Consider the following 57121-nt stretch of genomic DNA (forward strand, 5'->3'; position numbering starts at 1 on the left):
TAACCCACAGTGAACCGCTGCCGCGAATGCTTCGGCTGTTCCAGCTCATCCAGCAAGGCAATTGCGTAGTCGGCAAAGGTGATCCAGCTCCTGCCATCGGCACCGATCAGCAGATGATCCTTGCCCAACTTGTACGACCCGGTCCGCGGGCCTTCCACGAACTCCGCGGAAGGCGAGAGGAAGGTCCAGTCCAGGTCCTGCTCCTGCTTCAACGTTTCCAGATAGACCGCACCCGCGCTGGCCTCGGCCTTGTAGGCCTCGGGGAAGTCCGGGCTGTCGATCACCCGCGAATCGTCCGGCAGCAGCAGGCTGCCTGCCCCACCCACCACCAGTACGCGCTTGACCCCGGCCTGCTTTGCCGGCGCCAGCAGGGTCTGCGCGGGGATCCCGGTGAAGTGCGCAGCGCTCAGCACCGCATCGTGCCCGGCCAGGGCCTTGGCCAGCGCCGCGCCATCCTTGATGTCCAGTGCCACGGCGTTCACCCCGGCGCGGCCCTGCAGTTTCGCCGGGTCCCGGGCGATGGCGGTGACGCTATGGCCACGGCGCAGGGCTTCTTCCAGCAACTGGCTGCCGGCACGGCCGGTTGCACCGATGATTGCGATCTTGCTCATGACAAACCTCCACTGAGAGTTGAACCTGTCTCGAAGACGACGACTGAGCACAGCTTAGTTGCGCGATCCGGGGCAAAAAATGCGATTCTTGCGCATAGTTTGTTTCTGAAACCGGACAGATCAATGGACCGTCTCACCGCCATGCGGGTCTTCGTCACCGTGGTCGATCTCGGCAGCCAGTCCGCCGCTGCCGATCACCTGGATATGTCGCGCCCGGTCATATCCCGCTACCTGGCGGACCTTGAGGATTGGGTCGGCGCGCGCCTGATGCAGCGCACCACCCGCAAGCTGAGCCTGACTGCCGCCGGCAAGGAAACCCTGCCACGCTGCCGACAAATGCTGGAGCTGGCCGGTGACCTGCAGGCCGCCGTCGCGACCCCGGACCAGACGCCCCGGGGAGAATTGCGCATCAGCGTGAGCACTTCGTTCGGCCAGGCGCAGTTGCTAGAGGCGATCACCGAATACGTGCGCCGTTATCCCCAGGTCAGGATCGACCTGCAGATGCTCGATCGCACCGTCAACCTGGTGGACGAACGCATCGACCTGGCGATCCGTACCAGCAACGATATCGATCCCAACCTGATCGCCCGGCGCCTGAGCGTTTGCCGCTCGGTGATCTGCGCCGCCCCGGCCTACCTGCGCGAGCATCCGCTGCCACAAACGGTGCAGGAACTGGCCCGGCACAATTGCCTGACCCATTCCTACTTCGGCCATAGCCTCTGGCATTTCGAGGTGGACGGGGAAAACGTGTCGGTACCGATCCAGGGCACTATCAGCGCCAACGAGGCCCTGACCTTGCAACAGGCGGCCCTGGCCGGCGCCGGTATCGCCATGCTGCCGACCTACCTGGCACACCGGCCGCTGCGCAGTGGCGAATTGGTGCAACTGCTGCCCCAGGCCCGGCCGAAGACCCTGAACCTGCATGCGGTGTACACCTCGCGCAAGCATATGCCGGCGACCTTGCGCAGCATGTTGGACTTCCTCGCCGAACGCTTCACCGATCCGCCGGAATGGGATCGCGACCTGTCATAAGTGAACTAGGCTTGTAGCAGGGTGTGTCGTAGCGGGAGGTCAGCATCATGGGTGTCAAATCCAGGAAATGCGCGGTCGTCTTCGCCATCGCCGCCGTCATGGGGCTGTATGCCACAGCTGCCTGGCGGGTCGAGCAGGCGCGTAACCAGCCCTGGTCCGCGGCGAGTTGTTCGCTGGTCCATTGTGTGCCGCATACGGCCACGCTTAGCGCGTTGAGATAGGGGTCGCCTGTAGCGGCCTCATCGCTGGCAAGCCAGCTCCCACAGGGATTGTATGCACCGCTGCCAGCGATGAGGCCTGTGAAGACGCTTAGCAAGCTATCGGTTAAACTCGCGTGAAAAAACATCCGAGCCCCGCCGTGACCCTACCCACCACACCACCCCAACCCGCCATCCGTACCGTGCTCGTCGCCCTGATGCTGGCGATCTTTCTCGGTGCCCTCGACCAGACCATCATTGCCGTGTCCATGCCGGCGATTTCCGCGCAGTTCAATGATGTCGGCCTGCTGGCCTGGGTGATTTCCGGCTATATGGTGGCAATGACCGTGGCCACGCCGATCTACGGCAAGCTGGGCGATCTCTATGGCCGTCGGCGAATGATCCTCGGCGGTACGGCTATCTTTACCCTGGCCTCGGTGTGCTGTGCCATGGCCCAAAGCATGGAACAACTGGTACTGGCGCGGGTGATCCAGGGCATCGGCGCGGGCGGCATGGTCTCGGTGAGCCAGGCGATCCTCGGCGATCTGGTCCCGCCACGGGAACGCGGGCGCTACCAGGGCTACTTCAGCAGCATGTACGCCGCCGCCAGCGTGGTCGGGCCGGTATTGGGCGGCTTGCTGACCGAGTACCTGTCATGGCGCTGGGTGTTCTGGCTGAATCTGCCACTGGGCCTGGTCGCCTGGTGGGTGACACGCAACAGCCTGCGCGGACTGGCGACGCCACAGCGGGCGGCCAAGGTGGATTACCCCGGCGCGCTGCTGCTGATCCTCGGCCTGACCAGCCTGCTGCTGGCCATTACCCTGATCGGCCAGGGCCATGCCTGGCATGGCGAGGCGGTGCTGGCACTGCTCGGGGTGGCGCTGGTCGGCCTGACCCTGTTCATCCTGTATGAGCGCCGCGCACCGGAGCCATTGCTGCCCTTGAAGCTGTTCGGCAACAAGGTCGCGGTGCTGTGCTGGTGCGCGATCTTCTTCACCAGTTTCCAGGCCATCTCCCTGACCATGCTGATGCCTCTGCGCTACCAGAGCATCACCGGCGCCGGCGCCGATAGCGCGGCGCTACACCTGCTGCCGCTGGCCATGGGCCTGCCGATCGGCGCCTATTGCGCAGGGCGCCTGACCAACCTGACCGGGCGCTTCAAGCCGCAGATCCTGTTCGGTAGTGTGCTGATGCCGCTGGCGATCATCGGCATGGCGTTCAGCCCGCCGTCAGCCACCCTGCTCAGTGGCTTCTTCATGCTGCTGACCGGCATCGCCGGCGGCACGCAGTTCCCGACCTCGCTGGTGGCGGCACAGAGTTCCGTGCAGCCGCAGGATATCGGCGTCGCCACCAGTACCACCAACCTGTTCCGCTCCCTCGGCGGTGCGATGGGCGTGGCACTGATGTCGGCGCTGTTGCTGGCGATGCTGCAGGACGGTGGCTATGCGCTGGCCGGCGAGGCCCTGCTGGGCAGCCTGCGTACCGGCGAGGCGAGTCTTCAGGTACAGGCCGAGCTGTCGGTGACCTTCCGCAACCTGCTGCTGGGCAGCGCCTCGATTTCGCTGCTGGGCCTGGCCGCTGCGCTGGCCCTGCCCAACCGCGAACTGCGTGGGCACTGATCAGCCGCGCCGCTGCACCCAGGCCACGGCCAGGCCACTGAGGCAGATGATGGCGATGCCGACCACGCCGTAGATATCCGGGCTGTGGCCAAAGACCAGGTAGCCGAACATTCCAGCAAAGAGGATCTGCCCGTAACTGAACGGCGCCAGCATGGCCGGTGCCGCATGTTTGAACGCTGAGGTCAGGAGCATGTGGCCGAGCATGCCGCAGGTGCCCAGGCCAATCATGAACAGGCCGTGGGTGAAGCTGGGCAGGGTCCAGAAGAACGGCACCAGGGCAGTCATGATCAGGCTGTTGAAGATGCCGGTAAGGAAGTTGCTGGTGGTCGGGCTGTCGGTGGCGCTGAGCTTGCGGGTGAGCAACTGGTAGCAGCCGAAACAGAAGGCCGAGCCCAAGGGCAACAGGATGGCCGGGGTGAACAACGCGCCGCCCGGCCGGATCACGATCAGCACACCGATAAAGCCTGCCGACACGGCCATCCATTGCCCTCGGGTAACCCGCTCGCCGAGCAATGGCACCGACAGCGCAGTGACCATCAAGGGCGCGAGGAAGTTGACCGCAGTCGCTTCGGCCAGCGGGATATAGCGCAGGCCGGTGGTGAAAAGCAGGCTGGTGCCGATCAGGCACAGCGCTCGCGCCAGTTGCAGCAACGGCCGCCGCGTACGCACCACCGCCGAAAGCCCGGTGCGCGGCACGAACACCACCAGCATCAACAGGGTGTGAACCACATAGCGCGCCCATACCACCATGACGATGGCGTAGAACCCGGACAGGTACTTGGACAAGGCGTCGTGGCTGGCGAACAGCAAGACCGCCAGACAGATCAGGGCGATCCCCCGCAGCGGTTGATCGGCGCCTTTCAGTGTCGGGGTTTGCGCGGTCATGTGCGGACTCGATGAAGAAAATTTAATTAGCCAGCTAAGTATCCGGACGGACCCAAGCCTACATAATGTTGACGCCGGTCCGACTTTCGTCTGGACCGGCGCCTACACTACCAACGGAATCTGGAAATACAAAGATTCACAAATGCTCACAAAACCTCAATTGCGCAGGGAGGGGCTCAAGCGCAGCATGTCCAGCCCCGCATCGATCCACCGTTCGGCATCGCCGAGCAGGTCGAAGCTGTCCGGCAACAGCAGCCAGCGCCGGATCAGCCCGTCGATGTAAGCGAACATGGCCAGCGCCGCACGCTGCGGATCGGTATCGGCCGGCAACTGCCCGCGCTTGACGGCATTGCTCAGGCTACGGGTGATGCGCTCGTGACAATCGGTCGTCGCGTTCTGCCGCTGGGCGCGGATCTCGCACATTTCATCGGTGAATTCGCACTTGTGATGAAGAATCTCATTGATGCGCCGGGTTTTCGGATCACTGGCCATCCGGTGCATCAACTGCACCAGCAGTTTGCGCATGCAACCCAGCGGGTCGGGTTCGTCCTCGCTTTCGCTGGCGCGGGCCAGGGCGTCCAGCGGTTCCTGCAAGCTGTCGAGCAGGGCCTCGACCAGCTCGGCCTTGTTATCGAAGTGCCAATAGATGGCGCCCCGGGTGACGCCCGCCAGCTCGGCGATATCCGCCAGGGTGGTACGCGCTATTCCACGCTTGTAGAAGGCTTTTTCCGCAGCTTCGAGAATCTGGTTACGGGTTTCCTGTGCTTCCTCTTTGGTTCGACGGACCATGGCAGTACAACCTCATCAAGGAGCCGGTCGCCTGCGTCGGGTAACCGGGTTCTGAGCGGCGGCGGCCTTGTTCAGGGCGCCCGCCGGGAGTTCTGGTATCGCGCCTTGCAGCTTGTATTTGACAAGGTAGCGGGTATTTACAAACAAGCATGAATGTAAGTATATTCCTTAGCATGCTACTTATCTAGCCGGACCCGTTAATTTTCCTTAATCCGTTTTCCATTATTCTTGAGCGTCTTCAGCTCTATTCTGACCCGAGGATCTTCATGCAACTCAAGCCAGCTGTTACCGCTCTGGTATCCGCCGTCGCCCTGGCAACACTGCTCAGCGGCTGTAAAAAGGAAGAAGCGGCGCCCGTGGCGCAGGCTCCTCAGGTCGGCGTCGTCACCCTCCAGCCGCAATCCTATACCCTCGTCTCCGACCTGCCGGGCCGCACCATCGCGTACCGGGTGGCGGAAGTACGTCCACAGGTCAACGGCATCATCCTCAAGCGCCTGTTCAAGGAAGGCTCGGAGGTGAAGGAAGGCCAGCAGCTCTACCAGATCGACCCGTCGGTCTACGAAGCGACCCTGGCCAGCGCCAAGGCCAACCTGCAATCGACCCGCTCGCTGTCCGATCGCTACAAGCAGTTGGTGGACGAACGCGCCATCAGCCGCCAGGACTACGACGATGCATTGGCCAAACGTTTGCAGGCTGAAGCCACGCTGAAGAGCGCCGAGATCGATCTGCGCTACACCAAGGTGCTCGCCCCGCTCAGCGGCCGTATCGGTCGCTCCGCAGTCACCGAAGGTGCCCTGGTCAGCAACGGCCAGGCCACGGCCATGGCCACCATCCAGCAGCTCGACCCGATCTACGTCGATGTGACGCAGTCTTCCGCCGAACTGCTCAAGCTGCGTCGCGAGCTGGAGAGCGGCAAGCTGAAGAAGGTTGGCGACAACGCCGCCGAAGTCAGCCTGAAGCTGGAAGATGGCAGCGATTACAAGCAGAAAGGTCGCCTGGAGTTCTCGGAAGTATCGGTCGACGAAACCACCGGCTCGGTGACCCTGCGTGCCGTGTTCCCCAACCCGGAACACAACCTGCTGCCCGGCATGTTCGTTCATGCCCGCCTGAACAACGGCGTCAACGAAACCGCCATCCTCGCGCCGCAGCAAGGCGTGACCCGCGACCTCAAAGGCCAGGCCACTGCCCTGGTGGTCAACCAGGACAACAAGGTAGAGCTGCGCCAGCTCAAGGCCAGCCGCACCGTCGGTAACGACTGGCTGGTGGAAGAAGGCCTGAATGCCGGTGACCGCCTGATTACCGAGGGCCTGCAGTACGTCAAGCCAGGCATCGAGGTGAAGGTCAGCGATGCGACCAACGTCAAGCCTGCCCAGCCAACCCAGGCCAGTGCCGCGAGCGCAGGGGCCAAAGGGGAGTAAACCATGTCGAGATTCTTTATCGATCGCCCGATCTTCGCCTGGGTGATCGCCCTGGTGATCATGCTGGTCGGGGCGTTGTCGATCCTCAAGTTGCCGATCAACCAGTATCCGAGCATCGCTCCGCCGGCGATCGCCATCGCCGTGACCTACCCGGGCGCTTCGGCGCAGACCGTGCAGGACACCGTGGTCCAGGTGATCGAGCAGCAGCTCAACGGTATCGACAACCTTCGCTATGTATCGTCGGAAAGTAACTCCGACGGCAGCATGACCATTACCGCGACCTTCGAGCAGGGCACCAACCCCGACACGGCCCAGGTCCAGGTGCAGAACAAGCTGAATCTGGCCACCCCGCTGCTGCCGCAAGAAGTGCAGCAGCAGGGTATCCGCGTGACCAAGGCGGTGAAGAACTTCCTGCTGGTGATCGGCCTGGTTTCCGAAGACGGCAGCATGACCAAGGACGACCTGGCCAACTACATCGTCTCCAACATGCAGGACCCGATTTCCCGCACCGCCGGTGTTGGTGACTTCCAGGTCTTCGGTGCCCAGTACGCCATGCGCATCTGGCTCGACCCGGCCAAGCTGAACAAATTCCAGCTGACCCCGGTCGATGTCAAAACCGCGGTCGCCGCACAGAACGTCCAGGTGTCCTCCGGCCAGCTCGGCGGCCTGCCCGCCCTGCCCGGCCAGCAGCTGAACGCCACCATCATCGGCAAGACCCGCCTGCAGACCGCCGAGCAGTTCGAGAAGATCCTGCTCAAGGTCAACCGCGACGGTTCGCAGGTGCGCCTGGGCGATGTCGCCAAGGTCGGCCTGGGCGGTGAAAACTATGCGGTCAGCGCCCAGTTCAACGGCAAGCCGGCCTCCGGCCTGGCGGTGAAACTGGCCACCGGCGCCAACGCCCTGGATACCGCCAAGGCCCTGCGCAAGACCATCTCCGACCTGGAGCCGTTCTTCCCGCCGGGCATGAAAGCGGTCTTCCCGTACGACACCACGCCGGTGGTGACCGAGTCCATCAGCGGTGTGATCCACACCCTGATCGAAGCGATCGTGCTGGTGTTCCTGGTGATGTACCTGTTCCTGCAAAACTTCCGCGCCACGGTGATCACCACCATGACGGTGCCGGTGGTACTGCTCGGCACCTTCGGCATCCTCGCGGCGGCCGGCTTCAGCATCAACACCCTGACCATGTTCGGCATGGTCCTGGCCATCGGTCTATTGGTGGACGACGCCATCGTCGTGGTGGAAAACGTCGAACGGGTGATGACCGAAGAGGGACTATCGCCCAAGGAAGCGACCAAGAAATCCATGGGCCAGATCCAGGGTGCGCTGGTGGGCATCGCCCTGGTGCTTTCGGCGGTACTCCTGCCGATGGCGTTCTTCGGCGGCTCCACCGGTGTGATCTACAAGCAGTTCTCCATCACCATCGTCTCGGCCATGGCCCTGTCGGTGCTGGTAGCGCTGATCTTCACCCCGGCGCTGTGCGCAACCATGCTCAAGCCGGTCAAGAAGGGCGAGCACCACACCGCCAAGCGTGGTTTCTTCGGCTGGTTCAACCGCAACTTCGACCGCAGCGTGCAGAGCTACGAGCGCGGCGTGGGCAACATGCTGCGGCACAAGGCGCCGTACCTGCTGGCGTACCTGCTGATCGTGGTCGGCATGGTCTGGCTGTTCACCCGCATCCCTACCGCGTTCCTGCCCGAGGAAGACCAGGGCGTTCTGTTCGCCCAGGTGCAAACCCCGGCCGGTTCCAGTGCCGAGCGCACCCAGGTGGTAGTCGACCAGATGCGCGAATACCTGCTGGACAAGGAAGCCGATACCGTCTCCTCCGTGTTCACCGTGACCGGCTTCAACTTCGCCGGCCGTGGCCAGAGCTCGGGCATGGCCTTCATCATGCTCAAGCCGTGGGGCGAGCGCTCCGCCGAGAACAACGTGTTCAATCTGGCGGCCCGCGCCCAGCAGCACTTCTTCAGCTTCCGCGACGCCATGGTGTTCGCCTTCGCCCCGCCTGCGGTATTGGAGCTGGGTAACGCCACCGGTTTCGACGTGTTCCTGCAGGACCGTGCCGGCGTCGGCCACAACAAGCTGATGGAAGCGCGCAACCAGTTCCTCGGCCTGGCGGCGCAAAGCAAGATTCTCTCGGCAGTACGTCCCAACGGCCTGAACGACGAGCCGCAGTACCAGTTGACCGTCGACGACGAGCGCGCCAGTGCCCTGGGCGTGACCATCGCCGATATCAACAACACCCTGTCGATTGCCCTGGGTGCCAGCTACGTCAACGACTTCATCGACCGTGGCCGGGTCAAGAAGGTCTACATCCAGGGCGAAGCTTCGTCGCGGATGAGCCCGGAAGACCTGCAGAAATGGTACGTACGTAACGCTGCTGGCGAGATGGTGCCGTTCTCGTCCTTCGCCCACGGCGAGTGGATCTACGGCTCGCCCAAGCTGTCGCGCTACAACGGCGTCGAGGCGGTGGAAATCCTCGGTGCGCCGGCTCCCGGCTACAGTACCGGCGAGGCCATGGCCGAAGTCGAGCGGATCATTGCGCAACTGCCGTCGGGTATCGGCTACTCCTGGACCGGCCTGTCCTACGAGGAGCGCCTGTCGGGCTCCCAGGCACCGGCCCTGTATGCCCTGTCGCTGCTGATGGTGTTCCTCTGCCTGGCCGCGCTGTATGAAAGCTGGTCGATCCCGATCGCGGTCATGCTCGTGGTGCCCCTGGGGATCATTGGTGCGCTGCTGGCCACCAGCCTGCGCGGACTGTCCAACGACGTGTACTTCCAGGTGGGGCTGTTGACGACCATCGGCCTGGCGGCGAAAAACGCCATCCTGATCGTCGAGTTCGCCAAGGAACTGCACGAGCAGGGCCGCAGCCTGATCGACGCGGCCATCGAGGCCTGCCGCATGCGTCTGCGCCCGATCATCATGACCTCGCTGGCATTCATCCTCGGCGTGGTACCGTTGGCCATCGCCAGCGGCGCAGGCTCGGGCAGCCAGCACGCGATCGGTACCGGGGTGATCGGCGGCATGCTCACCGCGACCATCCTGGCCATCTTCTGGGTACCGCTGTTCTTCGTAAGCGTGTCGTCGTGGTTCGGCAGCAAGAAGCCGGAAGAAGACGCCACACCTGAAACCCCACGTTATGAGGCTGGGCAATGACCAAGTCCTTGATGTCCCTGGCGGTGACCGCGTTCATCCTGAGCGGTTGCTCGCTGATTCCCGAGTACAAGACCCCCGAGGCGCCGGTGGCGGCCCAGTGGCCGACCGGCCCGGCGTACTCGCCGGCCGAGTCGGCCCAGGTCGCCGCGGCCGAACAGGGCTGGCGCCAGTTCTTCCATGATCCGGCGCTGCAGCAACTGATCCAGAGCTCGCTGGAAAACAACCGCGACCTGCGTGTCGCGGCGTTGAACATCGACGCCTACCGCGCCCAGTACCGCATCCAGCGTGCCGACCTGTTCCCGGCGGTGTCGGCCGACGCCAGCGGTTCGCGCCAGCGGGTTCCGGCGGACATGTCGCAGACCGGTCGCTCCGGCATCACCAGCCAGTACTCCGCCACCGTCGGCGTCAGCGCCTACGAGCTGGACCTGTTCGGCCGGGTGCGCAGCCTCAGCGAGCAGGCCCTGGAAACCTACCTGTCCAGCGAGCAGGCGCGTCGCTCGACGCAGATCGCCCTGGTGGCCAGCGTCGCCAATGCCTGGTTCACCTGGCAGGCCGACCAGTCGCTGCTCAAGTTGACCGAAGAGACCCTCAAGACCTACGAAGAAAGCTTCAAGCTGACCCAGCGCAGCGCCGAGGTCGGCGTGGCGTCGGCGCTCGACCTGAGCCAGTCGCGCACCGCTGTGGAAGGCGCGCGGGTCAAGCTGGCGCAGTATCAGCGCCTGGTAGCCCAGGACCTCAACGCGCTGACCCTGCTGGTCGGTGCCGGGCTGCCGGTGAACCTGCCGGCGGCCAGGCCGCTGGACAGCGACCTGCTTTCGGAAATGCCTGCCGGCCTGCCGTCGGACCTGTTGACCCGGCGCCCCGACATCATGGAAGCCGAGCACCTGCTCAAGGCGGCCAACGCCAATATCGGCGCGGCCCGTGCGGCATTCTTTCCGCGCATCAGCCTGACCGCCAATGCAGGGACCCTGAGCCCGGACATGGACGGGCTGTTCAAGGGCGGTTCGGGTACCTGGCTGTTCCAGCCGTCGATCAGCCTGCCAATCTTCAATGCCGGTGCGCTGAAGGCCAGCCTGGATTACTCGAAAATCCAGAAGGACATCAACGTTGCCAGGTACGAAAAGACCATCCAGACCGCCTTCCAGGAAGTCTCCGATGGCCTCGCCGCACGCCAGACCTACAACGAACAGTTGCAGGCCCAGCGCGACCTGGTCGCCGCCAACCAGGATTACTACCGCCTGGCCGAGCGTCGCTACCGCATCGGCGTCGACAGCAACCTGGTGTTCCTCGATGCCCAGCGCAACCTGTTCAGCGCGCAGCAGGCACTGATCGGCGACCGGCTGTCGCAACTGGTCAGCGAGGTGAACCTGTACAAGGCACTGGGTGGCGGCTGGTACGAGAAGACCGGGGATGCCCAGGCTTCGCGTTGATGCTGTAGCGCTGTGAACAAAGAGCCCACCTCCCAGGTGGGCTTTTTTATCGGTGTTCACTCAAGGGCCTCATCGCTGGCAAGCCAGCTCCCACAGGTTCGGCGGTGTGGGAGCTGGCTTGCCAGCGATGAGGCCCTCAAGTCCACAGAGATTTCCTGAATAAATAAAACTAACTATTCAGTTAGTGTTCGATTATCGCCCAAAACCGCCTGTAACGAATTGATTCACCCCCGCCCCGCACAGCACCATCCTCCCTGCCGCTTGTCCCCAAGCACACCCAAAAAGCACGCAACCCGATCTGCGCCTTTCCAGTCGCAGCGGATGGTTTCGGCTTACATAAAAACAAGAGATACATCGATGAAGAACACTCCGCACACAGCACGGCACCTGCTTCCCGGCGTTCTCGCCATGACCTGCGCCCTCCCCGCCATGGCCGCTGAAAGCGGTTTTCTCGAGGACGCCAAGGCCAACCTCAACCTGCGCAACTTCTACATCAACCGTAACTTCGTCGACCCGGCCAACCCCCAGGGCAAGGCCGAAGAATGGACCCAGAGCTTCATCCTCGACGCCAAATCGGGCTTCACCCAAGGCACCGTCGGCTTCGGCGTGGATATCCTCGGCCTGTACTCGGTCAAGCTCGATGGCGGCAAGGGCACGGCGGGCACCCACCTGCTGCCGGTGCATGACGATGGCCGTCCGGCCGACGACTTCGGCCGTCTCGGTGTGGCCCTGAAAGCGAAGATCTCCAAGACCGAACTGAAGGTCGGCGAATGGATGCCAGTGCTGCCGATCCTGCGTTCCGACGACGGCCGCTCACTGCCGCAGACCTTCCGCGGCGGCCAGGTCACCTCCCAGGAAATCGACGGCCTGACCCTCTATGCCGGCCAGTTCCGCGGCAACAGCCCGCGCAACGACGCGAGCATGGAAGACATGTTCATGAACGGCAAGGCGGCCTTCACCTCGGACCGCTTCAACTTCGCCGGCGGTGAGTTCACCTTCAACGAAAAGCGCACCATGGTCGGCCTGTGGAACGCGCAACTGAAGGACATCTACCAACAGCAGTACATCAACCTGGTGCACAGCCAGCCGCTGGGCGACTGGACCCTGGGTGCCAACCTCGGCTACTTCCTCGGCAAGGAAGACGGCTCGGCCCGCGCCGGCGACCTGGACAACCGCACCGCCTCGGCCATGCTCTCGGCCAAGTACGGCGGCAACACCTTCTACGTCGGCCTGCAGAAAGTCAGCGGTGACGATCAGTGGATGCGGGTCAACGGCACCAGCGGCGGAACACTGGCCAACGACAGCTACAACTCCAGCTTCGACAACGCCAAGGAACGTTCCTGGCAGTTGCGCCACGACTACAACTTCGCTGCCCTCGGCGTGCCTGGCCTGACCCTGATGAACCGCTACATCAAGGGTGACAACGTGCATACCGCTACCGTCGACGACGGCAAGGAATGGGCGCGGGAATCGGAGCTGGCCTACGTGATCCAGTCCGGCACCCTGAAGAACCTGTCGGTGAAATGGCGCAACTCCACGATGCGCCGGGACTACAGCACCAATGCCTTCGATGAGAACCGCCTGATCATCAGCTACCCGATCAGCCTGCTCTGACCCTTGGGGCGGCGGCGGCCCCTCTCTCGCCGTCGCCCGTTTTGCTTATGCAATACCGAGCTAACCAGTCAAGAATTCATTCTTGGACGAAATAAGCATCTGGCTTTACAACACCGGTTTTCATCGGTGATGCCGAGGGCAGTACACGACGCGCTTGTAGGAGCGTGGCTTGCCCGCGAAGGACCGCGCAACGGTCCCATTGGCAACACTGCCCCGCCCTGAAACACCGGTACTTCAAATGGATCTCCGCCAACTGCGCTATTTCATCGCGCTCAACGATCACCGCAGCTTCGTGCGTGCCGCGGAAGCCATGGGCATCACCCAGCCGGCCTTCAGCCGCAGCATCCAGGGCCTGGAACAGGAACTGGGCTGCATCCTGGTAGATCGCGGCAACAAGGACCTGCGCCCGACTCCCGAAGGCCAGATGGTCCTGCAGCACGCCTTGCGCCTGGTCCAGGGCGCCAACCAACTTAGCAACGACGTGCGTCGCATGACCAAGCTCGATGCCGGCGAACTGCACTTCGGCGCAGGCCCCGCCCCCGCCGTAGACCTGGTGCCACGTGCCCTGACCAGCTTCCTCAAGGCCCATCCCCGGGTACAGACGCGCCTGCGCGTGGACAACTGGGAAAACCTGAGTCGCGCTCTCAGCCGCGAAGAAATCGAGTTCTTTATCGCCGATATCCGTCATTTCGAAGCCGACCCGAACTTCCAGACCCGCGCCCTGACTCCCCGCCGCGGCCTGTTCTTCTGTCGGCCGGGACATCCGCTGCTGAGCAAGGACAGCCTGTCCACCAACGACCTGTTCGACTATCCGCTGGCCACGCCGCAGATACTCCCCGGCGCACGCAAGCTGCTGGCCAACCTCAGCGGCAAGACCGACTTCTCGCCCCAGGTACAGACCGAGCACCTGCCGACCCTGCTGAAGGTGGTGCTGGACAGTAATGCCATCGGCATCGGTCCGGAAGAAGCCTTCGCCAACGAGATCGCCACAGGGGAGCTGGTGGAACTGCATTGGCGCAACCTGCCGGTGAACCAGGAAAGCCTCAAGGCCCGCTGCGGCATCGTCAGCCGCAGCGGTTATCGGCTGTCACCGGCGGCGCGGGCGATGATCGAAACGCTGGTGCAGCTCGACCACCAACCGGCGGCCAACGAACTAGCCCTTGGCTAGCTGCTCGAGACGGGCGCTATCGACAATCTCGATCTCGCCGTAGCCCAGGCGCAGCGCGCCTTCCTGCTGCAGGTTCTTGAGGATCTGGTTAGTGGTCTGGCGTGACAGCGAGAGCATCAGCGCCAGTTGCTCCTGGGACAGGTGCAGCACCCGCCGGGGGCCGTCCACCTCGCCGTAGCCTGCGGCCATCTGCAGCAGGCGGAAGGCCACGCGAGGCGCGGCCCCCATCAGGCTCTGCTGCTCCAGCGCGACGAAGGCCAGGCGCAGCTTGTGGCTCATGAGCAGGGCGAACTCGCGCCAATAGCGGGGCTGCTCGTCGAGCAACGCCTGCACGCTGGCCTGCGGCACCCGCAACAGCCGGGTCGCGCCTTCGGCATAGGCGTCGTGGGTGCGCGGCTGGCCGTCGAACAGGCAGATCTCACCGAACCAGTGCGGCGCCTCGACCAGGGTCAGCAGTGCTTCCTTGCCATCGGCGCTCAACGCTCCGATGCGTATCGCCCCGGACAACACCGCATACAGGCCGCAGGGCGCATCGCCGCGCTGGAACAGGCGCTCGCCTGCGGCCAGCACCAAGGGCCGGGCGGCCTCCAGCAGGCGGTCCTGCAAGGCAGGCGATAACTGCCTGAACCAATGACCGTGTTGCAACTGTTCGCGCCAGGCGTGGGTATCGTTCATCCGGAGCCTCGGAAGCGACTGTCGGGCAGGCGACAGACTGGGGCGGGCCCGCCGGGCATGCTGGGTCATCCCTGACGGAGGAACAACAATGAAAAACCTCGTTGAACATCTGAGTCAATACGCCAGCTACCACCGTGATCCGCGCAATATCGCCACGCACTTCGTTGGCATCCCGATGATCGTGGTGGCGGTGACCGTGCTGCTGTCGCGGCCGGGTGTCGAACTGGGCGGGTTGTGGCTATCGCCGGCGTTGCTGGTGGCGTTACTGTCGATGGGGTTCTACTTGCGGCTGAACCTGAACCTGGGCGTGCTGATGACCGGGCTGTTGCTGTTATGCCTGTGGGCCGGGAAAGTGCTGGCGCTGCAGAGCACCGGGGTGTGGCTGGGAGCCGGGCTGGGGCTGTTTTTCGTGGGCTGGGTGATCCAGTTCGTCGGGCACTACTACGAGGGACGCAAGCCGGCGTTCGTCGACGATGTCAGCGGGCTGATCGTCGGGCCGTTGTTCGTGGTGGCGGAGTTGGCGTTCATGTTCGGGCTGTTGCCGGCGTTGAAGGCAGACATCGAGCGGAACGCGGGGCCGGTTCGTGTTCGGCAGAAGAAAGCGACTGCCTAACTTTGTGGGAGCGGGTTTACCCGCGATTGCAATGGTGAATTCACCGACGTAATCGCGGGTGAACCCGCTCCCACAGGGTACGCGTCGTTCTTAGGTACGCGATTCGACCCCAAGCTCATCCCACACCGACTCAGCCAGGTGGAAGGTGGCATTGGCCGCGGGAATGCCGCAGTAGATCGCGCTTTGCATCAGCACTTCCTTGATCTCGTCGCGGGTTACGCCGTTGTTGGCGGCGGCGCGCAGGTGCAGCTTGAGCTCTTCGTTGCGGTTCATGCCGATGAGCATGGCGATGGTGATCAGGCTGCGGGTGTGGCGCGGCAGACCCGGGCGGGTCCAGATATCACCCCAGGCGTGCCGGGTGATCATTTCCTGGAACTCACTGTTGAATTCGGTGAGGTTGGTCAGGCTGCGATCGACATGGGCATCGCCCAGCACCGCACGGCGAACCTGCATGCCGGCGTCGTAACGTTGTTTCTCATCCACGGGTACAGCTCCTCAACGGGCCAGCAGGAAATCGATGACGCGGCGGCTGAACGGCTCGCCCACTTCGACGTTGGACAGGTGGGCGGCATGGAACTCGGCGTATTCGGCACCGGGCACATGCTCCTGGATGAACAGCCCGCCCGATGGCGGCGTGACCGCATCGGCGGTACCGGAAATCACCAGCAGCGGCGCCTTGATCTCACCGAGTCGATCGCGAAAATCGGCATCGCGCACGGCCGCGCAGTTAGCCGCGTAGCCTTCGGGCGAGGTGGCCGCGAGCATATCGGTGATGCGCTTGGCCGACTCGGGATTGGCTTCGGAATACGCCGGGGTGAACCAGCGCGCGATGGATGCATCGCGCAGGCCGACCATGGCCGCCTCGCGGTCACGCAGCACGGTTTCGATCCGCGGGTTCCAGACCTCGGGCGAAGCGATCTTCGCGGCGGTGTTGCACACCACCAGGCGGTCCAGGCGCCCGGGGGCGTTGATCCCCAGCCACTGGCCGATCAGGCCGCCCATGGACAGGCCGCAGAAATGCGCCTTGTCGATCTCCAGCGCATCCAGCAGCGAGAGCACGTCGCGCCCCAGTTGCTCGATACTGTACGGCCCTTCGGTGACCAGCGACTGGCCATGGCCACGGGTGTCGTAGCGCAGCACACGAAAGTGCGCGGCGAACGCCGGGACCTGGGTGTCCCACATATGCAGGTTGGTGCCCAGCGAGTTGGACAGCACCAGCACCGGTGCGCCTTCAGGACCGTCGAGCTGGTAATTCAGAACGCCATCGGCGAGTTGTACGCTTCCCACAGCAGCCTCCTTCAGGCTTTGAATCGTTGATGTTCGGCCACTGCACGCTCGACCCAGGCCTTGGCCTGGCCGAGGTAGTTGGCCGGGTCGAGCAGGCGGTCGAGTTCTTCGGCGGACAGTTCCGCGCTCACCTGGGCATCGTCGCCGAGCACGGCGCGCAGGTGACGCTGTTCGGCCACCGCACGCTTGCAGCAGGTTTCCAGCAGATGGTGCGCATGGTCGCGCCCGAGGCGCTGGGCGAGGACGATACTGACGGCCTCGGCCAGCACCAGGCCCTGGGTCAGATCGAGGTTGCGGCGCATGCGCTCGGCATCCACTTCCAGGCCCTCGGCAATGATCCGCGCCTGACGTAGCGCTCCCGAGACCAGGCAGCAGATTTCCGGCAGGGTTTCCCATTCGGCATGCCACAGGCCGAGGCTGCGTTCGTGCTCCTGAGGCATCGCCGAGTACAAGGTGGCGATCAGGCCGGGCACGCGGGTCGCGGCACCGATCAGCACCGCCGCGCCAACCGGGTTGCGCTTGTGCGGCATGGTCGAGGAACCGCCCTTGCCCGGCGCCGACGGCTCGAACACCTCACCGGCTTCGGTCTGCATCAACAGGCTGACATCGCGGCCCATCTTGCCCAGGCTGCCGGCGACTAGGCCGAGGACCGAGGCGAATTCGACAAGACGGTCGCGCTGGGTGTGCCAGGGTTGTTCCGGCAAGCCCAGCTTGAGCTGGTCGGCCAGGGCCTCGGCGATCGGCAGCGCCTTGTCGCCCAGCGCCGCCAGGGTGCCGGAGGCACCGCCGAACTGCAGGGTCAGCAGACGCGGCTTGAGTTCGGCCAGGCGCTGGCGGCTGCGGTCGAGGGCGCCGAGCCAGCCGGCGATCTTCATGCCCAGGGTTACCGGGGTCGCGTGCTGCAGCCAGGTGCGCCCGGCCAGCGGGGTGTCGGCATGAGCGCTGGCCTGTTTGGCAAGCACGTCGGTCAGTTGTGCCAGCTCGTCTTCGATCAGGGCCAGGGCGTCGCGCAGTTGCAGGACCAGCCCGGTATCCATTGCATCCTGGCTGGTAGCGCCCAGGTGCACATAGCGCTCGGCTTCGGCCACACCGCTGGCGATGACCTTGCCCAATGCCTTGACCAGCGGGATCGCCGAGTTGCCGGCGCTGCCGATGGCCTCGGCCAGTGCAGCAAAATCGTAGCGTTCGGCCTGGCAGGCCATTTCGATGGGCGCCACCGCTACCGCCGGGATTACCCCGACGGCGGCTTCGGCGCGGGCCAGGGCGGCCTCGAAATCGAGCATGCCCTGGACCCGGCCACGGTCGGAAAAGATCTCGCGCATGGCCGGTGCGGTGAAGTAGGCATCGAACAGCTGGTTGCCCGGACGTGGTTGCATGTCTGGTCCTTCAACAGGACGCGCTGCGCGCAGCGCGTCGATAGGTCAATGATCGTGGTGCAGGTACGCGGCCTGTTTCGGCAGGCGCAGGCTGAACAGGAAGGCAATCGCCATCATCGCGGTAACGTACCAGTAGAACGCGTTTTCAACATGGGCAGCCTTCAGGCTCAGGGCGACGAACTCCGCCGAACCGCCGAACACCGCGTTGGCCACGGCATAGGCCAGGCCAACACCCAGCGCCCGGACCTGGGGCGGGAACATCTCGGCCTTCACCAGGCCGCTGATGGAGGTGTAGAAACTGACGATGGCCAGGGCCAGGGTGATCAGCACGAAGGCCAGGAACGGGCTGGTCACGGTTTTCAAGGCCATCAGGATCGGCACGGTGAACAGCGTGCCCAGGGCACCGAACAGCAGCATCGAATTGCGCCGGCCGATACGGTCGGACAGCATGCCGAACAGCGGCTGCATGCACATGTACAGGAACAGCGCGCCGGTCATGATGAAGCTGGCGGTCTTGGCGCTCATCCCGGCGGTGTTCACCAGGTACTTCTGCATGTAGGTGGTGAAGGTGTAGAAGATCAGCGAGCCGCCGGCAGTGTAGCCAAGTACGGTGATAAAGGCCGCGGCGTGGTTGCGGAACAGGCCCTTGATGCTGCCGGCTTCCTTGTCGCTACGGGTTTCGGCACTGCTGGTTTCCTCCAGCGAGCGGCGCAGCAGCAGGGAGATCACCGCGGCGATGGCGCCGATCACGAAGGGAATCCGCCAGCCCCAGGCACGCAGTTCGTCCTCGGTCAGCAGCTGTTGCAGGATCACCACCACCAGCACCGCCAGCAACTGGCCGCCGATCAGGGTTACGTACTGGAAAGAGGCGAAGAAACCACGTTGGCCACGCAGGGCCACTTCACTCATGTAGGTCGCGGTGGTGCCGTATTCGCCGCCGACCGACAGGCCCTGGAACAGCCGCGCCACCAGCAGCAGCGCCGGAGCCATCACGCCGATGCTGGCGTAGGTCGGCAGGCAGGCGATCACCAGCGAACCGGCGCACATCATCAGCACCGAGATCATCATCGAATTCTTGCGGCCATGGCGGTCGGCAATGCGGCCGAACAGCCAGCCACCGATCGGGCGCATCAGGAAGCCCGCGGCGAACACGCCGGCGGTATTGAGCAATTGCACCGTGGGATCGTCGGACGGGAAGAACGCGGGGGCGAAATAGATGGCGCAGAAGGCGTAGACGTAGAAGTCGAACCATTCGACCAGGTTGCCCGAGGACGCACCGACGATGGCGAAGATGCGTTTGCTGCGTTCTTCGCCGGTGTAATAGCTTGAGGTCATGACTGCATACTCCTGGAGTGTATTAACGAGTCTAGACACACCCGGTAACACTCTCGTTCCGCCTGACAATCACCCCGGACGACCGGCCTTGCGTGGAGGCCGTCCGTCCGGGGTCATTGGTTTTACACGCGCTCGATGGCCAGTGCGAGGCCTTGGCCGACGCCGACGCACATGGTCGCCAGGCCTTTGCGGCCACCGGATTTTTCCAGTTGGTGCAAGGCGGTCAGGATCAGACGCGCACCGCTCATGCCCAGCGGGTGGCCGAGGGCGATGGCGCCGCCGTTCGGGTTGACCTGCGGCGCGTCATCGGCGAGCCCCAGGCCGCGCAACACCACCAGGCCCTGGCTGGCGAAGGCTTCGTTAAGCTCGATCACATCGAAATCGCTGACCGCCAGGCCCAGGCGCTCGGTGAGCTTGAGCACCGCCGGAACCGGACCGATCCCCATTACCCGGGGTGCCACACCGGCACTGGCCATGCCGAGCACGCGGGCACGCGGGGTCAGCCCGTGTTTCTTCACGGCTTCGGCGGAGGCGAGGATCATCGCGGCAGCACCGTCGTTGACACCCGAGGCATTGCCGGCGGTGACGGTCTTGTCCGGGCCATTGACCGGTTTCAGCTTGCTCAGGATTTCCAGGGTGGTGTCCGCGCGCGGATGCTCGTCATGCTCGACCACGGTCTCGCCCTTCTTGTGGGCAATACGTACCGGGACGATCTCCTCGGCAAAGAAACCGGCGGCATGTGCCGCCGCGGTGCGCTGCTGGCTGCGCAGGGCAAAGGCGTCCTGGTCGGCGCGGGAAACGTTGTAGTCGTCGGCGACGTTATCAGCGGTTTGCGGCATGGCGTCTACGCCGTATTGCGCTTTCATCAGCGGGTTGATGAAACGCCAGCCGATGGTGGTGTCTTCCAGCTTCATGTTGCGCGAGTAAGCGCTTTCGGCCTTGCCCATGACGAACGGTGCACGGGACATGGACTCTACGCCGCCGGCGATGGCCAGTTCCATCTCGCCGCTGGCGATGGCGCGGAAGGCAGTGCCCACCGCGTCCATGCCCGAAGCGCAGAGACGGTTGAGGGTCACGCCCGGCACGCTCTCCGGCAGTCCGGCCAGGAGCAGCGCCATGCGCGCCACGTTGCGGTTGTCTTCACCGGCCTGGTTGGCACAGCCGAGGAAGACTTCGTCGATCTGGTCCCATTGCACGGTCGGGTTGCGCTCGATCAGCGCCTTCAGCGGGACTGCCGCCAGGTCGTCGGCGCGCACGCCGGCCAGCCCGCCGCCGAAACGGCCGATGGGTGTACGAATGGCGTCGCAGATAAATACATCACGCATCAAGGCTTCTCCTGAGTTCCGGCGCTGTGGGCAGGGTGGTATGGAGATGAGAGTACGGCGGGGGTTGGAGCGGTTCAATCCGATAATCGGCATAGAGTTCGATTATCGAACGGATTGTTGTGGCGGGTTTGAGGGCCTATCGCTGGCAAGCCAGCTCCCACAGGGTGTGGGAGCTGGCTTGCCAGCGATAGGCCCTCAAGGGCAATGAAGATCAGCGATCAGGTCGCATCAGCATGGCTGACCACACCCTTGACGATCACCGCCACGGTGGCCAGGCCTGCCGGAATCACCAGCGCCGTCAGCACCTGCTCGAAGTTCCAGCCCAGGCCCAGCAGGGTCGCGCCCATCCAGGCACCGAGGATGGCGCCGAAGCGACCGATCCCGAGCATCCACGACACACCGGTCGCCCGCCCCTGGGTCGGGTAGAAGCGTGCCGCCAGCGAAGGCATCGCCGATTGCGCGCCGTTCACGCACATGCCGGCGATCAGCACCAGGGTCGCGAGCAGTGTGATATTGCCCAGGCTCTGCCCGACCGCGTAGGCGAACACCCCGGCCAGCAGGTAGAAGGTGCCGATGACCTTGTGCGGATTGAAGCGGTCCATGGCCCAGCCGACGCCCACTGCACTGAGCACGCCACCGAACTGGAACAGCGCGCCGATGAACGCAGCCTGCTCCATGCTCGCACCGCTGTCGCGCATCAGTGTCGGCAGCCAACTGGTCAGCAGGTACACGATCACCAGACCCATGAAATAGGTCAGCCACAGCAGCAGGGTGCCAATGCTGTAGGTACCGGAGAAGATCACCGCCAGCACGTTGCGGCTCTTGACGGTCTTCTGTTCCGGCACGCTGAAGCTGCTGGCCTGGGCTACGGTGGCCGGCTCGATCGGGGCAAGGGTCTTGCGGATCTTGTCGATGCTACGGTTGCGCACCACCAGGAAGCGGGCCGACTCCGGCAGCCAGAACACCAGGACTACCGCCAGCACTACCGGCAGCAAACCGCCAATCAGCAGCAGGCTGTGCCAGCCGTAGGCCGGGATCAGCTTGGCGGAAATGAAACCGCCACCGGCCATGCCCAGGTTGAAACCGCAGAACATGCTGGTCACCAGCAGCGACTTCAAACGCTCGGGTGTGTACTCCGACAACAGGGTCGTGGCGTTTGGCATGCCGGCGCCCAGCCCCAGGCCGGTCAGGAAGCGCAGTACCAGCAACTGGTCGACATTGGTGCTGTAGGCCGAAGCCAGGCTGAAGCCGCCGAACACCACGACCGCACCGACCAGCACTACCTTGCGGCCGAAACGGTCGGCCAGCGGCCCGGAGCCCAGGGCACCGAAGACCATGCCGATCAACGCGGCACTCATCACCGGGCCGAGGCTGGCGCGATCGATGCCCCAGTCCTGGGACAGTGCCGGAGCGATGAAGCCCATGGCAGCGGTGTCCAGGCCATCGAGGAATACGATCAGGAAACAGAGGATCACTACCCGCCACTGATAACGCGACAAGGGTTGGGCATTGATGAAGGACTGGACGTCCAGGGAAGTTCCGGTAGCAGCGTGCGGGCTGTTCATTGTTGTTATCCGATAAATCAGGCGAGCAGGCGCGAGCGCGTCTTGGCTAAACGCGAAGCGCGGGTCTGGACAAGGACGATCTGGTAAAGCGTAAACGAGTGATCTAGCCGGTGCGGCTAGGGATGGATGTGCGGGTCATGGACTGTGCCTCTCGCTCATTATTATTGACGGACCGGTCAGGCCGGCCGTTGCGAGCGACATTAATAAGGGCCGCGAAACCGCGCAATTCGATAAACGCATCAGTGTGCGTTTATCGAACAGGTTTGCATGCCTTTCAGGCGAAAAGCTGGGCGCTGAGATCGCGACTGGCGGCGATCATGATCGGCAGGAAACGCTGCTCCAGCTCGCTGCGGCTGACCCTGCCGGCATGCGTACTGACGTTCAGCGCCGCCAGCACCTGCCCCGAAGCATCGTAGACCGGCACGGCGATGGAGCGCAGGCCTTGCTCCAGTTCCTGATCAACGATGCACCAGCCTTGCTGGCGGACCACCTGCAGGCATTCGAGCAGCGCTTGCGGATCGTGGATGGTGCGGCTGGTCTTGGGCTGCAGGTCGGCGCGATCGAGGTATTCATGGAGGCTGGCGTCGTCCAGGGCAGCGAGGAGAATGCGGCCCATCGAGGTGCAGTAGGCCGGAAGGCGCCCGCCCACCGACAGGTCCACCGATATCAGCCGCTGAACGGTGGCGGACCGGGCTATATAAAGGATGTCGTCGCCTTCCAGGGTCGCCATGTTGCAGGCTTCATGCAGTTGGTCGCTCATGCGGTCCAGGTACGGCTGGGCGGAAACCGCCAGCGGCGTAGACGACAGATAGGCGTGGCCCAGGGTCAGGACCTTGGGCAGCAGGGAATAGGTGCGCCCGTCGGTGGTGGCATAGCCCAGCTTGATCAGGGTATGCAGGCAGCGCCGCACCGCCGCCCGGGGAATCTCCGTACGGTGGCTGATCTGGGCGATGGTCAGGTGTCGCTTGCGCTCCTGGAATGCCTGCACCACCGCCAGGCCACGGGCCAGGGAAGTCATGAAATCCGGATCGCCGGTGAACGCCTGGATGCGCCTGGCTGGCGACGCCACGATAGGCGGCGCCAGTGACGAGAATGAATTGCGTACCTGGTCGCTCAAACCTGAACCCTTCGGGGCTGTTTCATCGCTCATGACTCACCTCGGTCACACTCTCACGAGGGCGATTATCGAACCATCGACCGATAATCGCAATTGACCAAACGCCATAATTGCTTATACCTTTCCTTCGCCCTTGTGGCTTCTTGGAGAGACTGGTCAGGTACCCACCGTAGAAGTCCCGGGTACGGCCTCGCCCACCAGCGAGGCCGTTTTTCTTTGAACCCGTAACAAGCGGTTCTTGCATATATATTGTTTTACGTAACAAAGAGGGAAACAAAGTCCCTTCTTTTAATGTCCTGATTCTTCTACCCCATAATTGGACGTATCCATCTTCCCTTCACTTGCTATACTCGGGCAACGATGTCGCCCGTCCGGGCCTCGTCGATATGGATTCCCTGTTGGACTTGCCGAATCCCCGTGTCAGGCGCAACCCTGCGCCGACACCAGACGAAAGTCTGTTGCTACGACAGCCTTTATCAACTCTGGCAACCGTAGCCGCGCGCGCGTGACGTCACCTCAGTACTAACGCCTCGCGTAAGCCAGCGTAACTTGATCGACAGGTAGCACTGTGACGAAAGACGAACTGCGCGCGGAACTTGAGCGCCAGGAACAACGTTTCAAGGAAGTCTATGGTGGCGAAGTCACCACCTATGCCGCGCAACCCGAACCGGAACGCAAGCCCTGGCGCAAGCGTGCCACGGTGATGGACCAGGTATTCGCCGAAGAACTGCGCAAGATGGAACAGGAAAAGGACGGCAAGCCCGAGGAGACTTGAGCCCCGACGCCGACCCGTTCCGGACCGCAACGGTACCTGTCCATGCAGGTACCCCGGCGCCTGCATCAGCTATTGAAGATGAAACCGTAATGGTTTCTGACAAATTTCATACGTTCGTTTGAAATTTTTCTGACATCAAGAATTCACGATTTTCATACCAAATAGTCGCTTTCTCGTGGATTTTAGCCGCGTTTTTCTTCCAGCCACTCGTCCGAACGGGTGAACCTGCGGCACTCTGCTGCCCTCCACCCGTCAGCAGCCAGTGCATTGATTACGGGGGATTTCTGGCATAATCGCGCCCCCTTATGACCGGGTCAGAAAACCTTCATGATCGAATTATTCAGCGGACTTGATGCGTGGGTACTGGTGAGCCTCATCCTCGCCTTGACCTTCGTACTCGCCTTCGAGTTCATCAATGGCTTTCATGACACCGCGAACGCGGTAGCGACAGTCATCTACACCAAGGCCATGCCCCCGCAACTGGCGGTCTTCGCCTCCGGTGTCTTCAACTTCCTCGGCGTGCTGCTCGGTGGTGTCGGTGTTGCCTATGCCATCGTCCACCTGTTGCCGGTGGAGTTGCTGATCAACGTCAACACCGGGCACGGCCTGGCCATGGTTTTCTCGCTGCTGGCCGCCGCCATCGCCTGGAACCTGGGCACCTGGTATTTCGGCATTCCGGCTTCCAGTTCCCACACCCTGATCGGTTCGATCCTCGGCGTCGGCCTGGCCAATGCACTGCTCAACGACATTCCCTTGGGCGATGGCGTCAACTGGCAGAAAGCGATCGATATCGGCATGTCCCTGGTCCTTTCGCCCATGGCCGGCTTCCTGGTCGCCGCGCTGGTGCTGCTGGGCCTGAAATGGTGGCGTCCGCTGTCGAAGATGCACAAGACGCCGGAGCAACGGCGCATGCTCGACGACAAGAAGCACCCTCCTTTCTGGAACCGCCTGGTGCTGGTCATGTCGGCCATGGGCGTGAGCTTCGTGCACGGCTCCAACGATGGCCAGAAAGGTATCGGCCTGATCATGCTGGTACTGATCGGTATCGTTCCGCAGCAATTCGTTCTTGACCTCAACAGCACCACCTACCAGATCGAGCGGACCCGCGACGCCACCCTGCACCTGAGCCAGTTCTACCAGCGCAACCACGAAACCCTTGGTGAGTTCCTGGCTCTGGGCAAGGCTGCCAAGGGCGATCTGCCTGAGCAGTTCAGCTGCAACCCGCACCAGACCGAGCCGACCATCGCCGCGCTGCAGCAATCGCTGGAAGGCGTCGCCGACTATCGCGCGCTGAGCGCCGAGAAGCGTGTCGAAGTGCGTCGTTACCTGCTGTGCCTGGACGACACCGCGAAGAAGGTCGGCAAGCTGCCGGGCCTGGAGGCTCGCGAGAAGTCCGACCTCGACAAGCTGCGCAAGGACCTCACCGCCACCACCGAATATGCGCCGTTCTGGGTCATCCTGGCCGTTGCCCTGGCCCTGGGCCTGGGCACCATGGTTGGCTGGAAGCGCGTCGTGCTGACCATCGGCGAGAAGATCGGCAAGCAGGGCATGACCTATGCCCAGGGCATGTCGGCACAGATCACCGCGGCGTGCGCCATCGGCATGGCCAACGTCTTCAGCCTGCCGGTATCGACCACGCACGTGCTGTCGTCCGGTGTGGCCGGAACCATGGTCGCCAATCGCAGCGGCCTCCAGGGCGGCACCGTACGGACCATCCTGCTCGCCTGGGTGCTGACCCTGCCGGCGTCGATGGGCCTGGCGGCCGGGCTGTTCTGGTTGTCGACGCGGTTCGTTGGCTGATTTGCAGAGAATTGAAAAAGGCGCCTCTACAGGCGCCTTTTTTATTGCCCTCTCGGGCCTCATCGCTGCGGTGCGGCGGTCCGACAAGCCAGCTCCCACAGGTTTCGCGGCGTACACAGAACCTGTGGGAGCTGGCTTGCCAGCGATGAGGCCCTCAAGAACAACACATCACTTGCGCTTGCCGCCCAGCAAAGACCCCATCAACCCCCGCACCAACTGCCGCCCGAACTGGTTCGCCGCCTGCCGCACCGCCGACTTGATCGCCTGTCCTGCCGCACTCTGCAGGAACTCCCCGGCCTTGTCCGCCAGGCTCTCTTCTTCCTTGGCGGCTACCACCGGCGCCTCGCCCTTGCGTGCCATCAGGATTTCATAGGCCGATTCGCGGTCGATCGGTTTGTCATAACGCCCCGCCAATGGAGACCCGGCCACCAACGCCGCCCGCTCCGCCTCGCTCAAGGGACCGATCCGCGACTGTGGCGGGGCGATCAACACGCGCTGCACCATCCCCGGCGTGCCTTTGTCCTGCAAGGTGCCCACCAGCGCTTCGCCAATTCCCAGCTCGGTGAGCACCGTGAGGGTGTCGAACGCCGGGTTGGGCCGGAAACCATCCGCCACCGCACGCAGCGACTTCTGCTCCTTGGCGGTAAAGGCGCGCAAACCATGCTGAACCCGCAAGCCCAACTGGGCCAGCACATCATCCGGCAGATCAGTTGGCGACTGGGTCACGAAGTACACGCCCACGCCCTTGGAGCGAATCAGCCGCACCACTTGCTCCAGCCGATCCTGCAAGGCCTTGGGCGTGCCGTTGAACAGCAGGTGCGCCTCGTCGAAGAACAGCGCCAGCAATGGCTTGTCCGCATCACCGCGCTCCGGCAACTGTTCGAACAGCTCCGCCAGCAGCCATAAAAGGAAGGTGGCATAGACCTTGGGCGACTCGTGAATCAGGCGGCTGGCATCGAGCAGATGAATACGCCCGCGTCCGTCCGGTGCAGGGTGCAACAGATCTTCCAGTTGCAGTGCCGGCTCGCCGAACAGCGCCTCGGCGCCCTGCTGCTCCAGGGTCGCCAGGCGTCGCAACAAGGCCTGGGTCGATCCGCTGGTCATCAGCGCGGCGTCCTCACCCAACACTTGCGGGTTGTCCTTGAGGTGCCCGAGCAACGCCTTGAGGTCCTTGATATCCAGGAGCAACAAACCTTCCTGATCCGCCACCTTGAAGGCGGCATACAGTGCAGCCTGCTGGCTGTCATTCAACTCCAGCAGGTTGCCCAGCAACAGCGGCCCCATTTCACTCAAGGTGGTACGCAGCGGATGACCGGATTGACCGTGGATATCCCACAAGGTCACGGGATAGGCCTGGAGGCGATGGTTCAGCCAGGACATCCCGGCAATGCGCTCGGCCACCTTGCCTTGGGGATTGCCCGCTGCGCCCAGGCCACAAAGGTCGCCCTTCACATCGGCGGCGAACACTGCCACGCCGGCATCGCTGAAAGCTTCCGCCAGGCGTTGCAGGGTTACGGTCTTTCCGGTGCCGGTGGCACCCGCGACGAGGCCGTGCCGGTTGGTCAGGCGCAGGGCCTGGGAAACCGGCTGTCCGTCAAGGTCTGCACCCAGAACGAATTGCGTGGAGTCCGGCATGTTTTTTCATCCTCCATATAAAGCTTTTGTGTGAATCAGCCGATATCAAAGTGTGATTGATCGCTCGAAAAACAGGAAATCCCCGATAAGGACATGGGACCTCTCTCTGACTCTCATCAGCGACTCCGTGCGAACCACCCGGATATTCAAGACCTTAGCGGACCCAACACGCCATGAATAAAAATCTCCGTTTCAGCCACAAGATATTGTTGGCTGCCTCACTGATCGTGATGCTCGCGTTCAGCCTGTTCACCTTGTACAACGACTACTTGCAGCGTAATGCCATCCGGGAAAACCTGGAGAACTATCTCGGCGAGATGGGCGATACCACGGCGACCAATATCAAGAATCTTTTTGATGGCCGCATTCTGCTGGTAGAGAACGCGGTGCAGAACATCGCTGCCGATCCACAGAACGTCGGCACCGTGCTCGGCCAGAAAGCACTGACATCCAGCTTCCTTACTACCTACATGGGCCATCCGAATGGTGATTTCACCATTCGTCCGCAGTTGAAGATGCCCGATGGTTACGATCCGCGTGCTCGTCCCTGGTACAAGGACGGCCTGGCCGCCGGCAAGACCATCCTGACCGAGCCCTACATCGATATGAGCACCGGCAAGATGGTGATCTCCATCGTCACCCCGGTATCCGCGCAGATCGGCGTGGTCGGTGGCGACCTGGCCCTCGATGGCCTGGTGGAAATCATCAACTCGCTGAATTTCGGCGGCATGGGCTACGCCTTCCTGGTCAGTGATCAGGGCAAGATCCTCGTTCACCCGAACAAGGACCTGACCATGAAGGCCATGAGCGAATTGTTCCCGAGCAACACCCCACGCCTGGACAAGAAGCCGGTGGAAGTGGAAATGGACGGCAAGCCGACCATCCTCAGCTTTACCCCCGTCAAAGGCCTGCCTTCGGCCAACTGGTATATCGGCCTGGCTGTAGACAAGGACAAGGCCTACGGAATGCTCAGCAAGTTCCGGACATCGGCAGTGATCGCCACCATCATTGCGGTGGGCTTCATCATCGGCCTGCTGGGCCTGCTGATCAACGTGCTGATGCGTCCGCTGCATACCATGATCCGCGCGATGGAAGGCATCGCCCAGGGCGAAGGCGACCTGACCCGTCGCCTGAGCATTCACAACCACGACGAATTCGGCATGCTCGGCAAGGCCTTCAACCATTTCGTCGAACGTATCCACCAGTCGATCCGCGAAGTGGCCTCGGCCACCGAGCATGTCAACGAGGTGGCCCTGCGCGTGGTCGCGGCCTCCAACTCGTCGATGGTCAACTCCGATGAGCAAAGCAACCGCACCAACAGCGTTGCCGCGGCAATCAACCAGCTCGGTGCCGCCGCCCAGGAGATCGCCCATAACGCTGCCCAGGCTTCGCAACAGGCCAGCTCGGCGCGTCATCTGGCCGAGGAAGGCCAGCAGGTAGTGGACCGTAGCATTCAGGCGATGAATCGTCTGTCGGACATGATCTCGACCTCCAGTACCCACATCGAGACGCTGAACAGCAAGACCGTGAACATCGGCCAGATCCTCGAAGTGATCACCAGCATTTCCCAGCAGACCAACCTGCTGGCGCTCAACGCCGCCATCGAGGCGGCACGCGCCGGCGAGGCCGGGCGCGGCTTCGCGGTGGTGGCCGACGAGGTGCGCAACCTGGCGCACCGCACCCAGGAGTCGGCGCAGCAAGTGCAGAACATGATCGAAGAGTTGCAGGTCGGTGCCCGCGAGTCCGTGGAAACCATGAGCCAAAGCCAGCGCCACAGCCACGACAGCGTAAGCATCGCCAACCAGGCGGGCGAGCGCCTGAGCAGCGTGACCCAGCGCATCGGCGAGATCGACGGCATGAACCAGTCGGTGGCCACTGCCACCGAGGAACAGACCGCCGTGGTCGACTCGATCAACATGGATATCAGTGAAATCAACATGCTCAACCAGGAAGGTGTCGAAAACCTGCAATCGACCCTGCGCGCCTGCGCAGACCTGGAGCAACAGGCCGGTCGCCTGAAGCACCTGGTCGGCAGCTTCCGCATCTGATCCCACCGCCCCGTCCGGCGGCAGATTGCCGCCGGACCCTGCCGTAACAATTCGAACAAACTATCCTTGTCCAGGGTCAACCTTAAGGCACGTAACTGCGGCTTGCCTGCGCCGCATGACTGTCCGAAAGAAGATCCGGGAGGGATGCTGATCGTGCATATCGCTGACATCACCATGTTCTACGCCCCTGCCAGCGGCGGAGTGCGTACCTATCTTGATGCCAAACACCGCCGCCTGGGCCTTGCACCGAATGTTCGACACAGCCTGCTGATTCCCGGCGCCAGCGCGCGCCACCACAACGGAATCCACGAGGTACCCGCCCCGCCGCTGCCATTCGGCAACGGCTACCGTTTTCCGCTGCGCCTGGCGCCTTGGTGCAATGTCCTGCGCGAGCTGCAGCCCGACCTGATCGAGGTCGGCGACCCCTACCTCACCGCCTGGGCTGCGCTGGATGCGCGTCGCCGGCTGGACGTGCCGGTGATCGGCTTTTATCACTCCGATCTGCCGCTGCTGGTCAGCAACCGCATGGGCAATTGGTTTACCCCCAATGTCGAAGCCTATGTCAGCAGGCTCTACGGCAATTTCGACCGGGTTCTCGCGCCTAGCCAGGTCATGGCCCACAAGCTGCGCAGACTTGGCATACGTGATGTGCATGTGCAGCGCCTGGGCGTCGACCTGGAGACCTTCCATCCAGAACGCCGCGACCCTGGACTGCGTGCCGAACTCGGGCTGAGCGACGATACTCGCCTGCTGGTCTTCGCCGGACGCGGCTCGCGGGAAAAGAACCTGCCGGTGCTGCTCGACTGCATCCAGCGCCTCGGCAAGCCCTGGCACCTGCTGCTGGTGGGCTCGCATATGCCCGCCAATGTGCCGGACAACGTCACGGTGTTCGACTGCTTCCGCCCGGCCAGCGAAGTCGCCCGGCTGCTGGCCAGCGCCGACCTGCTGGTGCACGCCGGCGACCAGGAAACCTTCGGCCTGGTGATTCTCGAAGCCATGGCCAGCGGTACTCCCGTGGTCGCGGTGGCCGCCGGGGCCTTTACCGAGATCGTCGATCCAGGCTGCGGCCAGCTTTGCCAGCCGGGTGACGGCCAGGCCATGGCCAATGCGGTGCGCGAGGTCTTCGAGCGCGGCACCCATGAACTCGGGCAACAGGCACGGCGGCATGTAGAGCGGCACTACAGTTGGGACAACGTGGTCAGCGGCCTGCTTGCCCATTACCGCGCGGTGCTCGGCTACAGCGACCTGCCGGTACGCGCCCATGCATGAGCGCCTCGCTGCCGGCCGTAGCGTGCTGCTGGTACTGCACGACGTAGCGCCGGAAACCTGGCCGGACTACCAGCCCTTCGTCGAAGCCGTGGACGCCCTGGGCGAGGTGCCCATGACCCTGCTGGTGGTCCCGGATTTCCACAAGCGCAATGCCCTGGAGCAAGACGCCGGGTTTCGCCGGATCATGCAACGACGGCTGGTGCGTGGCGACGAACTGGCCCTGCACGGTTATTACCACGCCGACGATGGGCCCGCCCCGCGCTCGCTTCGCGACTACTTCATGCGCCGCATCTACACTTGGGAGGGCGAGTTCTACGGTTTGAGCGAAGCCCAGGCATTGCAGCGCCTGGAAGCAGGGGTCGAGCTGTTCCAGCGCCTGGACTGGCCACTGACCGGCTTCGTCGCCCCCGCCTGGCTGATGAGCGAAGGCACCCGCCAGGCACTGCGCCAGCTACCGCTGCATTACACCAGCGACCCGCAGCATCTCTATCGACTGCCGGACTTCACCGCGATCAAGGCTCCGGGGTTGGTGTGGAGCGCACGCAGCGCCTGGCGCCGGGGCTTGTCGAAAGCCGTCAGCACAATGCAGGAGCGACGCATGCACGGTGCCAGCACCCTGCGCCTGGGGCTGCATCCGGTGGATATGCGTCATGACTTTTCCCGCAATTATTGGCTGGATACTTTGCAGCGCCTACTCGCCGACGGGCGTACGCCCATGACCAAGATGGCGTGGCTGGCCAGCAGGCCGGTGCCGTGAACCGCTTCGGCTGGCTGCTGGCAGCGCTGGTGATGGCAGCGCTGGTGCCGGTCCTGCTCGGAGGCAGTGACCTGCTGCCTCGCCTGCGCGGCTTTCCTCCAGGGCTGCTGCTGGCATTGTTCGGCATGATCGTCCTGTGCTGGGCGCTCAATTCGTTGCGCCTGCGCTTGTTGCTGGGCAGCCAGGGCGAGAAGATCGGCCGCCTGCGCAGCCTCGGGGTGGTCATGGCCACGGAGTTCGCCATCTGCACCACACCCGGCGGCAGCGGCGGCCCGCTGACCCTGATGGCCCTGCTCTCGCGGGATCGTGTACGGCCGGCCCACAGTGGCGCGGTATTCGCCATGGACCAGTTGAATGACCTGCTGTTTTTCCTCTGCGCCGTTTTCGCGATCGTCATCTATACCCTGTTTCACAGCGTGGGGCGTAGCCTTGAAGGCATGCTGCTGGGCAGCGCGCTGCTGATGCTCGCGGTACTGGGCATGGGTATCGGGTTGCTGCGCTGGCGGCGCGACTGGATGCGCTGGAATGGCCGCCTGCTGAAGAAACTGAATGTACGCAGCGCAACGCGGCGGCGCTGGGCAAGACGACTGTTGCATTTCTTCCGGGCATTCCGGGCGACCTTGCGTCTGCCGCGCAGGGTGCTGGCCCTGGTGTTCATGCTCACCTGCCTGCACTGGGCGCTTCGCTACAGCGTGCTTTACCTGGTCCTGGCGGGGCTGGGGGGCAACCTGCAGTGGGTGTCCAGTTTCCTGGTCCAGGTGCTGTCGTTGAGTGCCGGGCAATTCAGCTTGCTGCCGGGCGGCGCGGGTGCGGCGGAACTGACCTCTGCAACCTTGCTGACACCGATGGTCGGCAAATCAACGGCGGCGGCCGCGGTGCTGGTCTGGCGGGTTGTTACCTACTATTTCTACCTGGTCGCCGGCGGGCCGGTCTTCCTCTGCCTGCTGGGCAAGCCGCTGCTCGAACGGATCAGCGGCCTGCGCCGCTAACTGTGCCTGCCACAGCTCGGCGGCACCGGGGAAATCGGTGCCGTCCTCGCTGCCCAGGGCATCCGGGTCATAACGGCTGAGACAACCCTCGCCCAGAGTAGGCGGGGGATGGGCCGCAGCCTTGTCGAGCGGATCGGCCATGGCCTCAGTTGAACACCACGGTCTTGTTGCCGTGCACCAGCACGCGGTCTTCCAGGTGGTAACGCAGGCCACGGGCCAGGACCATCTTTTCGACGTCACGACCGAAACGAACCATGTCCTCGATGCTGTCGCTGTGGCTGACACGTACCACGTCCTGCTCGATGATGGGGCCGGCGTCCAGCTCTTCGGTAACGTAGTGGCAGGTCGCGCCGATCAGCTTCACACCGCGCAGCGAGGCCTGGTGGTACGGCTTGGCACCGACGAAGGATGGCAGGAAGCTGTGGTGGATGTTGATGACCTTCTGCGCGTATTCCTCGCACAGCTGCGGCGGCAGGATCTGCATGTAGCGCGCCAGCACCACCACATCCGCACCATGCTCCTTGACCAGGCGCGAGACTTCGGCGAACGCCGGCTGCTTGTCCTTCGGGTCGACCGGAACGTGGAAGAACGGAATGCCATGCCACTCGACCATGCTACGCAGATCGTCATGGTTGGAAATCACGCAAGGGATTTCGCAGTCCAGCTCGTTGCTGTGCCAGCGGTGCAGCAGGTCGGCCAGGCAATGGGACTCGCGGCTGGCCATGAGCACGACACGCTTTTTCTGGTCGGTGTCGGTAATGCGCCAGGTCATGGAGAACTCTTCGGCGATCGGCGCGAATGCCTCGCGGAACGCCTCGATGCCAAACGGCAGGGTATCGGCACGGATTTCGTGGCGCATGAAGAACCAGCCGCTCAGGTCATCGGAATGATGGCTCGCTTCGGTGATCCAGCCATTGTGGGACGCCAGGAAATTACTGACTTTGGCGACGATGCCGACACGGTCGGGGCAGGCTATCACCAGCCGATAGGTACGCATGCAGGGGGCTCCAGAACTTCGCAAAGGCGCACATTCTAACGACTGCCGGGCAAAACTTCAGTATCCATGTGACGTCCGGGGAGCCGCTGCATCTGGAGCAGCGGCTGTCGGCCCGGTCTCGGAAAAGCGACATTGAATTAGTTGCGAATTTCACCCGACGGGAGTTGTAAAGTGCCAGCGCCACAATCGATGCCGGGAATAAACAATCAAACGTGCAGCACTTCAATGTTTACTTGAGCAAATTGTCTGACTATTATTGCCCCACTGTTACCCAGAACTCCCAATTTGCAAGGAACGACTCATGTCCCTGATCAACGAATATCGCGCCACCGAAGAAGCCATCAAAGAACTGCAAGCCCGCCTGAAGAATCTGTCCGAAGACAACAAGCTGCAACAAGAGCTGGAGTTCGAAAAGAAGCTGCGCGATCTGATGGGGACCTACGGTAAATCCCTGAAAGACATCATTGCCCTGCTGGACCCGGACGCCAAGCTGAACAAGGCGCCACGTGGCGCTGCAGTTAAACCCGCCGGCACCAAGCGCGCTCGCAAGGTCAAGCAATACAAGAACCCGCACAACGGTGAAATCATCGAAACCAAAGGTGGCAACCACAAGACCCTCAAAGAGTGGAAAGCCAAGTGGGGCGGTGACGTTGTAGAAGGCTGGGCTACCCTGCTGGATTGATTTGCGCCTCTACCAATAAAAAACGCCGGCATGCCGGCGTTTTTTATTGGGCGGTCTTTACATTGCTTACATTCCCAGCCGCTGGCGCAGGCCATTGGCGTGTGCACGCCACGCTTCAAGCAAGGCCCGCTGCGCGCCATCGGCCGTAGCCAAAGCCTCCTGCAGCGCGGTTTCAAAGGCGGCGAGGGTATGCGGCGCGCCCATCGCTTCGTCATTAAGCCGCTGCTGGCAGAATGTTCTCCATTGCACTTGCTCCGTTTCACTGAGGCTCGCCGGAAAGTTCCTGGCCCTATATCGGAACAATAACTCTGTCAGACGCGGATCGTCGAACATCCACTGCCCACTCGCCAATTGCTGAGGATCGGCCATGCGTACCTGCTCGCACAGACGCCGGTCGCGGTCACCGAAAAATCCGTCATACAGCTGCTGCTCGGGATCTTCACCAGGGGCAAATTCCCTGCCTTCATAAATTGACGTCAATTTATTTTCCCACTGCTCCCGCACGGCAATCAGCTGTTCACCACGGCGTAGCAATTCGGACATATCGAGGCCCAGGCGGAGCTGATCCTGCTTGCGCAATACCGCCAATGGCGCCACCACCGGGCAGCGATTGATGTGCAACAACTTGAGAGGAACCGGCAATTGTCCTTCAGGCATTTCCTCGCGACGCATGTATAAACGCTGGCGCAATACTTCGGAATCTTCCTTCAACAACGGTGCAATATCCTGGTGCAAGTCACAAACGATCAGGGCATTGCGATTGGCCGGATGCCAAGCCAGCGGCAGCACCACGCCAAGATAATTACGCGCCGCCGAAAAACGTCCGGAAATATGTACCAAGGGCTGCAACAGACGGATCTGATCGAGGACTTTATGTTTGCTGCGCAGCTCGAACAGCCACTCATAGAGGCGCGGTTGCTTTTGCCGGATCAGGCGGGCCAGGGCGATGGTTGCGCGCACGTCCGACAAGGCCTCGTGTGCCTGGCCGTGATGGATGCCGTTGGCCGCGCTGAGCAGTTCCAGGCGCAGGCTGACCTGGCCATTCACCTGCGGCCACTCGATCCCCTCGGGACGCAGCGCATAGGCCGTGCGCACCGTGTCGATCAGATCCCAGCGGCTGTTGCCGCCCTGCCATTCACGGGCATAGGGATCGAAGAAATTGCGGTACAGGCTGTAGCGGGTCACTTCATCGTCGAAGCGCAGGGTGTTGTAGCCGGCGCCGCAGGTACCGGGACGAGCCAGCTCGGCATGCACCCGGGTCATGAAGTCGGCTTCGGCCAGGCCATCACGGGCCAGTTGCGCCGGAGTGATCCCGGTGATCAGGCAGGCGGCCGGGTGCGGCAGGATATCGTCGCTCGGCTGGCAGAACAGGTTGACCGGCGCTTCGATCTCGTTGAGGTCCAGATCGGTGCGCACGCCGGCGACCTGCAAGGGCCGGTCGCAGCGTGGATCGATACCGGTGGTTTCGTAGTCGTGCCAGAAAATGCTGGAGGTCACGGCGATTCATCCTGAACGGTAAATCGCCGAAGTCTACCTCATGCCGATGTCGGCAACGGCCTGAAGCTGAAGTAGTTGAACAGGGCCGCCACCAACTGGTCGTACTCCCGGGGTGCCTGCAGCAACATGAACCCCGAATCGTAGAAGCCGGGGCTTTCGTCCTCGTGGCACCACAGGCAACTGGCGGTGATGTTGATGCGCTGCCAGGCACCGGCCTTGGCGGGAATGCGCAATTGCAGTTCGAAGTCGGGGCCGACCAGCAAAGGCAGGGTGCTGATCAACATGAGGCCGTCCTCCGATGCGTAGCCCAGGTAGCCGATGGGCTGATCGGTGAAACGGTTGTAGACCTTGAGGAAGCTGGGGAGCAGGTGTCGCTCGATTCGGCGCTCGGTATACATGGCAATGGGTCGCAATGGATAACCCTTAGAGCAGGGTCGCGCTAGTGCCGTCTTGTACAGGTGCACGCTGGTTGTACACAGTCTGTTTCACTCAGAGTAGCGCAGACCGGAGCAAGGCATCCAGCGCAAATTGGCCCCCCGTCGCCTCACCGCAACGGTGCGAGCGGGGCCGGGCGCGGGGTCGCGGCCTCGCCCTCGCGATAATGTCCAAGCTGTTCAAGCGTTTGCAGGCGCGCACGGGCCCGGTAGGCGTATTCGTTCTGCGGGTACTGCTGGATGATGAATTTGTAGGTCTGCGCCGCGTCGACGAACAGCATCTGCCGCTCCAGGCACTGGCCACGCAGCAACGCCGTTTCCGGCCAGATGAACGGTCGCGCGCGACTGGTGCGATCGACCTGCGACAACTCCAGGGTGACCCGCTCGCAATCGCCACGGTCATAGGCCCGGTAGGCATTGTTCAGATGGTGGTCCATGGACCAGCGGGTGCAGCCGACGACGCTGGTCGCCAGCGCCAAGACAATCAGGGCTCGCATGGGAATTCTCCTTTGATGGACTGTGTATCGGCGCCTCAGCGGAATTCTTCAACCACGAAACTGCAAGACCCACTCTTGCTTGTAGCTTGAGGCTTGTAGCTTGCAGCTCCAGCGCCCGTTCAAACGCCCGCCCTGCCCCCTCCCAAGGTAGTGCAAAGGAACAATGACTACAGCGTTTTTCAGGAGTAGCCTTTCGCTGCGCTTCACTACAGGAGTCTGTGCATGACCATCCGCCGTACCAAAATCGTCGCCACCCTCGGCCCCGCCAGCAATTCACCGGAAGTAATCGAACAGCTGATCCTCGCCGGCCTGGATGTCGCCCGCCTGAACTTCTCCCACGGCACCCCGGACGAGCACAAGGCGCGTGCCCGGCTGATCCGTGACATCGCTGCCCGCCACAATCGCCACGTGGCGCTGCTGGGCGATCTGCAGGGTCCGAAGATCCGCATCGCCAAGTTCACCAACAAACGTATCGAACTGAAGGTGGGCGACCGTTTCACCTTCTCCACCGCGCACCCGCTGACCGCTGGTACCCAGGAAATCGTCGGCATCGACTATCCGGACCTGGTAAAGGACTGCGGCGTCGGTGACGAACTGCTGCTCGACGATGGCCGCGTGGTCATGCGCGTCGAAACCGCCACCGCCGACTCGCTGCACTGCGTGGTGCTGATCGGCGGCCCGCTGTCCGACCACAAGGGCATCAACCGCAAGGGTGGCGGCCTGACCGCCCCGGCCCTGACCGAGAAAGACAAGGCCGACATCAAGCTCGCCGCGGAAATGGACCTGGACTACCTGGCCGTGTCCTTCCCCCGTGATGCATCGGACATGGAATATGCCCGCCGCCTGCGCGACGAAGCCGGCGGTACTGCCTGGCTGGTGGCCAAGATCGAGCGCGCCGAAGCCGTGGCCGACGACGAGACCCTCGACGGCCTGATCCGCGCCAGTGACGCGGTGATGGTGGCCCGTGGCGACCTCGGCGTGGAAATCGGCGATGCCGAGCTGGTGGGCATCCAGAAGAAGATCATTCTGCACTCGCGCCGCCATAACAAAGCGGTGATCGTCGCGACCCAGATGATGGAGTCGATGATCCAGAACCCGATGCCGACCCGCGCCGAAGTGTCCGACGTGTCCAACGCCGTGCTGGACTACACCGACGCGGTGATGCTCTCGGCCGAGAGTGCCGCCGGTGCCTACCCGCTGGAAGCCGTGCAGGCCATGGCGCGAATCTGCCTTGGCGCGGAAAAGCACCCGACCAGCAAGACCTCCAGCCACCGCATGGGCACCCAATTCAGCCGCTGCGATGAAAGCATCGCCCTGGCTGCCATGTACACTGCCAACCACTTCCCGGGCGTCAAGGCGATCATCGCCCTGACCGAAAGTGGCTACACCCCGCTGATCATGTCGCGAATCCGCTCCTCGATCCCGATCTTCGCCTTCTCCCCGCACCGCGAAACCCAGGCCCGCGTTGCCCTGTTCCGCGGGGTCTACACCGTGCCGTTCGATCCGGCAGCGCTGCCGGCGGAAAAGGTCAGCCAGGCCGCGGTGGACGAGCTGCTCAAGCTCGGCGTGGTCGAGCAGGGTGACTGGGTCATCCTGACCAAGGGTGACAGCTACCACACCATCGGTGGCACCAATGGCATGAAGATCCTGCATGTCGGTGATCCGCTGGTTTGATGTTGCTGCTGTGAATGAAAACGCCCGGACTTGAGCCGGGCGTTTTTTATTGTTCTTTCGGGCCCTATCGCTGGCAAGCCAGCTCCCACAGGGTCCGTGGTGCATGCGATCCTTGTAGGAGCTGGCTTGCCAGCGATGAGGCCTACACATGCCCCACAAAAAGGTCTGAATACACCTGATTACGAGGCACCCCCGCCAAAAACAACCGCCGCGAAAACGCCTCCACACTCCCCGGCGCCCCGCACACCAGCGCCACCGTCTGCCGCGATTGCACGCGCAAGGCCGCCAGTGCCACAGGCAATTCCGTCGGGGTCACCAGCTCCACCTGCAACTGCGGATGCCGCGCCGTCCTCTCCCTCAATTCCTCGGCCAGATAATGCCCCCCCTCGTCCCGCGCCAGATGGAGCACGCGGATCGGCCCGCGATGCTCCTGGCGCAAGGCTTCGCGCAGGATGCCCCACAACGGCGCCAGCCCCGTTCCCGCTGCCAGCAGCCAGAGCGGCCGCTCCTGCCAGTCCGGGTCGTAGTGCAGGCCGCCGGCACGCAGCTCGCCGAGCCGCAACTCCGCCCCTTCGAGCAGATGCCGCGCTGGCGTGCAGAATGCACCCGGCTGGCGACAGTCGATATGGAACTCCAGCCACGGATCCTTCCCAGGCACGCTCGCCAGGGAATAGGGCCGTGCCACGCCCAGGGCGTTCCATAGCAACAGATGCTGCCCTACCTGGTAACGCAAGCCGTTCAGCGGTTTCAGGCGCAAGCGCAGGACATCGCCCAGCCAATCCACCGAAACGACCTGCGCCGGCTGGCCATCGGTCTTCGGATCGAACAACGCAACCCGCAGGTCCATTCCGATCCGGCACTGACACGCCAGGTGCCAGCCCAACTCGCGCTGCGCCGCGCTCAATGCCTCCGGCCGCCCGTCCTCCGGCTCACCTTCGACACAGCGCACCAGGCAGGCATGGCAGCTCCCGGCCCGACAGCTGTAGGGCACGCCACAGCCTGCATCATTGAGCGCATCGAGCAGATTGCTGCCGGGTGCAACGGACCATTGGCGTTCGCCGACCTGCAGTTCAGGCATTGCTGTTCATCTCCACTGACTATTCATACGCCAATCTAGGCTCGTTCCGATTGACAGGCCAGGAGAAACAGCAAGAACGATGCCGTGCGATCACCGACCATGGTTGGACCACTGGCGCGTGTACCAACGGCCGAGCCGCGCTATACTGCCGCGCCTTTTTTGCGTCGGGCATTTTGTCGCGGCGCGTCTGAAAGGTCGTTTCGACACCTCGGCCTGTCCGCGTCGGAATACCTATTGAATGTTCCCGTGTTTAAGAGGAGCGCGCTGCATGACCGTGATCAAGCAAGACGACCTGATTCAGAGCGTCGCCGATGCCCTGCAATTCATTTCGTACTACCACCCCGTCGATTTCATCCAGGCGATGCACGAAGCCTATCTGCGCGAGGAGTCGCCAGCCGCGCGTGATTCCATCGCCCAGATCCTGATCAACTCGCGCATGTGCGCCACCGGCCACCGTCCGATCTGCCAGGACACCGGCATCGTCACCGTGTTCGTGCGCGTCGGCATGGACGTGAGCTGGGACGGCGCCACCATGAGCGTCGACGACATGATCAACGAGGGCGTGCGTCGCGCCTACAACCTGCCGGACAACGTCCTGCGTGCCTCGATCCTGGCCGACCCGGCCGGCGCCCGCAAGAACACCAAGGACAACACGCCGGCGGTCATCCACTACTCCATCGTCCCGGGCAATACCGTGGAAGTGGACGTGGCAGCCAAGGGCGGCGGTTCCGAGAACAAGTCGAAGATGGCCATGCTCAACCCGTCCGACTCGATCGTCGACTGGGTACTGAAGACCGTGCCGACCATGGGCGCTGGCTGGTGCCCGCCCGGCATGCTCGGCATCGGCATCGGCGGTACCGCCGAGAAGGCCGCGGTGATGGCCAAGGAAGTGCTGATGGAGTCGATCGACATCCATGAGCTGAAAGCCCGCGGCCCGCAGAACCGCATCGAGGAACTGCGCCTGGAGCTGTTCGACAAGGTCAACCAGCTGGGTATCGGTGCCCAGGGCCTCGGCGGCCTGACCACCGTGCTCGACGTGAAGATCATGGACTACCCGACCCACGCCGCGTCCTTGCCGGTGTGCATGATCCCGAACTGCGCCGCTACCCGTCACGCCCACTTCGTGCTGGATGGCTCCGGCCCGGCCGAACTGGAAGCGCCGTCGCTGGACGCCTACCCGGAAATCGTCTGGGAAGCCGGCCCGTCGGCTCGCCGTGTCAACCTCGACACCCTGACCCCGGAAGAGGTGCAGAGCTGGAAACCGGGCGAGACCATCCTGCTCAACGGCAAGATGCTCACCGGCCGCGACGCTGCGCACAAGCGCATGGTCGAAATGCTCAACCGCGGCGAAGAGCTGCCGGTAGACCTGAAAGGTCGCTTCATCTACTACGTCGGCCCGGTCGACCCGGTCCGCGAAGAAGTGGTTGGCCCGGCTGGCCCGACCACCGCGACCCGCATGGACAAGTTCACCCGCCAGATCCTCGAGCAGACCGGTCTGCTGGGCATGATCGGCAAGTCCGAGCGTGGCCCGACCGCGATCGACGCGATCAAGGACAACAAGGCCGTGTACCTGATGGCCGTGGGCGGCGCTGCCTACCTGGTCGCCCAGGCGATCAAGAAGTCCCAGGTGCTGGCCTTCGCCGAACTGGGCATGGAAGCGATCTACGAGTTCGAGGTCAAGGACATGCCGGTCACCGTTGCGGTGGACAGCAAGGGCGAGTCGGTACACATCACCGGCCCTGCGATCTGGCAGAGCAAGATCGCCGAAAGCCTGGCAGTGGAAGTGAAGTAACGCCGCACGCTTCAAGCGGCCAGCTTCAAAAGCAAAAGCGGCGTGGATTCCACGCCGCTTTTTTATTGGGTCAACGCGCGACGGCTTTCAAGGGGACCGGCTCGGCGCTGCGGCGCTGGCCCAGGTAGCGGATACAGCTCACCCGCAGGAACGAGGCGAAGTTCACCACTTCGCCGCGGTACTCCATGACCTCGTCGTACAGCTTGCTGATCAGCTGGTTGGTGGTCATCCCGTCGACCTCGGCGATTTCCCGAAGCACATCCCAGAACTGGTTTTCCAGGCGCAAGGTGGTCACCACCCCGCGAATGCGCAGCGAGCGGCTGCGGGACTCGTAGAGAATCGGGTCGGCCCTGACGTAAAGCTCGCACATCTGCGGTTACCTCACAGGGTGATACGGGTGCCCAGAAGCCCGAGGAAACCCGCCAGCCAGGCCGGATGCGCCGGCCAGGCAGGGGCGCTGGCGAGATTGCCCTGGACATGAGCCTGGGTGACCTCGATGTCGATGTAGCGGCCGCCCGCCAGTTTCACTTCCGGCGCACAGGCCGGATAGGCGCTGCATTCGCGACCTTCCAGCACCCCGGCGGCGGCCAGCAGTTGCGCACCGTGGCAAACCGCGGCAATCGGCTTGCCGGCCTGGTCGATGGCTTTCACCAGCGCCAGCACTTCCTCGTTCAGGCGCAGGTACTCCGGCGCGCGGCCACCCGGGATCACCAGGGCGTCGTAGTCCTCGGACCTGACCTTGGCGAAATCGAAATTCAGGGCGAAGTTGTGTCCGGGCTTTTCACTGTAGGTCTGGTCGCCTTCGAAGTCGTGGATCGCGGTGCGTACCGACTGCCCGGATTGCTTGCCCGGACACACCGCATGCACGGTATGACCGACCATCTGCAGGGCCTGGAACGGCACCATCACCTCGTAGTCTTCGACGTAGTCGCCCACCAGCATCAGAATTTTCTTGGCCGCCATTTCACGTTCTCCTTCGTGTGCAGGGGAAAAGGTACCCAGACACGTTAGACCTTGGCTCAGGCTTGCGGGTAATAGGCGCCTACTACGTCAGGATCAATCGCGCCGATCCAGCAGATTCACCACCAGCCGATCCAGCCAGCCCCAGATGCGCTGCTGCACCCGCCGCCACAGCGGCCGGGCGCGCCAGTCATCGAGGTTGACCTCGCGACTCAAGGCAAAATCGCGGACGAAACTCTCGCTCACCGCCTGGTTCAGCAGCGGGTCGATGGCTTCGACGTTCGCTTCGAGGTTGAAGCGCAGGTTCCAATGATCGAAGTTGCACGAGCCGATGCTGACCCAATCGTCTACCGCCACCATCTTCAGGTGCAGGAAACACGGCTGGTATTCGAAGATCTTCACCCCGGCACGCAGCAGGCGCGGGTAATAGCGATGACCGGCGTAGCGTACCGACGGATGATCGGTGCGCGGCCCGGTCAGCAGCAGGCGCACATCGATGCCCCTTGACGCGGCGCGGCGCAGGGCGCGACGGACTTTCCAGGTCGGCAGGAAATACGGGGTGGCCAGCCAGATGCGACGCTGGCTGCTGTTCAGTGCGCGCACCAGCGATTGCAGGATATCGCGGTGTTGCCGGGCGTCGGCGTAGGCCACCCGGCCCAGCCCCTCGCCACTGGCCGGCGCACGCGGCAAGCGCGGCAGGCCGAAATGGGTCGGCGGCCGCCAGGCGACACGCCGCAGGTTGGCGCGCCACTGGCGATCGAAGAGCATTTGCCAGTCCGCCACCAGCGGCCCCTGCATCTGCACCATCACTTCATGCCAGTCGCTGGCGTTCTCGCCGGGATTCCAGAACTCGTCGGTAACCCCGGTTCCGCCCACCCAGGCAACGGCCTGATCGACGAGGAGAATCTTGCGATGGTCGCGATAAAGATTGCGAAAACCCCGGCGCCAGCGCAGACGGTTATACCAGCGCAGCTCGACACCAGCCGCCTGCAAGCGTTGGCGCAGGCCCAGGGTGAAGGCCAGCGAGCCATAGTCATCGAACAGGCAGCGCACCTGCACACCGCGCTCCGCCGCGCTGACCAGGGCCTGGACCATGGCTTCGGCGCAGGCACCCGCTTCCACCAGGTACAGTTCCAGGTCCACCTGGAATTCGGCCCGGGCGATGGCCGTGAGCATGGGCGGGAAAAACGCCGGACCGTCGATCAGCAGTTCGAATTGATTTCCGGAACGCCAGGGAAAGACCGGCCCGGCCATGTCAGCGCGCCGTGAAGATCAGCACCGCACCCACCGGCACCGAGAGGTTGATCGACTTCAGTCCGGCGGCCTTGCGCAAGGTTTCCAGGCCGGGGGCCAGATCGAAATGCTCGGCGCGCAGGATCAGCGGTTCCAGGGTTACCACCTGGAAGCGGCGTTCGTCGAGGCGGGTGGCGAGCAACTGGGCGTTATAGGCGTGGGTCTTGCCGTGCAGGGTCACGTTGACCGGCAGGCGCAGTTCCAGTTGCGCGCCATTGGCCAGGTCGTTGATCGGACGCAGGTCGAGCTGGGCACTGATGGTCGCCTCGGGGAAGGTTTCTACGGCGAACAGATCCTTGCGCATGCGTTCGTCGCGCAGCGGGATACCGCTGCTGACCGAATCCATCTCCACCTGCAATGCCGCCGCCCCTTTGCGATCCACCTTGCCGTGCAGCACCAGGAAGCGGTGCACTTCGGACACATCGCCGTTCTTGCTGCTGATGAAGGAAAGGCGGGATGACTCGTTGTCCAGGTACCAGTTGGCCTGAACGGGAAGACAGACGATCGCCAAGGAGGCGAGCAGAAGGCGGAGCGGACTGGGCATGCGAAATCCTGAAACACTTTGGCGCTCAACCTTAACCGCCCGTCCTCACGGCAGCAAGCGGCAGCCCTCGCGCGGCCCCAGCCATTGGGCACTGGCGCTGCGCCCAAGCCCACGGGCCTCGACGCGGCGGGCCGGCACATCGTCACGCAACTCGCTCAACGGCAGCCATTGCTTCACGTAGGCCTGGCAGTAGCCGGTATCCAGGCCCATCACATAGCGGCACGAGCAGAACTCCTTGGCCGAATAGGCACTGAGAATGCCAGGGAAGGCACTCAAGGCCGCGCGCTCCGACCAGCCCCAGGCCAGCAGGCCAAGGAGAACCAGCAGCAACAGGCGTTTCATCGCTGTTCTCCGGGGAAGGCGGCAAGGACATGACGCAGCAGGGTGTTGTGCTGGAAGCTGCCGTCGCGATCGTCGGCGTAGCGCACGATCACCAGCTTCTGTTTCGGCAGTACGTAGAGGCCCTGGCCCCAGTGGCCGAGGGCGGCGAAGGTGTCGCTCGGCGCGTCCGGCCAGGCCAGGGCGCTGTTCAGCCACCATTGTGCGCCGGGTGTCGCTTCGCCGGGCTCGACAGCGGCACCGGCGAACGGCGTGCGGGTGAATTCCACCCAGTCCGCCGGAAGCAGTTGCCGGCCTTGCCAGCGGCCGTCGTCGAGCATCAGTTGGCCAATGCGCGCCAGTTCGCGGGCGGTCATGTACAGATAGGAGGAACCGACGAAGGTGCCGCGGGCATCACGCTCCCAGACCGCCCTTTCGATACCGAGGGGCTGGAACAGTGCGGTCCAGGGATAGTCGGGATAGTGCTCGGCGCCGACCATCCGACGCAGGGCGGCGGCGAGGAGATTGCTGTCGCCGCTGGAATAAAGGAAACGTTCGCCCGGCGCAGCGGCTGAAACATGGGCCGCGGTAAAGCCGGCCATATCCTTGCGCCCGGAGGTGTAGAGCATGGCGACCACCGAGGATTTCAGCGGGGCATATTCATAGTCTTCCTGCCAGTCGAGTCCGCTGGCCCAGTGCATCAGGTCCTGGATGCGTACCTGGGGATGGTCCGTTATCGGCGGGTAGAAGGTGGCAACCGGGTCATCCAGCTTGAAGCGGCCTTCGCCATAGGCCACGCCAAGGACCGTGGCCATCACGCTCTTGCTGACGGACCAGGTGAGGTGCGGGGTATCGGCGCCGGTCGGCGCGGCGTAGTGCTCGTAGACGATCCTGCCGTTCTGGATCACCAGCAGGGCGTCGGTGCGGATGCCTTCGCGGGCCTGGTCATCGCGAGGGGGAAAGGCATAGGCCTGCAAGGCCGACTCGTCGGCCCGGGCGGGGGTAAGGATAAAGAGGAGGAAGGCGAAGAGCGCGGTGCGCATGGTCGGTACCCGGCTGCGTGATCGGGCAAGGGTAGCCGGGGTTCATGACAGGTGGAGGGTGTTCCCTCGGGCCTCATCGCTGGCAAGCCAGCTCCCACAGGATTTGCGGTGCACTCGATCCCTGTGGGAGCTGGCTTGCCAGCGATGAGGCCATCAGCCACAACTCAGAACCCGGCCTGCCCCCAGGCCTTGGCCAGGCGCTTGGCCCGCGCCGCACTGGCAATTTCCAGGATCCCCTGATCGCGCATCCACAGGTCGGCCCACTCCCCTTCGCTCGCCGCCAGCGCTGCGTTGATTTCGTCGCGCAGTTCGCCGAACTGGGCGAACAACCCGCCCAGCAACAAGTGACAGGCCGGCGATTCGGCGTTCTGCCGGCTGCCCTCGGCACACCCGCCGAGCAGCGCCAGCAAGCGCAGGATCAACCCTTGGGACCAGCCCTGGGAACGGCCGATGCCGTACAACCAGGCTACCAACGCGCTGAGCACGTAGAGGTCTTCCAGCGAGCGGAACGGCTTCACATAGGCATCCCAGCCATCCCCTGCCAAGCGCTCGCACAAGGCCTGCTCCAGGTGCAGTCGTGCATGCCCCACTTCCGGCATCAGCGGCAAGGTCGGCAACGGATCGAGGCGCACTCCCGGCTCGCCCGGATAGACCACCGCCAGGCTGATCCGTGGTGCTTCTCCCGGTGCTTCGCTGCGCGCCGCCACCAGCAGCCAGTCCGCCTCATGTCCGCCGGTGACGAAATCCTTGCTGCCGGTCAGGCGCAGTGCCTCCAGGTCCAGGCGCATGTGCATGTCCGCCGGGCGCACGCTGCGTTTCTCGCTGGCACACAGTGCGCCAAGGCCCTCCGGTGCACTGGGCCAGAGTACCCGCAAGGCCGCCTGGTAACCGGCCAGGAACGCCAGCCCCGGCGTCGGCATGGCCTTGCCACCGAGCACCGCAAGTTCGAAGGGCGACACCGGCCCGAGACGTTCCAGCAGTGCCGCCCAGCTGTCGCCGAGGTTGACCGGAAGGGGTTGGGAAAGCGGTCGGTCGAGACGTTCCAGCCAGCTCATCGAGGAACTCCTTGAGGCCTGTCATACAAGCATCACTAAACATTCATGGGGGTGACACCCCCTCTGCCTAGGCTGAGCTTGCACAACAAAGCCGACCGGCCGCAACCCCATGGCTGGCTTATGGAGACATGCAATGACTCGGATCGCTCGCTCTGGCGACAACTGCACTGAACGCCGTCTGCAAGCCGAACGCCTGGTGGGCCCGGCTGCCCTTCGCGAAGCCCAGGCCCTGCGTTTCAGCGTGTTCAGCGGTGAATTCAAGGCGAAACTGAAGGGTGCCGAGCTGGGCCTGGACATGGACGACTACGACGCCCACTGCATGCATATCGGCGTGCGCGACCTCAATAGCGGCCGCCTCGTCGCCACCACCCGCCTGCTCGACCATCGCGCTGCCAGCAGCCTGGGCCGCTTCTACAGCGAGGAAGAGTTCAGCCTGGACGGGCTGGTGCATCTGCAAGGCCCGATCCTCGAGCTCGGCCGCACCTGCGTCGATGCCGCCTACCGCAACGGTGGCACCATCGCCGTGCTGTGGAGCGAACTGGCCGAGATCCTCAACGAAGGCCAGTACCGCTACCTGATGGGCTGCGCCAGCATCCCGATGCAGGACGGCGGGATCCAGGCCCATGCGATCATGCAGCGCCTGCGCGAACAGCACCTGTGCACCGACCACCTGCGCGCCGAGCCGAAGAACCCGCTGCCGAGCCTGGCCCTGCCGGGCAACGTGGTGGCGCAGATGCCGCCCTTGCTCAAGGCCTACATGCGCCTGGGCGCGAAGATCTGTGGCGAACCGTGCTGGGACGAGGATTTCCAGGTCGCCGATGTGTTCATCCTGCTCAAGCGTGACGAGCTCTGCCCGCGCTACGCCCGGCACTTCAAGGCGGCGGTGTGATGCAGCGCCTGCGGGTGTTCGCCCGCATCGCCCGGCTGCTGCTGGTGGTGGCGCTGGGGCTGGGCATGGCCACGCTGTTCGGCCTGTTCGAGCGCCTGGGTATGAACGCGTCGGCGCAACGCCGCCAGCGTTGGTCGCAGATCTTCATGAAGCGCCTGGTCAATGCCTTGCCGCTGCGGGTCAAGGTGATCGGCGAACTGCCCAGCCAGCCGATGCTGTGGGTCAGCAACCATGTGTCGTGGACCGATATCCCGGTGCTGGGCATGCTGGCTCCGCTGTCCTTCCTATCCAAGGCCGAAGTGCGCACCTGGCCGGTGGCCGGGTGGCTTGCACACAAGGCCGGGACCCTGTTCATCCGCCGTGGTGGTGGCGACAGCCAGTTGCTGCGCCGGCAGATCACCCAGCACCTGGCCCGGCAATGCCCGCTGCTTATCTTCCCCGAAGGCACCACCACCGATGGCCGTGGCCTGCGTACCTTCCACGGCCGGCTGCTGGCCAGCGCCATCGACAGCGAGGTGCCGCTGCAACCAGTAGCTGTGCGCTATCTGCGCGAAGGCCGGATAGACCCGATCGCACCGTTCATTGGCGATGACGATCTGCTGTCGCACCTGATGCGCCTGTTCGGCCAACCGTGCAGTGAAGTCGAGGTGCAGTTGCTGGAACCGATCGCCAGCAAAGGTGAGGAACGGGCGGCGCTGGCATTCCAGGCGCAGCAGGCGGTAAGCCGGGCGCTGTTCGGCGAGGCAGCCGAAAACCTGCCTCAGCGCCGCGCCAGGGCGGCCTGAGGATCGGCCAGCGCCGCAGCGGCGAAGGCCTGCAACTGCGGATAGAACTGGCGGAAGTCCTCCAGCAGCAGCGGATACAGGGTTTCCACCTCGCCCATGGCCCCGGCCAGGCCTTCCGGGCGTGACAGCCGCCGGGCGATGCCGCGGAACACCTGCTCCAGCACCGCGAACTCGCGGTACGACCCCAGCCAGTCGCCGGCCGCCATCAAAGGCGCGATCTGCGCCAGGCGGCCCGGCAGCGCCGGCTCCCCGTTCAGTATCTGGTACACCCGCGCGGTGAACTGCGGCAGCGGCTGCGTGGCGTAGTCGTGCCAGTGCAGGGCCAGGCAATGATCGAAGAACACGTCGAGGATGATTCCGGCAAAGCGCCGGCGTCCGGCGGGGAAGCGCGCCAGGGCGGCGAGCACCAGCGGATGGCTGTCGGTGAAGGTATCGATATGCCGGTGCAGGCGGATGGCCTGTTCCAGGCGCAGCGGGAAACGGCCTTCCAGCGGGCCCTTGACGAAGTCGCCGTACAGGCTGCCGAGCAGTTGCTCGGGCTGGTCGCCGCCGAGGTGGAGGTGGGCTAGGTAGTTCATGGGGTATGAGTCTAAGGCATTGTGTTGCTCTTTGAGGGCCTCATCGCTGGCAAGCCAGCTCCCACAGGATCGCGTAACCTGTGGGAGCTGGCTTGCCAGCGATGAGGCCCTCAAGAACGCCGCCATATACCGATTTTTTCTACACCCCGAACCTTTTCATATTTGTATATCGCGAAATACCGATTTATATTTCGTCCCATCGCGATATACCGCTACACACCCACGAGCCCGACCATGCCTCTTGATCTCGACGAAATAATAAAAGCCCTTGCCCACCCGGTGCGGCGAGAAATCCTCGGTTGGCTGAAAGACCCGCAGGCCTGCTTCCCCGACCAGCACCACAGCCTCGACAACGGCGTGTGCGCAGGGCAGATCGACCAGCGCTGCGGCCTGTCGCAGTCCACCGTATCGGCGCACCTGGCGACCCTGCAAAGGGCCGGCCTGGTCAGCAGCCACAAGGTCGGGCAGTGGAATTTCTTCAAACGCAACGAGGACACCATCCAGGCGTTCCTCGCGCAACTGAGCCGCGAGCTCTGAACAAGGAACATCCATGCCCCTTTCACTCCTGATCCTGGCCCTCAGCGCCTTCGCCATCGGCACCACCGAGTTCGTCATCATGGGCCTGCTGCCGGATGTGGCCCTGGACCTCGGGGTATCGATCCCCGGTGCCGGCTGGCTGGTGACCGGCTATGCCCTGGGCGTCGCCATCGGCGCGCCGTTCATGGCCATGGCCACCTCGAAGCTACCGCGCAAGCTGGCACTGGTCACCCTGATGGGGGTGTTCATCCTCGGCAACCTGCTGTGCGCGATCGCCAGCGACTACAACCTGCTGATGTTCGCCCGGGTGGTCACCGCCCTGTGCCATGGCGCCTTCTTCGGCATCGGTTCGGTGGTGGCGGCCAGCCTGGTACCGGTCAACCGCCGCGCTTCGGCAGTGGCCCTGATGTTTACCGGCCTGACCCTGGCCAACGTGCTTGGCGTGCCGCTGGGCACCGCGCTGGGCCAGGTCGCCGGCTGGCGCGCGACCTTCTGGGCAGTGACCGCTATCGGCGTGATCGCGCTGCTCGGCCTGATCCGCTTCCTGCCGCTGCGCCATGACGAGGAAAAACTCGATATGCGCGCCGAGCTGGCCGCCCTGAAAGGCGCCGGGATCTGGTTGTCGCTGTCGATGACCGTGCTGTTCTCGGCATCGATGTTCGCCCTGTTCACCTACGTTGCGCCGCTGCTCGGCGATGTCACCGGCGTGTCGCCGCGCGGCGTGACCTGGACCCTGCTGCTGATCGGCCTGGGCCTGACCCTGGGCAACATCCTCGGCGGCAAGATGGCCGACCGGCGTCTCGGCGCCACCCTTGTCGGCGTGTTCGCGGCCATGGCCATCGTGTCCACCGCCCTGACCTGGACCAGCAGCGCGCTGATCCCGGCGGAGATCACCCTGTTCCTCTGGGCCACTGCCGCCTTCGCTGCCGTGCCGGCCCTGCAGGTCAACGTGGTGACCTTCGGCAAGGCCGCGCCGAACCTGGTTTCGACCCTGAACATCGGCGCCTTCAACCTGGGCAACGCCCTGGGCGCCTGGACCGGTGGCCTGGTCATCGAGCAGGGCCTGGGCCTGACCCGCGTGCCCCTCGCCGCCGCCGCCCTCGCGGTGCTGGCGCTGATCGTCACCCTTATCACATTCCGCCAGGGCGGCAACGACGCCGAACTGGCTCCCGCAACCCACTGAGGTTTGAGCAATGACGACTCTGTTTGATCCGATCACCCTTGGCGATCTCGAATTGCCGAACCGTATCATCATGGCCCCGCTGACCCGTTGCCGTGCCGATGAAGGCCGGGTGCCCAACGCGCTGATGGCCGAGTACTACGTGCAGCGCGCCAGCGCCGGCCTGATCCTGACCGAGGCGACCTCGGTCATGCCGATGGGCGTCGGCTACCCGGACACCCCGGGTATCTGGTCCAACGACCAGGTGCGTGGCTGGACCAACGTGACCAAGGCGGTACATGCCGCCGGCGGGCGGATCTTCCTGCAACTGTGGCATGTGGGACGCATCTCCCACCCGAGCTACCTGAACGGCGAACTGCCGGTGGCGCCGAGTGCGATCCAGCCCAAGGGGCATGTCAGCCTGGTCCGGCCGACCACCGAGTACCCGACCCCACGGGCGCTGGAAACCGCCGAGTTGAGCGATATCGTCGACGCCTACCGGACCGCCGCGGAAAACGCCAAGGCCGCCGGCTTCGATGGCGTCGAAGTGCATGCGGCCAACGGCTACCTGATCGACCAGTTCCTGCAGAGCAGCACCAACCAGCGCACCGACCAGTACGGCGGTTCCCTGGAAAACCGTGCACGCCTGTTGCTGGAAGTCACCGATGCGGTGATCGAGGTATGGGGTGCCAAGCGTGTCGGCGTGCACCTGGCGCCGCGGGCCGATGCCCATGACATGGGCGATGCCAACCGTGCCGAAACCTTCACCTATGTCGCCCGGGAACTGGGCAAGCGTGGCATCGCCTTCATCTGCTCGCGCGAGAAGGAAGCCGACGACAGCCTCGGGCCACAGATCAAGGCGGCCTTCGGCGGGCCTTACATCGTCAACGAGCGCTTCGACAAACAAAGCGCCAATGCGGCGCTGGCGGCAGGAACCGCGGATGCGGTGGCGTTCGGCATTCCGTTCATCGCCAACCCCGACCTGCCGGCGCGGCTGGCGGCGGATGCGCCGTTGAATGAAGCGCGGCCGGAGACCTTCTATGGCAAGGGGCCGGTGGGGTATATCGATTATCCGCGGATGTGATGTTGTTCTTCAGGGCCTCATCGCTGGCAAGACAGCTCCCACAGGGTTTTGCAGCGACCCGCGATGAGGGCCTGGAGGTCAATCAGTTCCGGGCATTGATCTGCTGTTGCAGGTTCTGCACCTGGCTTTGCAGGGTGTTGATGTTGCGGGTGATCTGCCCACGGAAGGCATCGAATTCGGCAGTGGAGGCACCAGGACTGGCCGCCGGACGATTCTCCTGCTCGCTCTTGAGCACGATCAGGTCCTGCTCCAGGCGCTGGGTCGCCGCCGCCTGATTCTTAAGTTGCGCATCGATCTTGCCGCCATCCAACTGCGCAGCCTTGAGCGTGGCCAGTTCCTGAGCAACCGCCTTCAATTGGCTCTGCAATTCGTTCTGCAACTGCGCATTGGCTGCCTGCTGCTGGCTGACCTGGGCCATCGCCGCTTCCAGGCGCTTGCCCAGTTCACCGGCCTGCCCGGCCACACCCTCCTGCAACTTGCCCTGCTCGCCCAGGCTGGCCTGCAACTGGCGCACCTGGAGCTTCAGCGCTTCGTTCTCGCTATTGGCCGAGGACTCGGTGGCGCTGACCTTGCCGGAAATCGCCTGCAAACGCCCCGCCGCTTCCTCGCTGATGCGGGCGAAGCTTTCCTGGGTCGCCACCAATTGCTGCTCCATCAGCGAGATCTGCTGGAAGCTCCACCAGGCCAACCCGCCCAGGGCGATGAAAGATGCACCGAGCAACGCCCACAACGGACCGACCAGCGGCGCCCTGCCCGCGCGCTTGCGGGCGCTGCGCGGGTGCGCCGGCGGAGCGAACTCGTCATCATCGCGCTCCACCGCCTTGAGGGTGGGCACGTCGTCAAAATCATCTCGAGCATCGTTGCGCATGGGTAGTTTTCAACCACGTGATAGCAAAATGGGCGCTAGTATAAACCGCTTGCACGGCGCCCTCATCGACCACGATCCGGGGATCTGGTTCAGTGGCCACCCTGCTGCGCCTGCCACCAGGCGCAGAATTCATCCAGCGCGGCCCAGAGGCTGACCTGCGGCCGGTAATCGAGGTAATGCCGGGCGCGGCTGATATCAAGCGTGAAGTCCTTGCTCATCACCTGCACGCCAAGGCGGCTCAGGGTCGGCTGCGGGCGGCCCGGCCAGAGCATGCAGGCGCCTTCGTTGATGGCCGCCGCCGTGTAGGCGAGGCCGACGGAGCGATAGCGGGTGACCTGGGGCAGCGACAGGCGTCGCATCACGTAATTGACCACGTCCCACACCGGCAGCGGGTGGCCGTTGCTGATGTTGTAGGCCATGCCCAGCGCCTCGGGGCCGGCATTGATCGCAGCGAGCAGGGCTTCGTTAAGGTTCTGCACGCTGGTGAAATCGACCTTGTTCAGGCCGTTGCCGATGATCGCCAGGCGCTTCTTGCGCTGCATCTGCAACAAACGCGGGAAGATGCTGACATCGCCGGCCCCGGTGACGAAGCGCGGGCGCAAGGCCAGGACTTCGAGCCCGAACTCCTGGGCGCCGAAGACCTTCTGCTCGGCGAGGTGCTTGGTCGCCCCGTAATGATCGTAGAAGCGCCGCGGGACCTGGTCCTCGGTGATGCCGGTGCGCGAGCGCCCGGTGAAATAGATCGACGGCGAGGACAGGTGCACCAGGCGCCGCACATGTTCCTTGAGACAGGCTTCGACGACATTTTCGGTGAGTACCACGTTGCCCTGGTAAAAGTCCTGGTAGCGTCCCCAGTTGCCCACCGCACCGGCGCAATGCACCACGGTGTCGATGCCCTGGCACAGGCGCCGTGCCACTTCCGGGTCGGACAGGTCGCCCGGAATGAACTGGGCGCCGCGTCGCACCAGGTGCTCGACGCCCTCGGCGCGACGCCCGTTGACCCGAACGTCCAGGCCCTGCTCCAGGGCGAAACGCGCAAAGCGCCCGCCAATGAAGCCGCTTGCGCCGGTGACCAGAATTCCCATGAAGCACTCCGCCTTACGTTTTTTTTCCTGAAGGTGCAGACGCCGTCCGGGCCTCCCACGGCACCAGCCACTGCCCGGCGCTGCGGCGCAGATGATCGGTGAGCCGGGCCAGCAGTTGCCCGCCGTTGCGCCAATGGTGCCAGTACAAAGGCACATCGATGGGGCGCTCCGGGAGGACTTCCACCAGCCGCCCGCTTGCCAGTTGTTCCCTGGCCTGCAGCTCGGGCACCAGGCCCCAGCCCATGCCGGCCTCGGTCAGGCGCAGGAAGCCTTCGGATGAAGGACACAGATGATGCAGGAAACCATCGCTGATGCCTAATGAAGCCAGGTAGCGATGCTGGAGGAAATCATCCGGGCCGAACACGATGGCCGGGGTGCGGGCCAGGCGTTGCGGATCGACGCCCTCGTTGAAATGCCGGGCCATGAAGGCCGGGCTGGCCAGCGCACGATAGCGCATCGCCCCGAGCAGCACGCTGCGTGCCCCGGCCACCGGGCGTTCGCTGGCACACAGGCAACCGGCCACCTCGCCGGCACGCATGCGCTTGAGGCCGACTTCCTGGTCTTCCACCACCAGGTCGAGCAGCACCTGGGTCCGCGCGCAGAAGTCCTCGGCGGCCTCGGCCCACCAGGTCGCCAGGCTGTCGGCGTTGAGCGCAATGCGCAGGCGTTCCGGCAGGCCCTCTTCATCCAGCGCCGGGACCTGGCCTTGCAGATCGCGCTCGAGCAGGCGCACCTGCTGCACATGGTTGAGCAGGCGGCGACCGATTTCCGTGGGCGCCGGGGGAGTGGCACGCACCAGTACCGGCTGTCCGACCCGGGCCTCGAGAAGTTTGATGCGCTGGGAGATCGCCGATTGCGACAAGCCCAGCAGTTGCGCGGCGCGCTCGAAACCGGCCTGTTCGATGACGGCGGCAAGGGCCGAGAGCAGCTTGTAGTCGAACATCAGATTTCCTAATGCGGGATGAAGGTTATTGGTTTTTCTTATAGCCGCAAAGACCGGAGAATTACTAGTCATTGAGGGCCTCATCGCTGGCAAGCCAGCTCCCACAGGTAGTGCATGCACCGCCGACCCTGTGGGAGCTGGCTTGCCAGCGATAGGGCCCTGGAAAGCACTAGAAGATCCGGAGTCATACCCATGTGGCAAAGCTACCTCAACGGCCTCCTCGTCGCCTTCGGCCTGATCATGGCCATCGGTACCCAGAACGCCTTCGTCCTCGCCCAGAGCCTGCGCCGGGAACATCACCTGCCGGTGGCCGCGCTGTGCGTGCTTTGCGATGCGGTGCTGGTCGCCCTCGGCGTGTTCGGCCTGGCGACGGTGCTGGCGCAGAATCCCACCCTGCTTGCCGTTGCCCGCTGGGGTGGCGCCGTGTTCCTGGTCTGGTACGGCAGCAAGGCGCTGATGCGCGCCTGTTCCAGCCAGAGCCTGCAGCAGGGGGACGGCCAGGGCCTGCGCTCGCGCCGTGCCGTACTGCTCAGTGCACTGGCGGTGACCCTGCTCAATCCGCACGTGTACCTCGACACGGTGCTGCTGATCGGCTCCCTCGGCGCCCAGCAGAGCGTGCCCGGCGCCTATGTCGCCGGGGCCGCCAGCGCGTCCCTGCTGTGGTTCTTCACCCTCGCCCTCGGTGCGGCATGGCTGGCCCCGTGGCTGGCGCGACCAGGCACCTGGCGCCTGCTCGACCTGATGGTGGCGGTGATGATGTTCGCCGTGGCGGCACAACTGATCTTCAGCTGAAGGCCACTCATCCGTATGGGCAAAAGGCTCTGGAACCTCTTGTCCATACACTTGTTGCGTGGTTTACCCACGGGCCCGGTGCTATGATCCGGAGCCTGCGTCGCAAAGAGTACAAACTCGCCGATGCATTTTCCGGCCGCCCGTGATCGGCCTTGCGTTCACCGCACCAGACCTGATTAGGAGAATCCACATGGCTTTTGAATTGCCGCCGCTGCCTTACGCCCACGATGCCCTGCAGCCGCACATTTCCAAGGAAACCCTGGAATACCACCACGACAAGCACCACAACACCTACGTCGTGAACCTGAACAACCTGGTCCCAGGTACCGAATTCGAAGGCAAGACCCTGGAAGAAATCGTCAAGACTTCTTCGGGCGGCATCTTCAACAACGCCGCTCAGGTCTGGAACCACACCTTCTACTGGAACTGCCTGGCACCGAACGCCGGTGGCCAACCGACCGGCGCCCTGGCTGAAGCCATCAACGCTGCGTTCGGCTCCTTCGACAAGTTCAAGGAAGAGTTCACCAAGACTTCCGTCGGCACCTTCGGTTCCGGCTGGGGCTGGCTGGTGAAGAAAGCCGACGGCTCCCTGGCCCTGGCCAGCACCATCGGCGCCGGCAACCCGCTGACCAATGGCGATACCCCGCTGCTGACCTGCGACGTCTGGGAACACGCCTACTACATCGACTACCGCAACGTCCGTCCGAAATACGTCGAGGCGTTCTGGAACCTGGTCAACTGGAAGTTCGTCGCCGAGCAGTTCGAAGGCAAGACCTTCACTGCCTGAGTCGCCCGCTTCTGAAAAAAACCCGGCCCGTGCCGGGTTTTTTTTGCGCTCGGGGAAGAGCCGCACGCTTGCTGCCTGAATCAGGCACGCTAACATCAATCCCTTGGGACTCTTCCGACATCCGGTACTCAAGTCGTTCGGGAGCCCGACCGATACAGTGCTGAAGGTCTGCCGGACGAGATGGACCAGGCTGCGGAAAATGCCAGAACGCCACACATTTTCCGTGCAAAAGCCAATAGTGGACTGTCATCATTGATGTCAAAATGATGCCGCGCGCATGGATTAAGGAACTCCCCATTGAAGCTGGAATTCAAGAACAGCTTATCGGTCAAGTTGCTCAGGGTTGTCCTGCTTTCGGCGCTGATCGTCGGAGTGGTGCTCAGCTGTGCGCAGATCGTGTTCGACGCCTACAAGACTCGCCAGGCCGTGGCCAGCGATGCCCAGCGCATCCTCGACATGTTCCGCGACCCGTCGACCCAGGCGGTGTACAGCCTTGACCGGGAAATGGGCATGCAGGTCATCGAGGGGCTGTTCCAGGACCAGGCGGTGCGCATGGCCTCGATCGGCCATCCCAACGAAACCATGCTCGCGGAAAAATCCCGCCCGCTGCAGCAGAACAACACCCGCTGGCTGACCGACCTGATCCTTGGCCAGGAACGCACCTTCACCACCCAACTGGTCGGCCGCGGGCCCTACAGCGAGTATTACGGTGACCTCAACATCACCCTGGATACCGCCAGCTACGGCCAGGGCTTCATCTTCAGCTCGGTGATCATTTTCATTTCCGGCGTGCTGCGGGCCCTGGCCATGGGCCTGGTGCTGTACCTGGTCTATCACTGGCTGCTGACCAAGCCGCTGTCGCGGATCATCGAGCACCTCACCCAGATCAATCCGGACCGCCCCAGCGAGCATCAATTGCCGCTGCTCAAGGGTCACGAAACCAACGAACTGGGGCTATGGATCAACACCCACAACCAATTGCTGTCCTCGATCGAACGCAACACCCATCTGCGCCACGAGGCGGAAAACAGCCTGCTGCGCATGGCCCAGTACGATTTTCTTACCGGCCTGCCCAATCGCCAGCAGCTCCAGCAGCAACTGGACAAGATCCTGGTCGATGCCGGGCGCCTGCAACGCCGGGTCGCGGTGATCTGCGTCGGCCTCGATGACTTCAAGGGCATCAACGAACAGTTCAGCTACCAGGCCGGCGACCAGTTGCTGCTGGCCCTGGCCGACCGCCTGCGCGCCCATAGCGGGCGGCTGGG

Annotated in this window: 53 protein-coding genes (1 of these 53 cut by a window edge); 25 read left to right on the forward strand and 28 right to left on the reverse strand. The window is 63.6% G+C overall.

The features are described from left to right. Positions 1-611: NAD(P)-dependent oxidoreductase (locus N7650_RS10220; protein ID WP_279898083.1), on the reverse strand; the 611-nt coding region annotated here is incomplete at its 3' end. A gap of 123 nt (positions 612-734) precedes the next feature. Between N7650_RS10220 and N7650_RS10225 the strand changes: the two genes are divergently transcribed. Together N7650_RS10225 and N7650_RS10230 are read left to right on the forward strand one after the other, a co-directional pair. Continuing rightward, positions 735-1643, forward strand: a complete 909-nt coding sequence (locus N7650_RS10225) for a LysR family transcriptional regulator (RefSeq protein WP_009401172.1) — start codon at positions 735-737, stop codon at positions 1641-1643. A gap of 415 nt (positions 1644-2058) precedes the next feature. Continuing rightward, positions 2059-3459 (forward strand): MDR family MFS transporter, encoded by a 1401-nt coding sequence (locus N7650_RS10230; protein ID WP_279898184.1) that lies wholly within the window; start codon positions 2059-2061, stop codon positions 3457-3459. Here the strand turns inward: N7650_RS10230 and N7650_RS10235 are convergent, their stop codons facing one another. Together N7650_RS10235 and N7650_RS10240 are read right to left on the reverse strand one after the other, a co-directional pair. Beyond that, positions 3460-4344 carry a DMT family transporter gene (locus N7650_RS10235; RefSeq protein WP_064303440.1) on the reverse strand — a complete coding sequence of 295 codons (885 nt, stop codon included), beginning with the start codon at positions 4342-4344 and terminating at the stop codon, positions 3460-3462. A 156-nt stretch (positions 4345-4500) separates the two neighbouring features. After that, entirely contained in the window at positions 4501-5133 is a 633-nt protein-coding gene (locus tag N7650_RS10240) for a TetR family transcriptional regulator (protein ID WP_279898084.1), read from the reverse strand. Positions 5134-5399: 266 nt separating this feature from the next. Here N7650_RS10240 and N7650_RS10245 point away from each other — a divergent pair, with 266 nt between their 5' ends. The 5 genes from N7650_RS10245 (at position 5400) to N7650_RS10265 (ending at position 13919) form a co-directional block, all read left to right on the forward strand. Then, a complete protein-coding gene (locus N7650_RS10245; RefSeq protein WP_009401176.1) occupies positions 5400-6551 on the forward strand; it encodes an efflux RND transporter periplasmic adaptor subunit in 1152 nt (383 codons plus the stop codon). Between the two features lie 3 nt (positions 6552-6554). Next, entirely contained in the window at positions 6555-9707 is a 3153-nt protein-coding gene (gene ttgB / locus N7650_RS10250) for a multidrug efflux RND transporter permease subunit TtgB (protein ID WP_064303443.1), read from the forward strand. Next, positions 9704-11137 carry an AdeC/AdeK/OprM family multidrug efflux complex outer membrane factor gene (gene adeC / locus N7650_RS10255; protein ID WP_009401178.1) on the forward strand — a complete coding sequence of 478 codons (1434 nt, stop codon included), beginning with the start codon at positions 9704-9706 and terminating at the stop codon, positions 11135-11137. Before ttgB ends, adeC begins: the two co-directional genes overlap by 4 nt. Before the next feature lie 357 nt (positions 11138-11494). Next, on the forward strand, positions 11495-12751 hold the full coding sequence (locus tag N7650_RS10260; protein WP_037060729.1) for an OprD family porin: 1257 nt from the start codon (positions 11495-11497) through the stop codon (positions 12749-12751). Positions 12752-12989: 238 nt separating this feature from the next. Further along, a complete protein-coding gene (locus N7650_RS10265; protein ID WP_009401180.1) occupies positions 12990-13919 on the forward strand; it encodes a LysR family transcriptional regulator in 930 nt (309 codons plus the stop codon). Here N7650_RS10265 and N7650_RS10270 read toward each other — a convergent pair. Beyond that, positions 13905-14594, reverse strand: a complete 690-nt coding sequence (locus tag N7650_RS10270) for a Crp/Fnr family transcriptional regulator (RefSeq protein WP_009401181.1) — start codon at positions 14592-14594, stop codon at positions 13905-13907. The genes N7650_RS10265 and N7650_RS10270 overlap by 15 nt on opposite strands. Before the next feature lie 88 nt (positions 14595-14682). On the opposite strand from N7650_RS10270, the gene N7650_RS10275 reads away from it, so the two are divergent. Continuing rightward, the gene (locus N7650_RS10275; RefSeq protein ID WP_009401182.1) at positions 14683-15207 is read left to right on the forward strand and encodes an Mpo1-like protein; all 525 of its coding nucleotides are present in this window, start codon (positions 14683-14685) and stop codon (positions 15205-15207) included. Positions 15208-15297: 90 nt separating this feature from the next. Here the strand turns inward: N7650_RS10275 and pcaC are convergent, their stop codons facing one another. The 7 genes from pcaC to pcaR form a co-directional block, all read right to left on the reverse strand. Continuing rightward, a complete protein-coding gene (gene pcaC, locus N7650_RS10280; protein WP_009401183.1) occupies positions 15298-15690 on the reverse strand; it encodes a 4-carboxymuconolactone decarboxylase in 393 nt (130 codons plus the stop codon). Between the two features lie 12 nt (positions 15691-15702). Next, positions 15703-16494: a 3-oxoadipate enol-lactonase gene (gene pcaD, locus N7650_RS10285; protein ID WP_279898088.1), complete on the reverse strand. Its 792-nt coding sequence runs from the start codon at positions 16492-16494 to the stop codon at positions 15703-15705. 11 nt (positions 16495-16505) lie between these two features. Continuing rightward, a complete protein-coding gene (locus tag N7650_RS10290; RefSeq protein WP_279898089.1) occupies positions 16506-17870 on the reverse strand; it encodes a 3-carboxy-cis,cis-muconate cycloisomerase in 1365 nt (454 codons plus the stop codon). A 45-nt stretch (positions 17871-17915) separates the two neighbouring features. Then, positions 17916-19205 (reverse strand): MFS family transporter, encoded by a 1290-nt coding sequence (locus N7650_RS10295; protein ID WP_009401186.1) that lies wholly within the window; start codon positions 19203-19205, stop codon positions 17916-17918. 122 nt (positions 19206-19327) lie between these two features. After that, a complete protein-coding gene (pcaF, locus tag N7650_RS10300) occupies positions 19328-20533 on the reverse strand; it encodes a 3-oxoadipyl-CoA thiolase (RefSeq protein ID WP_279898090.1) in 1206 nt (401 codons plus the stop codon). A gap of 215 nt (positions 20534-20748) precedes the next feature. Then, the gene (locus tag N7650_RS10305) at positions 20749-22095 is read right to left on the reverse strand and encodes an MFS transporter (protein ID WP_279898091.1); all 1347 of its coding nucleotides are present in this window, start codon (positions 22093-22095) and stop codon (positions 20749-20751) included. A 274-nt stretch (positions 22096-22369) separates the two neighbouring features. Then, complete coding sequence (gene pcaR, locus N7650_RS10310) at positions 22370-23245, reverse strand: pca regulon transcriptional regulator PcaR (protein WP_170394293.1); 876 nt, start codon at positions 23243-23245, stop codon at positions 22370-22372. Positions 23246-23780: 535 nt separating this feature from the next. Between pcaR and N7650_RS10315 the strand changes: the two genes are divergently transcribed. Together N7650_RS10315 and N7650_RS10320 are read left to right on the forward strand one after the other, a co-directional pair. Beyond that, the gene (locus N7650_RS10315; RefSeq protein ID WP_009401190.1) at positions 23781-23987 is read left to right on the forward strand and encodes a hypothetical protein; all 207 of its coding nucleotides are present in this window, start codon (positions 23781-23783) and stop codon (positions 23985-23987) included. 327 nt (positions 23988-24314) lie between these two features. Further along, entirely contained in the window at positions 24315-25787 is a 1473-nt protein-coding gene (locus N7650_RS10320) for an inorganic phosphate transporter (RefSeq protein WP_009401191.1), read from the forward strand. Positions 25788-25955: 168 nt separating this feature from the next. Here the strand turns inward: N7650_RS10320 and N7650_RS10325 are convergent, their stop codons facing one another. Further along, entirely contained in the window at positions 25956-27422 is a 1467-nt protein-coding gene (locus tag N7650_RS10325; RefSeq protein WP_279898093.1) for a helicase HerA-like domain-containing protein, read from the reverse strand. 173 nt (positions 27423-27595) lie between these two features. Between N7650_RS10325 and N7650_RS10330 the strand changes: the two genes are divergently transcribed. From N7650_RS10330 to N7650_RS10345, 4 genes are all read left to right on the forward strand, one after another. Continuing rightward, on the forward strand, positions 27596-29470 hold the full coding sequence (locus N7650_RS10330) for a methyl-accepting chemotaxis protein (protein ID WP_279898095.1): 1875 nt from the start codon (positions 27596-27598) through the stop codon (positions 29468-29470). 144 nt (positions 29471-29614) lie between these two features. Beyond that, positions 29615-30739: a glycosyltransferase family 1 protein gene (locus tag N7650_RS10335; protein ID WP_009401194.1), complete on the forward strand. Its 1125-nt coding sequence runs from the start codon at positions 29615-29617 to the stop codon at positions 30737-30739. Next, positions 30732-31496 (forward strand): polysaccharide deacetylase family protein, encoded by a 765-nt coding sequence (locus N7650_RS10340; protein WP_009401195.1) that lies wholly within the window; start codon positions 30732-30734, stop codon positions 31494-31496. Before N7650_RS10335 ends, N7650_RS10340 begins: the two co-directional genes overlap by 8 nt. Then, positions 31493-32485 carry a lysylphosphatidylglycerol synthase transmembrane domain-containing protein gene (locus tag N7650_RS10345; protein WP_037060739.1) on the forward strand — a complete coding sequence of 331 codons (993 nt, stop codon included), beginning with the start codon at positions 31493-31495 and terminating at the stop codon, positions 32483-32485. The genes N7650_RS10340 and N7650_RS10345 overlap by 4 nt, the downstream gene beginning before the upstream one ends. Positions 32486-32630: 145 nt before the next feature. Here N7650_RS10345 and purU read toward each other — a convergent pair whose 3' ends face one another. After that, positions 32631-33482, reverse strand: a complete 852-nt coding sequence (gene purU / locus N7650_RS10350) for a formyltetrahydrofolate deformylase (RefSeq protein ID WP_009401197.1) — start codon at positions 33480-33482, stop codon at positions 32631-32633. 301 nt (positions 33483-33783) lie between these two features. Between purU and mvaT the strand changes: the two genes are divergently transcribed. After that, positions 33784-34164 (forward strand): histone-like nucleoid-structuring protein MvaT, encoded by a 381-nt coding sequence (mvaT, locus tag N7650_RS10355; protein WP_009401198.1) that lies wholly within the window; start codon positions 33784-33786, stop codon positions 34162-34164. Positions 34165-34230: 66 nt separating this feature from the next. On the opposite strand, the gene sbcB is transcribed toward mvaT, so the two are convergent. From sbcB to N7650_RS10370, 3 genes are all read right to left on the reverse strand, one after another. Further along, positions 34231-35661 carry an exodeoxyribonuclease I gene (gene sbcB / locus N7650_RS10360; RefSeq protein WP_279898099.1) on the reverse strand — a complete coding sequence of 477 codons (1431 nt, stop codon included), beginning with the start codon at positions 35659-35661 and terminating at the stop codon, positions 34231-34233. A 38-nt stretch (positions 35662-35699) separates the two neighbouring features. After that, positions 35700-36059, reverse strand: coding sequence for a hypothetical protein (locus N7650_RS10365; protein WP_009394753.1), 360 nt, complete (start codon positions 36057-36059; stop codon positions 35700-35702). A 146-nt stretch (positions 36060-36205) separates the two neighbouring features. Then, positions 36206-36592 (reverse strand): hypothetical protein, encoded by a 387-nt coding sequence (locus N7650_RS10370; protein WP_009394752.1) that lies wholly within the window; start codon positions 36590-36592, stop codon positions 36206-36208. A gap of 222 nt (positions 36593-36814) precedes the next feature. On the opposite strand from N7650_RS10370, the gene pyk reads away from it, so the two are divergent. Then, positions 36815-38266, forward strand: a complete 1452-nt coding sequence (pyk, locus tag N7650_RS10375; RefSeq protein WP_009394751.1) for a pyruvate kinase — start codon at positions 36815-36817, stop codon at positions 38264-38266. A gap of 142 nt (positions 38267-38408) precedes the next feature. Here pyk and N7650_RS10380 read toward each other — a convergent pair whose 3' ends face one another. Then, positions 38409-39344, reverse strand: a complete 936-nt coding sequence (locus tag N7650_RS10380; protein ID WP_279898101.1) for an iron-sulfur-binding ferredoxin reductase — start codon at positions 39342-39344, stop codon at positions 38409-38411. A gap of 268 nt (positions 39345-39612) precedes the next feature. On the opposite strand from N7650_RS10380, the gene N7650_RS10385 reads away from it, so the two are divergent. Beyond that, positions 39613-41136: a fumarate hydratase gene (locus N7650_RS10385; protein WP_009394749.1), complete on the forward strand. Its 1524-nt coding sequence runs from the start codon at positions 39613-39615 to the stop codon at positions 41134-41136. Between the two features lie 70 nt (positions 41137-41206). Here N7650_RS10385 and N7650_RS10390 read toward each other — a convergent pair whose 3' ends face one another. The 7 genes from N7650_RS10390 to N7650_RS10420 all read right to left on the reverse strand — a co-directional run bounded on the left by N7650_RS10390 (position 41207) and on the right by N7650_RS10420 (position 46349). After that, positions 41207-41506 (reverse strand): ribbon-helix-helix domain-containing protein, encoded by a 300-nt coding sequence (locus N7650_RS10390; protein ID WP_279898102.1) that lies wholly within the window; start codon positions 41504-41506, stop codon positions 41207-41209. A gap of 11 nt (positions 41507-41517) precedes the next feature. Next, positions 41518-42099, reverse strand: a complete 582-nt coding sequence (locus N7650_RS10395) for a DJ-1/PfpI family protein (protein ID WP_009394747.1) — start codon at positions 42097-42099, stop codon at positions 41518-41520. A gap of 93 nt (positions 42100-42192) precedes the next feature. Next, positions 42193-43350 carry a phosphatidylserine/phosphatidylglycerophosphate/cardiolipin synthase family protein gene (locus N7650_RS10400; protein ID WP_279898103.1) on the reverse strand — a complete coding sequence of 386 codons (1158 nt, stop codon included), beginning with the start codon at positions 43348-43350 and terminating at the stop codon, positions 42193-42195. A gap of 1 nt (position 43351) precedes the next feature. Continuing rightward, entirely contained in the window at positions 43352-43933 is a 582-nt protein-coding gene (locus N7650_RS10405; RefSeq protein WP_009394745.1) for a YceI family protein, read from the reverse strand. Between the two features lie 45 nt (positions 43934-43978). Continuing rightward, complete coding sequence (locus tag N7650_RS10410; RefSeq protein WP_009394744.1) at positions 43979-44275, reverse strand: hypothetical protein; 297 nt, start codon at positions 44273-44275, stop codon at positions 43979-43981. Continuing rightward, entirely contained in the window at positions 44272-45294 is a 1023-nt protein-coding gene (locus tag N7650_RS10415) for a serine hydrolase (protein WP_279898104.1), read from the reverse strand. The genes N7650_RS10410 and N7650_RS10415 overlap by 4 nt, the downstream gene beginning before the upstream one ends. A gap of 164 nt (positions 45295-45458) precedes the next feature. After that, on the reverse strand, positions 45459-46349 hold the full coding sequence (locus N7650_RS10420; protein ID WP_279898105.1) for an acyl-CoA dehydrogenase family protein: 891 nt from the start codon (positions 46347-46349) through the stop codon (positions 45459-45461). Positions 46350-46482: 133 nt separating this feature from the next. On the opposite strand from N7650_RS10420, the gene olsB reads away from it, so the two are divergent. Together olsB and N7650_RS10430 are read left to right on the forward strand one after the other, a co-directional pair. Beyond that, complete coding sequence (olsB, locus tag N7650_RS10425; RefSeq protein WP_009394741.1) at positions 46483-47238, forward strand: L-ornithine N(alpha)-acyltransferase; 756 nt, start codon at positions 46483-46485, stop codon at positions 47236-47238. Next, entirely contained in the window at positions 47238-48023 is a 786-nt protein-coding gene (locus tag N7650_RS10430; RefSeq protein WP_279898106.1) for a lysophospholipid acyltransferase family protein, read from the forward strand. The genes olsB and N7650_RS10430 overlap by 1 nt, the downstream gene beginning before the upstream one ends. Here N7650_RS10430 and N7650_RS10435 read toward each other — a convergent pair. Then, on the reverse strand, positions 47999-48601 hold the full coding sequence (locus N7650_RS10435) for an ACP phosphodiesterase (RefSeq protein WP_279898107.1): 603 nt from the start codon (positions 48599-48601) through the stop codon (positions 47999-48001). The two genes, N7650_RS10430 and N7650_RS10435, sit on opposite strands and share 25 nt — an antisense overlap. Positions 48602-48835: 234 nt before the next feature. Here N7650_RS10435 and N7650_RS10440 point away from each other — a divergent pair, with 234 nt between their 5' ends. From N7650_RS10440 to N7650_RS10450, 3 genes are read left to right on the forward strand one after another with little or no spacing between them, the layout of a single operon-like run. Next, positions 48836-49138 carry a helix-turn-helix transcriptional regulator gene (locus N7650_RS10440; protein ID WP_064303875.1) on the forward strand — a complete coding sequence of 101 codons (303 nt, stop codon included), beginning with the start codon at positions 48836-48838 and terminating at the stop codon, positions 49136-49138. A 13-nt stretch (positions 49139-49151) separates the two neighbouring features. Then, a complete protein-coding gene (locus tag N7650_RS10445; protein WP_279898108.1) occupies positions 49152-50321 on the forward strand; it encodes an MFS transporter in 1170 nt (389 codons plus the stop codon). 10 nt (positions 50322-50331) lie between these two features. Next, positions 50332-51381, forward strand: coding sequence for an alkene reductase (locus tag N7650_RS10450; protein WP_009394736.1), 1050 nt, complete (start codon positions 50332-50334; stop codon positions 51379-51381). Between the two features lie 82 nt (positions 51382-51463). On the opposite strand, the gene N7650_RS10455 is transcribed toward N7650_RS10450, so the two are convergent. From N7650_RS10455 to N7650_RS10465, 3 genes are all read right to left on the reverse strand, one after another. Beyond that, positions 51464-52249 carry an ATPase gene (locus N7650_RS10455; protein WP_279898109.1) on the reverse strand — a complete coding sequence of 262 codons (786 nt, stop codon included), beginning with the start codon at positions 52247-52249 and terminating at the stop codon, positions 51464-51466. Positions 52250-52338: 89 nt separating this feature from the next. Continuing rightward, a complete protein-coding gene (locus N7650_RS10460; protein ID WP_009394734.1) occupies positions 52339-53334 on the reverse strand; it encodes an NAD(P)-dependent oxidoreductase in 996 nt (331 codons plus the stop codon). Positions 53335-53347: 13 nt separating this feature from the next. Next, the gene (locus N7650_RS10465) at positions 53348-54277 is read right to left on the reverse strand and encodes a LysR family transcriptional regulator ArgP (protein ID WP_279898110.1); all 930 of its coding nucleotides are present in this window, start codon (positions 54275-54277) and stop codon (positions 53348-53350) included. A gap of 192 nt (positions 54278-54469) precedes the next feature. Between N7650_RS10465 and N7650_RS10470 the strand changes: the two genes are divergently transcribed. The 3 genes from N7650_RS10470 to N7650_RS10480 form a co-directional block, all read left to right on the forward strand. After that, a complete protein-coding gene (locus N7650_RS10470) occupies positions 54470-55069 on the forward strand; it encodes a LysE/ArgO family amino acid transporter (RefSeq protein WP_009394732.1) in 600 nt (199 codons plus the stop codon). 190 nt (positions 55070-55259) lie between these two features. Beyond that, positions 55260-55856, forward strand: coding sequence for a Fe-Mn family superoxide dismutase (locus N7650_RS10475; protein WP_009394731.1), 597 nt, complete (start codon positions 55260-55262; stop codon positions 55854-55856). Between the two features lie 297 nt (positions 55857-56153). After that, on the forward strand, positions 56154-57121 hold the beginning of the coding sequence (locus N7650_RS10480) for a bifunctional diguanylate cyclase/phosphodiesterase (protein ID WP_009394730.1). The gene runs 1084 nt beyond the window's last position; only the first 968 of its 2052 coding nucleotides appear in the window; the start codon lies at positions 56154-56156; its stop codon lies off the right edge, out of view.

This window comes from Pseudomonas sp. GD04058 (genome assembly GCF_029836855.1).
GTDB classification, from domain to species: domain Bacteria; phylum Pseudomonadota; class Gammaproteobacteria; order Pseudomonadales; family Pseudomonadaceae; genus Aquipseudomonas; species Aquipseudomonas bharatica.

Bases quoted from the DNA above. Each gene is read 5' to 3' on its own strand.
- N7650_RS10225 (WP_009401172.1), top strand. From the start codon at position 735: ATGGACCGTCTCACCGCCATGCGGGTCTTCGTCACCGTGGTCGATCTC.
- N7650_RS10230 (WP_279898184.1), top strand. From the start codon at position 2,059: ATGCTGGCGATCTTTCTCGGTGCCCTCGACCAGACCATCATTGCCGTG.
- N7650_RS10235 (WP_064303440.1), bottom strand. From the start codon at position 4,344: ATGACCGCGCAAACCCCGACACTGAAAGGCGCCGATCAACCGCTGCGG.
- N7650_RS10240 (WP_279898084.1), bottom strand. From the start codon at position 5,133: ATGGTCCGTCGAACCAAAGAGGAAGCACAGGAAACCCGTAACCAGATT.
- N7650_RS10245 (WP_009401176.1), top strand. From the start codon at position 5,400: ATGCAACTCAAGCCAGCTGTTACCGCTCTGGTATCCGCCGTCGCCCTG.
- ttgB (WP_064303443.1), top strand. From the start codon at position 6,555: ATGTCGAGATTCTTTATCGATCGCCCGATCTTCGCCTGGGTGATCGCC.
- adeC (WP_009401178.1), top strand. From the start codon at position 9,704: ATGACCAAGTCCTTGATGTCCCTGGCGGTGACCGCGTTCATCCTGAGC.
- N7650_RS10260 (WP_037060729.1), top strand. From the start codon at position 11,495: ATGAAGAACACTCCGCACACAGCACGGCACCTGCTTCCCGGCGTTCTC.
- N7650_RS10265 (WP_009401180.1), top strand. From the start codon at position 12,990: ATGGATCTCCGCCAACTGCGCTATTTCATCGCGCTCAACGATCACCGC.
- N7650_RS10270 (WP_009401181.1), bottom strand. From the start codon at position 14,594: ATGAACGATACCCACGCCTGGCGCGAACAGTTGCAACACGGTCATTGG.
- N7650_RS10275 (WP_009401182.1), top strand. From the start codon at position 14,683: ATGAAAAACCTCGTTGAACATCTGAGTCAATACGCCAGCTACCACCGT.
- N7650_RS10290 (WP_279898089.1), bottom strand. From the start codon at position 17,870: ATGCAACCACGTCCGGGCAACCAGCTGTTCGATGCCTACTTCACCGCA.
- N7650_RS10295 (WP_009401186.1), bottom strand. From the start codon at position 19,205: ATGACCTCAAGCTATTACACCGGCGAAGAACGCAGCAAACGCATCTTC.
- N7650_RS10305 (WP_279898091.1), bottom strand. From the start codon at position 22,095: ATGAACAGCCCGCACGCTGCTACCGGAACTTCCCTGGACGTCCAGTCC.
- pcaR (WP_170394293.1), bottom strand. From the start codon at position 23,245: ATGAGCGATGAAACAGCCCCGAAGGGTTCAGGTTTGAGCGACCAGGTA.
- N7650_RS10320 (WP_009401191.1), top strand. From the start codon at position 24,315: ATGATCGAATTATTCAGCGGACTTGATGCGTGGGTACTGGTGAGCCTC.
- N7650_RS10325 (WP_279898093.1), bottom strand. From the start codon at position 27,422: ATGCCGGACTCCACGCAATTCGTTCTGGGTGCAGACCTTGACGGACAG.
- N7650_RS10330 (WP_279898095.1), top strand. From the start codon at position 27,596: ATGAATAAAAATCTCCGTTTCAGCCACAAGATATTGTTGGCTGCCTCA.
- N7650_RS10335 (WP_009401194.1), top strand. From the start codon at position 29,615: ATGCTGATCGTGCATATCGCTGACATCACCATGTTCTACGCCCCTGCC.
- N7650_RS10340 (WP_009401195.1), top strand. From the start codon at position 30,732: ATGCATGAGCGCCTCGCTGCCGGCCGTAGCGTGCTGCTGGTACTGCAC.
- purU (WP_009401197.1), bottom strand. From the start codon at position 33,482: ATGCGTACCTATCGGCTGGTGATAGCCTGCCCCGACCGTGTCGGCATC.
- mvaT (WP_009401198.1), top strand. From the start codon at position 33,784: ATGTCCCTGATCAACGAATATCGCGCCACCGAAGAAGCCATCAAAGAA.
- N7650_RS10365 (WP_009394753.1), bottom strand. From the start codon at position 36,059: ATGTATACCGAGCGCCGAATCGAGCGACACCTGCTCCCCAGCTTCCTC.
- N7650_RS10370 (WP_009394752.1), bottom strand. From the start codon at position 36,592: ATGCGAGCCCTGATTGTCTTGGCGCTGGCGACCAGCGTCGTCGGCTGC.
- pyk (WP_009394751.1), top strand. From the start codon at position 36,815: ATGACCATCCGCCGTACCAAAATCGTCGCCACCCTCGGCCCCGCCAGC.
- N7650_RS10380 (WP_279898101.1), bottom strand. From the start codon at position 39,344: ATGCCTGAACTGCAGGTCGGCGAACGCCAATGGTCCGTTGCACCCGGC.
- N7650_RS10385 (WP_009394749.1), top strand. From the start codon at position 39,613: ATGACCGTGATCAAGCAAGACGACCTGATTCAGAGCGTCGCCGATGCC.
- N7650_RS10390 (WP_279898102.1), bottom strand. From the start codon at position 41,506: ATGTGCGAGCTTTACGTCAGGGCCGACCCGATTCTCTACGAGTCCCGC.
- N7650_RS10395 (WP_009394747.1), bottom strand. From the start codon at position 42,099: ATGGCGGCCAAGAAAATTCTGATGCTGGTGGGCGACTACGTCGAAGAC.
- N7650_RS10400 (WP_279898103.1), bottom strand. From the start codon at position 43,350: ATGGCCGGGCCGGTCTTTCCCTGGCGTTCCGGAAATCAATTCGAACTG.
- N7650_RS10405 (WP_009394745.1), bottom strand. From the start codon at position 43,933: ATGCCCAGTCCGCTCCGCCTTCTGCTCGCCTCCTTGGCGATCGTCTGT.
- N7650_RS10410 (WP_009394744.1), bottom strand. From the start codon at position 44,275: ATGAAACGCCTGTTGCTGCTGGTTCTCCTTGGCCTGCTGGCCTGGGGC.
- N7650_RS10415 (WP_279898104.1), bottom strand. From the start codon at position 45,294: ATGCGCACCGCGCTCTTCGCCTTCCTCCTCTTTATCCTTACCCCCGCC.
- N7650_RS10420 (WP_279898105.1), bottom strand. From the start codon at position 46,349: ATGAGCTGGCTGGAACGTCTCGACCGACCGCTTTCCCAACCCCTTCCG.
- olsB (WP_009394741.1), top strand. From the start codon at position 46,483: ATGACTCGGATCGCTCGCTCTGGCGACAACTGCACTGAACGCCGTCTG.
- N7650_RS10430 (WP_279898106.1), top strand. From the start codon at position 47,238: ATGCAGCGCCTGCGGGTGTTCGCCCGCATCGCCCGGCTGCTGCTGGTG.
- N7650_RS10435 (WP_279898107.1), bottom strand. From the start codon at position 48,601: ATGAACTACCTAGCCCACCTCCACCTCGGCGGCGACCAGCCCGAGCAA.
- N7650_RS10440 (WP_064303875.1), top strand. From the start codon at position 48,836: ATGCCTCTTGATCTCGACGAAATAATAAAAGCCCTTGCCCACCCGGTG.
- N7650_RS10445 (WP_279898108.1), top strand. From the start codon at position 49,152: ATGCCCCTTTCACTCCTGATCCTGGCCCTCAGCGCCTTCGCCATCGGC.
- N7650_RS10450 (WP_009394736.1), top strand. From the start codon at position 50,332: ATGACGACTCTGTTTGATCCGATCACCCTTGGCGATCTCGAATTGCCG.
- N7650_RS10455 (WP_279898109.1), bottom strand. From the start codon at position 52,249: ATGCGCAACGATGCTCGAGATGATTTTGACGACGTGCCCACCCTCAAG.
- N7650_RS10460 (WP_009394734.1), bottom strand. From the start codon at position 53,334: ATGGGAATTCTGGTCACCGGCGCAAGCGGCTTCATTGGCGGGCGCTTT.
- N7650_RS10465 (WP_279898110.1), bottom strand. From the start codon at position 54,277: ATGTTCGACTACAAGCTGCTCTCGGCCCTTGCCGCCGTCATCGAACAG.
- N7650_RS10470 (WP_009394732.1), top strand. From the start codon at position 54,470: ATGTGGCAAAGCTACCTCAACGGCCTCCTCGTCGCCTTCGGCCTGATC.
- N7650_RS10475 (WP_009394731.1), top strand. From the start codon at position 55,260: ATGGCTTTTGAATTGCCGCCGCTGCCTTACGCCCACGATGCCCTGCAG.